Origin of the sequence: Blautia sp. 210820-DFI.6.14 (assembly GCF_020558815.1) — a bacterium.
GTDB lineage: Bacteria > Bacillota > Clostridia > Lachnospirales > Lachnospiraceae > Blautia_A > Blautia_A obeum.
The window spans coordinates 1-57,545 of record NZ_JAJCKS010000006.1; the positions used below are offsets into that span (position 1 = coordinate 1).

A 57,545-nucleotide genomic window follows, 5' to 3' on the forward strand; every position below is an offset into this window, starting at 1 on the left:
AGGTATTTCCGCTTTTTAATTATTCAGTTGTAACACATGTATTGTAATCCTACAAAGGTAATAATTTAATATACACCATAAACTTTAAATAGATAGGGATATATGATATTATAATAAAGCAAGACATAATTAATAGAAGTATGGAGAAACTGAATATAGTGTGGATAAAAAAATGGAAAATAAAAAGAAATTTAATTTCAGTAATGACGAAAATAAAGGCTTTTTTTGAAAAAAGAAATTGGAACTATGTTGCGATTATTGCAATTATATTTGGTGGAGCAGTAGTAGTATACACATCATGTTGGATTAATGATTCGGACAGAAGAAATATTGCTGTTGGAATTGGAACAGGAATTATTACATCAGCATTAGTTACGTTATATCTGGAAATTATAAATGCCCAAATCGAGCGAAAAAAATTACAAAAATATAAAAAGATGATATTTAGTCCATTGTGTGATTCAGTAAGAAAGCTATATATTCATATTATATTAAACATTGATGAATATCGAGTAAGAGAAGAAAAGAAGACATTATTTTTTATTCCTATGAAAGAAACAAAAGAAATTTCAGATTTTTTTAAGAAAATGCAGGAGATTGATATAGAGAGTATTACTGAGGAAAAAGAAAAGAGAAAATTAGAAGAATTTTCAACTATCTCTTTGGTGTATTTTAAAGAGATAATTAGTCAGTATGAAGGTCTACCGTTTGAAAGCCTGTTGTTGGACAATATTATTACCCAAGAAGAATATGATAACTTAAAACATTTTACACTGATAAATGAATGTAAGAAATGTATCCATATGTTGAGTGATAATAATATGTTGGATAAAGACAAGTATTATACTAGCGTCCATTTAAATCATTGTATGTTGTTGTTTATGAATAGATTAGCAAGAATGTTTAAGTTTATTGAAGTACAAATAGAAGCAGAAAACAAGTGGATCAAGACTCATTTAGACGATATATATTATAATGAAGTATATCTTTTTTCAGACGAATATGTAGAACAATGGGCTGAGAGGGCAGAAGCAGAAGCTGAGTATTATGCAGAACATCCAGAAGCATTTGAAGATATGGAAGAAAGCGAAGAAGATAGATTATTTGAAAAAATAAACGAAGCTATATGGGCTGGAGATGTGGAAACTATAAAAAAATGTTTTCCTCAAATTGATAAAAATGATAAACAAATACAAGCAGAATTGACATGGATTGTAGCTAAAGATGTTATGAAAAATAGAGAATTACGTGAACTATATTTTCAGAAATATGGAGTAAAATATAAAGTACGAAAAGAAAAAAGGAGAAATTCATAACGCAAAAACAGATAAAAAGTATTTGTTCAATAAATAAAGGGAACACATAAGAAGAATAATTTGTGTTCCCTCTATTTATTGAACTGCTAATTTTACATGTTTGGTTTGGATAGGTAATCATAATCTTTTGGAAAAGTGATATTGTCCCAGTCTATTTTTTTCGCTTTGTAAACTAATTCGTTATATACGGAGTCAGATCTTTTCCGGCGATATGTAGCAATGACCTGTAATGGAAGTCTGGTAGCAGTCCGAATATCTATATTTAACACCGTATTTGGTACATATTCAGAATAAGGAGTTTTTACAAAGCCAAGACAGGCTTTTACGCCACCAGCTAGTTTTTCAGTGTATAATTTCGGGTTGCAGCCATTGAAATCTCCAACCATTTTTGCAGAGATATTTTTGACCATAAGTTGTGGCAGAATTTCTAGTTTTAATTGTGTAGTTCCATCAGGGGCAAATGAAAAATCATCGGGACTTAACTTATGATTCAAACAACGCTCATAAAAATCAGTAGCAGTAGTTTTATCTGCTAATTTTATGCCTGTCAGGTGAAGAAAATTATACGGATTAAAACTTACTTCCAAAGAAGAAATATGTTTATGTTTATCTTTTAAAATGAATAAAAGCTGATATCCGTCAAGATTCTCTTTATATTTAACGGCACAATCTGTGATGATGGAAATAGCTTGTTGTTTGGTATATTTTGCCATGTTATGACCTCTGAAATCTGTAAAAATATTTAAAGGGAGATTACAATGCCGTAGCATTGTGCATCTCCCTTATAGACTGATTTTTCTGTTGTCCGCCAACACTCCAGCTCATATGTCTGGCTTTGCTTTCAGGTTTTTCTGTTGCCTGCCAACTCTCCGATCCACGTTCGGCTTTCGTTTCGGATTTTAGGTGTCAGCCACACCAACAGGATGTCGCCTGTTTTCCTATTTATAGTATATGCGATAAAATGAATTTAGTCAATGGAGAAAATGAAAAATAATTTGGAAATTTTCTCATTGAGATTTTTAGCGGAAGTAGGAATGTCCTTGTGAGGTTTCGTGCAGAGTTTCTTGGATATGCGGGTGCCTAAGAATAATATTTACATTAGAGCATACTGTACGAAGTTCCCGTTCATATTCACGCCGGGTGTTAAATTCATCCCGCTGTACGGTCTGCAATTTTGTTAAACGATTTTTTTCTTCACGCAACATTTTCAGGGTAGGAAGTTTTTGACCCTGTGATTTTTCTCTGAGTATTCGGAGAGCAGACTCATAAAGAGTGAGTTCTGCCCGGTGATCGTCATAAAATTTTTCTTTATTTCGACTTTTTCGGTAATCGGAATAGATGGATTTGTTGGCAAGGTACTGTCCGGTGTAATGAATCTGTTCATTTATATTTTTTAAAGCGTCTTCTGTGGATTTCAGAGTATTTCTGGCATCAGTGCTTTGGGCAGAGGCATTGGAAAGGGCAGTATCTAAATCTTCCTTGCTCTGGAAACCATGTTCCTGTACATAGGCAACTGTCTGAGCCATCATCTTAAGATTAGACAGCTTTACCTTTTGTGCGTATGCCTGACTTTGCTGTGTCTTGATACAGTGCTGCAAATCTGTTACAAGTCGTAAATCAGATTTTATAAAAAGGAAAGAGTGTGTAGTTTCGTCAGTTTGGACAGAAGCTGACGATTTTGACTGTTCTGAAAAATCTGTAACTGGTCTGTCAGTAGAATGTGACTTTTCAGCGTGTTGCCTGTTGGAGTTCTCCTGGAATACCTGCATAAGATGATTTTCTTCATAAAGCGTTCCGAGATTTCTTCCAGTGATGTATTTTTGACGATTAGGATGCAGGTAGCTGTATCTGCCACGACTGACTTTAAATGTGATATTATATCTATCAGACAGCAATCTGGAAAATTCTTCTTGTGATGTTGCCTGTGAAGCAACTGCATCAATCGCATCACGAAGGTATTGCTTCTCCGTTTGAAATGTTGTCTGTCTTGGAGTAAGTCCTTTCTTTTTCAGTTCTGCATTGTGTTCATCGAGATTTTTTTGACCTCTGCGTTTTGCCCAGTATTCTTTTTCAGATATTTTCTTTTCTGCGGGGTTCAGAAGATCTACCTGGTTTAGTCCATTGGAACGGCACATATCCATAACTTTTTGCTTTAAGTAGATTCTGTATCTGTCAGAAAGATGATGTTTATATCCGGCTTTTGAATCCCGGTCAAATTCCATATAGGGCTGTGGTTCTGTATTATATTTTCGCACACTGTTGATTACAATATGCACATGAATATTTCCGCTGCCATTATGACCATCAGTGTGGGTGCAGACAAGAGCCTGGTGTCCGGGAAAATTCTCTCTGGCATATTCTACGCCAAGTTTCTGTGCCTGTTCTCCGGTCAGACCATGTTCTTCCTGATCTTTAGGATCAAAGCTGATGATGTAGTGATGCGACTTAATCTCATTAAAAGATTGATTTTTATGAAAGAAAGCGTTAGTTTCCCGACATTCTGCATCAAATGTAAACGGATCACAATTTATACCATCCAGATAATATTCTTCACGAAGAAGCATATTCCCATTTTCATCAAGAATTGGTTTTTGTGTATATTCATCATGTTGGAAAATCAGATAGCGTTCAGTTTCTCCATAATCGGCATTTTTGCTTGCAATATGCTTCAGGATTGCCATATTAGTTTTCTCCTGCGCTATTTCTATTATTTGCATTGACAGTGATAAAATCTCCAGCCAGTTTTATTACTTCGTATTTTAATTTATAAATTTCAGTAATGCTCTTTTTGATTTCGTTGCGCATTTCCTGGGAATGAAGTCCACCAGTATTAAAGTAACGAGCTATCTGGTTCAGATTGCTACCAATCTTTCCAAATTCAGCAATTAATTTTTTTAACTCCGGTAAATCTGCCACAATTTCATATTTCACAATTACTTTTTTATTTGTTATTTGTTTACGGACATACTCTGCTAACGGGAGGCTTGCAGCTTTTGCGTTTTCTGCAATTATTTCATATTCAGTATTGGTGAGACGGAGCATGATATGACGAGTATGCCGTAAGTTTTTATCTTTTTTTGGTCGTGCCATTTTATAGTTCCTTTCAAAATAAAGATATTTCTATATATAAAGCCGATTTGAAAATATCAGGCGGTAACACAATAAAAAAATTTATGGATTTTTCGTGATAGATATGATCACGATGCGACTGTTTTTTTACAGGAGCCAAGTATGCATATTAGTGAAAACTGTATTATCTGAGGGTATGGGGAGCAGAATCCCCATCAAGATTGCCGGAAAGTCGAAAGCCACGAAGTGAGTTTTGAGTTACTCAGGCGAAACTTGCTCTGAAAAAGTAGAAAAGCCCTTCATAATAAAAGCCGATTATTTAAAGGGAATGGTAATAGCGAAAAGGAAAAGATTTATATGAGATATGTAATTGTATGACGTACTTTCCCAAAAGATAGTCCCTTTCAAAAAAGTACATTCTTGATGAAGATTTTAGGAAGTGTTACTTTTGATTTAAATATTCAGAAAGGGTGAAGCGAATGAAAAATATAGAAATCGGGCCAATCCGTCCACCTTCAGAAAGTAATAGTTTGTTGGTGCGAGTTACAAGAGGATGTCACTGGAATAAATGTTATTTTTGTGGACTATATAAGTCTATGCGTTTCTCTATGCGACCAATAGAAGAAATTATAGAGGATATTGAAAAACAGGCACAGTTTTATAAAGGGAAAAAGATTATATCCTGCTTTTTGCAGGATGGAGATGCGCTGGTGCTAAAGACAGATTATCTGCTTCGCATTTTGGAAACAATCCATCAATATTTTCCAGATATACAATATATTACTTCTTATGCTCGTGCTGACAGTATTACTCGGAAAAGTCCGTCAGAATTAAGGATACTGCGAGAAGCCGGACTGAATCATATTTATTCTGGAATAGAGACTGGTTCAGACCAAATTTTGAAACTTATTAACAAAGGGTTTAATGCGGATACGGCTGTGAAAAGTGGGTGTATGGCGAAAGAGGCAGATATGATACTGTCGGAATTTATTCTGTTGGGGATTGGGGGAAAGGAACTGTCAGAAGAAAATGCAACCAGAACGGCAGAAGCATTGAATGTTATTCGGCCAGATTTTATTCGTGTTCATGCGACGGGAATTAAGCCAGAATCTAAAATGGGAGAATTTGTAAGAGAAGGCTCTTTCACATTACAATCCGAAGAAGAGATTATGATAGAGCAAAAGAGGTTCCTGCAGCAATTAAAAGAAATGGACAGCTACTATGTAAATGAACATATTATAAATCTGCTTTTGGAAGTAAGAGGAAATTTACGGACGGACAAGGAGAAAATGCTGTCAGATATTAATCGCTTTTTGAATTTACCAGCAAATGAAAAACTCCTGTTTGTGATCGGCAGGCGGTTTAACATTTTTTTCATGTTGGATGATTTGAACAATCAAGAATTACATAAAAAAGCAGAAGGAGCTTTACAGAAAATCTTAAATAAAAATCCAGAAGTAGACTTTACGGTACTTTGCAATTATATACGGCAGTCACAAATTTAGAATTAGAAATAACAAAAACGGGTATAGCAAATATATTTATCTATACTCGTTTTTGCAAGTAGAAAACTTTATACTAATTTGAACAGCATGGACTTTTTACATCCAGTCCGTCAAGATAGTTTTTTCCCCATTGGCATAGAGCATCCAGAATGGGGATAACGCTTTTACCAAAGGGTGTAAGAGAATAAATTGTCTTTGGCGGTTTTTCGGGAATAACCTCTCGATGAATCATTCCGCAATCCTCCAAATCATGGAGCTGGCTGGAAAGCATTTTTGGGGTGGCGTTTGGTATTAAGCGTTGCAGTTCCATGTAATGCAAAGGTTGATCAATCAGATGCCAGAGAATGAGAGGCTTGTATTTACCGCCGATCAGTGACAGGGAGGCTTCTACCGGACAATTAAAATGTATTTGTTTATCTTTCATTATGAGTTCTCCTTTGACAAGGGCGCTATCTTTTTTGATAGTGCCTATCAAAAAAGTGCATTCTTGTGGTTTTTCTTTTTGGTGTTACAATAAGTTTATAGTTGGTTGACACATTTATATTACAACAGAAAGGATTGAAATACTATGGATTTTATCAATATTGCAAAGAGCCGCAGCTCTGTGCGTGATTACAACAACAAAAAAGTAGAGCCTGAAAAACTGGAAAAAATTCTGGAGGCTGCTCATGTGGCTCCGACAGCCGCGAATCTCCAGCCCGTTCATTTGATCGTTGTCCAAAGCGAGGAAGGTCTTGCTAAAATTGGTAAGGCCGCAAATATTTATGGAACATCTTTGGCGATTATTGTCTGCGCTGACCATGACAAAGCATGGGTACGTCCGTTTGATGGAAAGCAGACTGGTGACATTGATGCTTCGATCCTGACAGACCATATGATGTTGCAAGCGACAGAACTGGGACTTGGCACAGTTTGGGTTTGCTACTTCAATCCGGACGTACTTCGGAAGGAATTTACGCTTCCTGATAATCTGGAACCAATCAATATTCTGGTTATCGGCTATTCGGATGAAGAGCCTGCCGACAGGAACCGTTTTGAAGCACATCGTATTGCGATGAGTGAACTGGTTTCATATGAAAACCTGTAAAAAATATTTGGCGCAGCCCCATTATAGTTTACGGGGCTGCGTTTTATCGTTCTGAAATATGAGCATAGGTTTCTTCCAGTATCCATTGGATATGTTCATCCTGCAGGGAATAAAATACCCGTTTTCTTGCTTTGCGGGAACGGACTAATTTTGTAATCCGGAGTGCATGGAGTTGATGAGATATGGCAGAATTAGTAAGGGATAGTGTTTTTGCAAGGTCATTGACACATTGTTCGCCCTGCATTAATTGCCAGAGGATTTTCATACGTGTGAAATCGCCCATAGCCTTATGTAGTTCACTCAGTTTCTCCAATTCAAAGGCGTTTGGAACGTCAAAAGTAATATTTTGTGGTTGGCTCATAATATATCTCCAATCTGTGAAAAGCTGTTTGACAGATAAAATTTAGGTGAGTATCATAGTTTAAGGAAGGAGTTGATTGATATGCCGCATTATAATCTGCCTCATAATCATGGGCAGAATATCGAACGAGTTTTAGATAATATGCCTTCGGCAGAGGGCTTTCAGGATATATCTTTTTTGTTTCAGCAGCTTGGCGATTCAACACGTTTAAGGATTTTGTGGCTCTTGTGCCATTGCGAGGAATGTGTATGCAACATAGCGGCGGCTGTTGACATGAGCGCTCCGGCTGTGTCCCATCATCTGCGTATTTTAAAGAAAAGTGGAATTATTATTAGCCGCAGAGAAGGAAAAGAGGTATATTACACCCTTTCAGATACCCCGCAGGCAAAATTATTACATCGTTCTGTTGATGCGTTATTTGAAATATCCTGTCCGACAAATCAATAATCTAATTCCTTATCCAACGGAAGTTTGAGGAAATGCGCCGCTTTTACTTCAAAATGCGGCGCATTTCTAAACCAGTTAAGACAGCGTGGATGCGTCTAACCGTTTTACTTTCATGGCACGAATTGCGTTTAAAATAGCAATAACAGAAACACCAACATCAGCGAACACAGCAGCCCACATATTTGCATATCCCACAGCCCCTAAAATCAGTACCAGGAATTTTACACCTAAAGCAAATACGATATTTTGGTTTGCGATGCGGATGGTCTTTCTAGCAATTCGTATTACAGAGGCAATTTTGGAGGGCTCGTCTGTCATTAAAACAATATCAGCCGCTTCAATCGCCGCATCAGAACCCAAACCGCCCATTGCAATTCCTACATCTGCCCGTGCCAGCACAGGAGCATCGTTGATTCCGTCTCCGACAAATACCAGTTTTCCTTTTTCGCTTTTTTGTTTCAACAGTTCCTCTACCCGTTCAACTTTATCCGCAGGAAGAAGTTCCGTATATGCCTGATCCAGACCGAGACGGGCAGAAACTTTCTGACCTACGGCATCTGCGTCTCCGGTAAGCATAATAGTTTTGCGTACACCGGAAGATTTCAAATCCTTGATTGCCGCTGGAGCATCTGTTTTGATTTCATCCTCAATGACAATACATCCGGCATATTTGCCGTTACAGGCAATGTAAACAACCGTACCAATGGAAGTGCAAGGGATATAACGAATGTTTTCTCGTTTCATTAGTTTAGCATTGCCAGCCAGAACTGTATTATTGTCAATGACAGTACGCACACCGTGTCCTGCAACTTCTTGAATATCCCCGATGCGATTATGGTTGATCTCTTTTCCGTATGCCTTTTTTATGGAAAGCGAAATCGGATGATTAGAATAATCTTCTGCGTATGCGGCAAGTTCCAAAAGCTGTATGTCTTTTATGCCGTTTGGATGAATCTCACTGACAGCAAAAGAGCCTTTTGTCAAAGTCCCTGTTTTATCAAAAACCACATATTCAGCATGAGCTAATGATTCCAGATAATTGCTGCCTTTTACCAAAACACCGATTTTAGATGCTCCCCCAATACCACCAAAGAAACTAAGCGGTATGGAGATAACAAGCGCACAAGGACAGGAGATAACCAGAAAAGTTAATGCCCGGTAAATCCATATGCTGAATGCCTGTCCGGTAATAAATGGGGGAAGGATTGCCAGAGCTAATGCCGCAAATACTACAGCAGGGGTGTAGTAGCGGGCAAAGCGGGTAATAAAATTCTCTGTCCGTCCTTTTTTATCACTTGCATTTTCTACTAGATCAAGAATTTTTGCTACGGTGGATTCTCCAAATTCCTTAGTTGTGCAAATTGTTAAAATCCCGGTCTGGTTAATGCAGCCACTTATGACTTCCATTCCCGGCTCTACCTCACGAGGCATGGATTCTCCGGTAAGCGCAGAGGTATCTAATGCAGAGGAACCTTTCAGAATAGTTCCGTCCAGTGGAATCCGTTCTCCCGGTTTTACTATGATTGTGTCTCCAATTTGGACTTCATCAGGATCGACCTGTATCAATTCCCCATTACGCTGTACATTCGCATAGTCCGGACGAATATCCATTAAACTTGCAATGGATTTTCGAGATTTGGAAACGGCATAAGACTGGAACCATTCACCAACTTGATAAAACAACATTACAGCTACGCCTTCTGAATGTTCTCCCAGAACCAATGCGCCGATAGTGGCAATCGTCATTAAAAAATTTTCATCGAATACCTGTCCATGAAGAATGTTCGTGATTGCTTTCCATACAATATCCCATCCAACAACAATGTAGCAGATAAGGAAGATGCCTGCCTCCATATATTCAGGAAGGTAAAACAGGCTTCCTGCAAAAAATAGAATTGCCGCTATGACAATTCGTGCAAGCAAATGTTTTTGCTTTCGTGTCATAATCTATAGTCTCCTTTCTGATGTAAAAACACCAGCTACCGGGATACGGCAGCCGGTGTCCAGCTTCGTTTATACCTTTACAGTTACATCCGGCTCGATTTTTTTGATCAGTGCCTTTGCTTCGGTCAGGATAGCATCAAATTTGTCATCCGGCGCTTCGAGTATCATTTTCTGGTTCATAAAGTTTACGGATACATTTGTGACGCCATCAATCTTCTTTACAGCAGTTTCGATCTTTGCGGCACAGTGTCCGCAGTCAAGATCGAGTAACTTGATTGTTTTTTTCATAAGGATTATTCCCCTTTCTTAGTAATTTTAGTTGGTTTGACATGACTGAACAATTAAAAGAATGTTTAATCGTTCATGCCGCAAGTATATGCACGATAAAGGAAAAAGTCAACGGATTGGAAACAGATATTACCTTTTGGATCGCAAAACCTACTGATTGGATTTAGAGAAAAAATATATTTCTTTTTGGATAAAAAATACTTCCCTATGGAGCGTACAAAACGTAAATCCAGTGTTTATAATGACTGCGTTCCCTACGGGGGACGGGTACCCAATTTTAAAGAGAAAGAAGGGATGAAATTGAAAAAAGAGCAATTTGATGTTACAGGAATGACTTGCTCTGCCTGCTCTGCAAGAATTGAAAAGAGCGTGAGTAAACTTCCCGGAATAAAAGAAGTATCTGTTAATTTATTAAAAAACAGTATGGTTGCATCTTATGATGAATCTATTTTAGATACATCGGGAATTATTCAGGCGGTAGAAAAAGCAGGATATGGTGCAATTCCAAAAACACTTGCACAGAGTGGTAGTAAACCTGCTGTTGCGGCTGGAAAACCAGAAATTAGTACGGCGCAGAAAGACCATAAACAAATGAAACAACGCCTGCTTTTATCGGCTGTTTTTACGATACCTTTGTTTTATATATCAATGGGGCATATGATGGGGTGGCCACTGCCTGCATTTCTTCTTGGAATGGAAAATGCAATGAGCTTTGCTTTTACGCAATTCCTGCTTTTAATTCCTGTAGTATTTGTGAATTTTAAGTATTACAAGATGGGATTTAAGACATTGCTTCATGGTTCTCCAAACATGGATTCTCTGATTGCTATTGGCTCCAGTGCGGCAATTATTTATGGGATTTATGCTATTTACAAAATAGGGATTGGATTTGGACATGGAGATATGGAAACTGTCCACAGCTTTATGATGGATTTGTATTTTGAATCAGCAGGCATGATTCTGACACTGATCACATTAGGAAAGACGCTGGAGGCACGTGCAAAGGGAAAAACATCAGACGCAATTACAAAGCTGATGAATTTAGCCCCTAAAACGGCAGTTGTTGAACGCAATGGACAGGAGATTACGATTCCGGTAGAGGAAGTACAAGCTGGCGAAACGCTGATTGTGAAAGCTGGAGAAGCATTGCCAGTGGATGGCGTAGTGGTAGAAGGGGCTTCTTCTGTAGATGAATCTGCCTTAACAGGTGAAAGTATTCCGGTGGAAAAGCATATAGGGGATAAAGTTATCGGTGCAACCTTGAATAAGTCCGGATATTTTAAAATGCAGGCTACAAAGGTTGGGGATGATACAACGCTTTCGCAGATTGTCCATCTGGTGGACGAAGCTACAAGTTCAAAGGCTCCAATCGCAAAATTGGCAGATAGAGTAAGCGGGGTATTTGTACCAGTGGTTATCAGTATCGCCCTGGTTTCGGCTATCATATGGCTGTTGTTGGGATATGGATTTGAATTTGCTCTTTCTATTGGAATCTCAATTTTGGTTATTTCCTGTCCATGTGCGTTAGGGCTTGCCACACCTACGGCAATTATGGTGGGAACTGGAAAAGGGGCAGCAAATGGTATCCTGATAAAATCAGCGGAGGCTTTGGAAACAGCTCATAACATCAATACAGTAGTTTTAGATAAAACCGGAACGATTACAGAGGGAACGCCGAGTGTTACGAATCTCCTATGTAGAGATGGAATCGGACAAAATGAACTATTGCAGATTGCGGCATCCTTAGAAAAATTGTCAGAACATCCGCTGGCAGAGTCGATTGTGAAAGAAGCTGAAAACGAGAGAATTTCTTTCCTTCCTGTTGAAAATTTTAGACAGGTTCCCGGACAGGGAATTATAGGAGAAATAGAAAACGAGATTTGCTTTGCTGGAAATCGCAGATTGCTTGAGGCAAATGGCATTTCTGGAGGAGTCTTGCAATCGCTTGGGGATGCTATGGCGGAAGAGGGAAAAACACCATTATTTTTTGCACGTGGTAAGGAACTGATGGGTGTGATTGCTGTGGCAGATGTTGTAAAACCTACCAGCCGTCAGGCAGTCCAGGAATTGTCGGGTATGGGAATTGAAGTGGTAATGCTGACCGGGGACAATAGGAAAACAGCGGAAGCAATTCAACGTCAGGTTGGTGTAAATCGTGTTGTAGCGGAAGTCTTTCCGCAGGACAAAGAGAAAGAAATCCGCCGTTTGCAAGGCAGTGGAAAAAAAGTGACGATGGTTGGCGATGGAATTAATGACGCCCCAGCGCTTGCAAGGGCAGATGTGGGGATTGCCATTGGAGCAGGAACAGATATTGCAATAGAATCGGCAGATATTGTTTTAATGAAAAGTGATTTGCTCGATGTATCTACGGCGATCCAACTTAGCAAGGCGGTAATACGCAATATCAAGCAAAATCTATTTTGGGCGTTTATTTATAATATCATTGGTATTCCGGTGGCAGCAGGATTGTTTTATCTGCCATTTGGATTGAAATTGAATCCAATGATTGGAGCATTTGCCATGAGTTTCAGTTCCGTATTTGTAGTGTCGAATGCACTGCGGCTTAGGTGGTTTAAGGCAAAGCATACGTCCCATGAAAATACAGATATGGAATTTAGACAGGAAAATGATAAAAAAGAAAACAAAGGAGCGAGTCAAATGGAAAAAGTATTAAATATTGAAGGTATGGTTTGTATGAATTGTGTAAAACACGTGGAGAAAGCATTAAGAGAGCTTGCGGGAATCAGTGAGGTCACAGTCAGCCTTGCAGAGAAATCTGCACGTATTCAACTTAACGGAGACGTATCGGATGCCATGTTGAAAGAGGCTGTAGAGGATGCTGGTTATCAGCTTATCAGTATTCAATAAGAGGAAATTCCAATGAAAGCAAAAAAGGGAGAAGTTATTCATAAATTGAAAATTGCCAGAGGGCAGATTGACGGTATTCTGCAGATGATTGAGGAAGATCGGTACTGTGTGGACATATCCAATCAGCTTCAGGCAACACAAGCCCTGTTAAAAAGCGCTAACCAACAAATATTACAGGCACATATCCGAAACTGTGTCCGGGAGGCTTTGCAGACAGATGTTGAAAATCCGAAATTGGAGGAAGCATTAAAAGTGTTGGAGAAGATGGCACAATGATGCCGGAGGGCAGAGAGAAAAAAGGCTTTTCTGCCCTTAATTCTTCCGATTGGATTGTGATTTCTTCTTTTGGGAGCGTACAAAACAAACCGAATTTTATATACTTTAGGTGGTTAGACATGGCTAATAAACAAGGAGGTAACAGTGATGAAACAGTCACTTGATACAAGAACAAAATTATTAACAAAGAATCCAATTTCACTGATGATTGAACTTAGTATTCCGGCAGTTCTCGGTATGGTGGTGGTTGGGTTATATAACATGATGGATTCCATTTTTGTCGGGCAGATGGTAGGTGCGGCTCAGATGGGAGCTGTATCGGTATCATATCCATTTACTTTGATAAATGCAGGTTCTGCCGCAATGCTGGGCGTTGGTTCCGCTTCGGTACTTTCACGAGCGATTGGTAAAAAAGATGAAAGAACGATCAAAAAGATTATGGGAAATTTGGTGGCAATGGTACTTTTATTGTCAGTAATTTATACCATTGTAGGAATGGTGTTTACCCGTCAGCTTTTATCTCTTGCTGGAGCAAGCGATAATATTTTAAATTATGCAGAAAAATATCTGCGGATCGTATTTGCAGGCTCTTTGTTTGTGAATTTTTTCCAGAGTGCTAATATGGTCATTCGTGGGGAGGGTCAGTTAAAAAAGGCAATGACAATTATTGCCAGCGGTGCCATTTTGAATATTATTCTTGATCCAATATTTATTACAGTTTTGAAGCCTTACGGTTTGGGCATCGAGGCGGCAGCATATGCAACGGTGTTTTCACAGTTTGTTCAGGCGGTTATTACGTTATGGTATTTCAGAAAGAAAAGTCCTAATGTAAAGATTGGACGTATTCGGATTGATGGAGAGCTTCTGCCGCAGGTTCTTTCTGTTGGCGTATCTGCGTTATTGATGCAGATATTGACATTAGTACAGCAAACAGTCATTTATCGTGTAGCCGCTAATTATGGAGGGGAAAATTCACAGATCCTTCTCGGTGCGGCGCTTCGGTTCTGGAATTTCTCTTTTGTTCCATTATGGGGAATCAGTCAGGGATTCCAGCCAGCGGCAGGAACAAATTATGGTGCAAAGGAATATGACAGGGTAAAAACTCTGACACGTGTATTTATTGCTGCCGCCACAATACTATCCCTTGTATTTTATATTCCGGCAGAACTGTTTCCGGGTAAAGTATTGTCTATGTTTATTACAACGCCAGGTGTAGCTGTTTCGGGGGCAACGAATTTCCGTATTATGTTCAGCACCTATATTCTTCAGGGAAGTTTTCTGATTGCTGTGACATTGTTCCAGTCTTTGGGCAAAGCCAATAAGGCGACGTGGTTGGTATTGTTCCGTCAGATTATTTTGTTTATCCCTCTGTGTATTGTCCTTCCGATGGTGGGCGGTATGGGTATTCGTGGTGTATGGCTGGCGATTGCCCTGACAGATGCAATTCTTGTAGTGATTACTGTTTTGATGATGCTTTCAGAATTTCGGAAGATGCCCGGAACCAACGGAATAAAGCAATAGAGGGGGAATTAAAATGTATCTTTCAGATGGCAAAAAAGAAACCCAATATATTGTTAAAGACATTGGGCTTCCTACAGGAATTGAAAAACGTCTGGAAGCTCTTGGAATGACTCGTGGTACTTCTGTCACAGTTTTGAATAGTAAAAGCAAGGGGATTTTGATTGTAAAAGTACGGGGAACACGTTTTGCACTTGGGCGCAATATAACAGAACATATTTCGGTTGCTATGTAGGAGGGATGAATTTCGATGAAAGAGAATTTGACAATCGGCTTCATCGGGAACCCAAACTGTGGAAAGACAACACTTTTTAATGCTTATACAGGCGCAAATTTAAAAGTGGCGAATTGGCCGGGGGTTACTGTCGAAAAAGTGGAAGGAGCAATCAGAGATCATAATCTGAATATTCGTCTGGTTGATCTTCCGGGTACATACAGTCTGACTTCTTATACAATGGAAGAGCAGGTATCCAGACAGTTTATATTGAGTGATGAAGTTGATATGATTATTGACGTGGTAGATGCTTCGGCACTGGAGCGTAATCTATATTTGACATTACAGTTATTGGAACTTGGAAAACCAGTAGTTATGGCACTGAATATGATGGACATTGTAGAAAAGCGTGGGATGGAAATCGACACACACAGACTGCCGGAAATGTTGGGAATCCCGGTGATTCCCGTCTCTGCGAGAAAACGGACGGGATTGGATGTGCTGCTTCATGCAGCAGCACATCATAAGGATTGCAACGATCCGCAATGTTTGGTTCACCATCATAAAGATCAGTCAAGGCATCGGCATAACCATCATGCAGAATATGCAATGGTTTACAGCGATAAGATTGAGGATAAGATTGATCTTATTATGGATGCACTGAAAATAAACTATCCAAAACTAAAAAATTACCGTTGGTATGCTATTAAGTTACTGGAAATGGATCGGGAGATTACGAAGAGTTACCCTGTTCATTTGCCAGATGTAATTGACCGGAGCTATGAATCGGATATTATCAATGAGAAATATGATTTTATTCAAGAAATTATAAGAGAAGTGTTGGTAAATAAAGATCGCCAGGATGCTTTGACTGAAAAAGCGGATAAGGTGCTGACTCATCGTGTATGGGGTGTTCCAATCTTTCTAGGCATTATGGCGGTAGTGTTTCTTCTGACATTTACTGTTGGGGACTGGCTGAAAGGGTATTTAGAGATAGGAATTGAAAATCTGTCTCTATGGATAGAGAAAGGTCTGGTTGCAGCACAGGTAAATGAAGTAATTCGTTCGCTGATTGTAGACGGTATTCTTGCAGGAGTGGGCGGTATATTGACATTTCTTCCGAACATTTTCATTTTATTTCTTGCGTTGGCTTTTTTAGAGGACAGCGGATATATGGCGCGAGTAGCTTATGTTATGGAAGGAATTATGAGTAAACTTGGACTGTCTGGAAGAGCCTTTATTCCTATGATTTTAGGCTTTGGTTGTACAGTCCCGGCAATTATGGCATCAAGGGCACTGGAAAGCAGGCGTGATCGTTTTAAAGTAATGTTGATTACGCCGTTTATGAGCTGTAGCGCCCGCCTGCCTATCTACATACTGTTTGCAGAAATGTTTTTCAAAGAACGTGCTATGCTGGTTGCATATTCCATGTATTTGATCGGGTTAGTGGTTGCGATTTTGGTGGCCGCCATAATACATCTGATTGATAAAAAGAAATCAGAAAATTATTTGTTGATTGAATTACCGGAGTATAAAATCCCCAGTTCCAGAACAGTAGCAATTTATGTATGGGAGAAGGTAAAAGATTATCTTACGAAAGCAGGAACTACTATTTTTATAGCATCTATCCTGATGTGGATAATCTTGAATTTCGGACCACATGGATATACAACGGATATGTCGGATAGTTTCGGCGCTATTTTGGGACATGGGCTAGTACCGTTTTTTGCACCAATAGGATTGGGATTTTGGCAGATTGCGGTAGCTCTGATCGCAGGCATTTCTGCAAAAGAGGTTGTGGTTTCCAGTTGTGCAGTCTTGTTTGGAGTTTCAAACATCAATTCCGGAGCTGGTATGGATACACTGGAAGGCATATTGGGAAGTGCAGGGTTTGGACAACTCAATGCGTTCTGTCTGATGATTTTTTGCCTACTATATATTCCATGTATGGCGGCTCTTGCAACGATACGCAAGGAATCAGGAAGCACACGTTGGATGTTACTGTCCGCAATGTTTCAGTTGGTGGTGGCATGGATAGTGACATTTGCAGTTTATCAAGTTGGGATTTTAGTGTGAGGTAAGTGATATGAAGTATAAAAAATGGGTTTGTTTTGCAGGACTTTTTGTTATAGCGGTAATTGCAGGGAAAAGTTTAATTAGAAAAATGAAAGGAAAAAGCTGATGGCAAATAAATAATCAGCAGACAAATGAAAATGAACATTATAGATTCAGTAAAAAATACAGCTTTTTCAGCAGCGGTACATACTGCATTAGAATATCTGGAAAAGAATCCGGAGGAAAATATTCCGAAAGCAATGCGGCTCATGGATCAAGTATTACCGGATGGTTGGTATGAGGGACAAAGGGCAGCATTTCGTAAGGCAATCGAAGAAAAAGGAAACTGGTATCAGTTGATTATGAAAGCATACCAGTTGGATGCAGGTGTGAGAAAAACATTTTTTCAGAATTTCATTGTTAATTCTGCCTTGAAAGGCTCCGCAATTCAAAATGAAGTTCGTGAGAAAGAAAATTGTAATGTTCCGTGGGCTATATTATTAGATCCAACGTCGGCGTGTAATTTGCACTGTACAGGGTGTTGGGCTGCTGAATATGGACATAAGCTAAACTTGAGTTTAGAAACGATTGATGATATTGTCACCCAGGGGAAAAAACTAGGAACCTATATGTATATATATACAGGTGGGGAACCGATGGTACGAAAAAGAGATTTAATTACTCTGTGTGAAAGGCATCCGGATTGTGAGTTCCTTTCTTTTACAAATGGAACGCTGATTGACGAAGAGTTTTGTATGGAAATGCTTCGTGTAAAAAATTTCGTCCCGGCGATTAGTTTGGAGGGATTTGAAAAAGCAAATGATGGACGCAGGGGCAAAGGGGTTTTTGAGAAAGTAATGCAGGCGATGGATTTATTAAGGAGATACAAATTGCCTTTTGGTATTTCTACCTGCTATACCAGTGCCAATTATGCGGATATTAGTAGTGAAGCATTTTTTGATATGATGATTGAAATGGGAGCAATGTTTGTCTGGTTCTTTCATTATATGCCAGTCGGTAATGATGCTGTTCCAGAGCTTCTCCCTAACCCGGATCAAAGAAGGATAGTCTATGAACGGGTAAGAGCATTTCGGAATACAAAGCCTATTTTCAGTATGGATTTTCAGAACGATGCAGAGTATGTAGGAGGCTGTATTGCCGGAGGCAGAAGCTATTTACATATTAATGCTGCCGGGGATGTGGAGCCATGTGTGTTTATTCATTATTCCAATGTGAACATCCATGAGTGCGGATTACTGGATGCACTGAAAAGTCCGATTTTTATGGCGTACCACGATGGGCAACCATTTAATAAGAATATGCTTCGTCCATGCCCTATGTTGGAAAATCCCAATATTTTACGGGAAATGGTAAAACGTACCGGAGCAAAGTCTACGGATTTGCAATCACCGGAGACGGTAGATCATTTGTGTGATAAATGCGAATTATATGCAAAGCACTGGCATCCTGTTGCAAATGAATTATGGGCATCTAGTAGGAAAGGAGACTAAGATGGTTATTACTGGAATCATCATTTTTGGAATTACTGTTTATGCAGTATGGGCTGTCCGAAAAGTTCGACGGGATCGTAAGAATGGTTCTTGTTGTGGCGGCAGTTGTTCGGGATGTATTGGAGAAAAGTATTGCAATAAGTAACCTTGATGGGAGCCGATGGCTATAGAGTCGTTGGCTCCTTTCCCATATTTGCACATCAGGGGAATTTAGAATATAATTCTAAATGGAGCGAAAAGCCTACTGATTGGAGCAGAATGGAATGAAGAAAAAGTATATAATAAAAAAAGCCAGAAAGTTATTGGTAGAACAGATAAATAGTCACCAGACGATAGTGAGGAACGATATGAACAATATAGAAACTATGTCAAATATGAAAGGTTTATCGGAGGTTATTCCAAAAGATAACGATGGTTACTGTACTATTTATAAGATGGATTGTGCCGATGGATTAGGACTTATGACCGTTTATCAGGTTTTTCCGGGAATCCAGCTTATTTATAATGATTTTGAGGCAACGGAATATGAATGGGAGAGTATCTTAGATAAAGATATTCTCGAAATTAATCATTGCAGGGAAGGTCGTGAGGGAAGTCGTTTATTAAGCGGTTCCTGCCTTTATTTGGGAGAAGGGGATCTGTCGATTCATACAATGGATAACTGCGCTTCGGAAATGTCTTTTCCTTTGAAGCATTACCGGGGAATTTCTGTGGTAATCAATTTAACTACAGTATCTAAAAATTCACCAGAGATTCTGATGGAGGCGGGAATTGATATTCTGGCGTTTAGAAATAAGTTCTGTGCATCCGGAGATTGCTTTATTATGCGGGCAAAGGACGAAATAGAGCATATTTTTTCAGAACTATATTCCATACCGGATTGTCTGCAAAAGCCTTATATGAAATTAAAGGTGCAAGAATTATTGTTGTTCCTTTATACAGTGGATGCAGCAAAAGAAAAGCAGAGAGAACGGTATACTTCACCTCATGTGGAAATTGTGAAAGAGATACATAAAAAATTGGTTTCCGATTTACAGAAAAGACCAACAATAGAAGAACTTTCAAAGGAATTTTTAATCAATACGGCTACTTTAAAAAATACTTTTAAGGGGATTTATGGACAGCCCATTGGAACTTATATGAAAGAGTATAGAATGAAACGAGCGGCAATTTTGCTTCGCCAGACACAGGCTACGATTGCGGAAATCTCAAATCAAGTGGGATATGAGAATCAAAGCAAATTCGCAACGGCGTTTAGAGATGTGATGAAAATAACTCCTGCAGAATACCGGAAACAGGACGAGGCACATCTTGGCGAGGATTTTTCTATTGAGGGCATAAGTATATAGGATAAAGTACAACGGGAAATAGCATATATGATTGATTTAGAATGTAAAAAGAAGGAGGGCTTTTGTGGGAAAAGTTTTAATAGCGGCTTTTGATGATAAGGACGAAATAGCATTTGACGAGTTGCTGTTGTTCTTAAAATCCAATAGCCATATAAAAGTAGTAAATGCTTTTCCCAATGATAGTTGTCTGAAATACGATAATCTGATAATAGATTCAAAATACAGGATGGTTGAGGCTGACGGGAAAAGCATTGAACTGACTAACTATGAATTTGAAATTTTATACTTGCTGGCACGACATCCCGGACAGGTATTTTCTAAAGAGCAAATATACAATCAGGTGTGGAAAGAGCCATATTACAGGGCAGAGGACAATGTAATGAGTCTGATTCGGAGAATACGAAAGAAAATTGAACCTGATCCGTCAAAACCAATTTATGTTTTGACAGTGTGGGGAATCGGCTATAAATTCAATAATGCAATAAAAAGAAAATAAGCGGCTGCTGTCAATTCTAAAAGACAGAGCCGCTTATTTTATGTCAGTAGCACCTAAAAGGTAGTCTGTTGATATATGAAAATAATTTGCAATAGCTACAATTTCATAGTCTGGCACAAAGCGTTTTCCTTGTTCAATTCTTAGGATTGTTAAATCTGTAAATTCAAACCCTTCTGTCTGTAATCGGGCGGCAAGTGTCTTTTGAGAAATGCCTTGTGCAGTACGCAGTTCTTTTAATCTATTTCCGATAATATTTTTTGAGTGTCCGTTCCAGTATATCTTCATTCTATCCCTCACTTCTAAAGTTGAAGTATTATAATTGATTTTACCGAGTTGGGATGCTAATATACTTCTAAAGATGAAGTTTTAGAAAAAATATGCTGAATTATTATAGAATGGCAACAATAAAGATATAGCAGCATGGCAGGAAATGCCGAGAGCGAAAGGAGTACCGATATGGAAAACGAAGTATGGAGTGAAATAAGCGCATTTTTGAATAATCTCCGATGTGGAGATGTGAGCAGAAAGTCTTATCTTCACTTTCCGGAACTGGAAGAAGCAGATAAGATCAGAAAGGTAAAAAAAGCAAATTTTGAGACAGAGATGAGAAAACTAAATGCAGAGCAAAGACAACAAATAGAGAATTATTTAGAAGCTGTGCAGCACTTGGCATTTATGGAAGAAGAACGGGCATACTGTCAAGGATATGTGGACTGTATTCAGTTGTTAGGTGGCTTGGGGGTATTGAATAGCAATCCGGAGATAGAAATGATGGTTTCAAAAATGAAAAAATAGTTAGATAAAAAGGCTCTTTCCAGTAACAAGGATTGAGCCTTTTCTGTGTCAGCAATTAATAAATATCAGCGGATATCGGAGTTTTATCAGATTTAGTCCAAAATTATTCCTTAACATCGTTACTGGCATTTAGATCAGGCTGCAGCATGGCAGTAGCAGTTGCCAGAAGAATCTGAAGCTGGTGTTCGTTGCAGTGTGTTAGTAGACGGAGTAGCTGCTTATATGTAGAACTATCGCTGTTCCCGTTTGGATAAACGTAATCATCTGCGGAAAGATTCAATAACCGCATGGCTTTACAGAACAATGACAGGCTTGGAGTACCTTTGTGGCGCTCTAAATCTCCGAGATAAGTAGGAGATACACTGAGCTTTTCAGCAAGTTCTTCCTGTGTCCAGTGCCGATCCATCCGGGCATTTTTTACCATTGTTGCAAAGAGTGTCTTGGAAATATCCATGTTTATTCACCTCCATAAATATAGTGTATTACCCTGTATTTAAAAAGTGAAAAGGGTGTGAGCTTGGTATTTTATGGGGGTTAAAACCTAGAAAGAGTATTCAAGTCCTTTTTCGGATTAAAAAAAACAAAATTCCGGAAAGGGTTATTTGAATACTCTTTTTTGTTTCTTTCCGGGATTTTGTTGGAGAGCAGAGTGGTTTTAAGGGAGAAATATGGGCGGCAGTTATGCCGTTTATTAGATATACAGCTAAAAAAATCTTAATGATTACTGCTCTGTCAAACACCCTTGCACCTATGGTAAAAACCTATATCAGAGCAGGGGTAATAATTGAATCAGTTATAGATTGCGTCCGATGGGCTTCGTTAGCCTGTCCGGGCGCATTTTATATATATGAAAATTTTTTGAAAAAATTTCTTCCCGAACCGAACATCGGGCATTACCCATTCGGGACTATGGATGAAAGGGAGATAGAAATTTCATCCATGTGCTGGTGGAAGGGGAAGGAGGTGAACTCTTATGGGGAAATCTTCTTCCAATGATGAACTGACGATTCGGAATCAGTTTGACCGGATATGCAAACTGGCGTTGAAAGGCGAAGCTGCTGATTATTATCGGCATATTGCTTATCGGCAGAAACATGAAGTGCTGTTTTCGGAGCTTTCGCAGAAGGAGCTGGACAGCATTTTTGGCGTAGACAAGTATACAGTGGAAAACAAGTGCTTCCGGGTACTTGGATATGACATTGAAGTAAAAGACACATTACTTGCGGAAGCAATACAGTCGCTTTCTGAAAACAAACGGAAGGTAGTGCTGCTGTCTTATTTCATGGATATGAGCGATGCAGACATTGCCAGAATGATGAATCTTGTGCGAAGCACAGTCTATGAGCATCGGAAACGTTCGCTGGAACTTATGAAAGAAATGATGGAGGAATATCAAAATGAGCAGGAAAAGTAGAAAAAATGAAGCGTTTGATCTGCCTTCTTTCCAGATGATTCGGGCGGCTTCAAACGGAGATATTGAAGCGATCAATGCAGTGCTGAAACACTATGAAGGTTACATAGCGGCATTGTCTACCAGAAAGATGTATGACGAGAACAGACAGGTTCATTACTGTGTAGACGAGACATTGCGGAGACGGCTTGAGACAAAGTTAATCACTAAGATTTTAGCATTTGAAATTTAGCTCGGAGTAAGCGGCAGAAAATATCCCTTTCTGTTTTTTGCTGTTTCGGAGCAGGTGTACCTTGACAATTTCATATTTTTCCTGCAGGACGCAGAAAACAGTGGAGCTGTGTGATGGATACGCCATGACTGCCTGTGTCTGGTACTTTGCGACATCGTGGCGCAAAGTTGCCGGACATTGAAAGCGAAGGAATGCCAGTTTGGGTATTGAAGTAAAGGCACGAGCGATAAATATCCGATCACAGGCAAAGTAACGGGGACTTTGTGCGAAGATACTGCTTTCTGATAATGAAACTTCCGGAGATAAGCTGCTCCGGTCCGAGAGGATGGTGTGATACCAATGAGGCTGTGCCCGGCAGCCGCCTGCAGGAGAGTATTATTTAGAAAGGGGTATCTGATATATATGGATAATAAAAAAATATTGAGATATAGTATGCAGCTATCTATGTTAAAGCAGTTGCTTTCTAAGAAGTTGATTAATGAAACTGAATATCAGGTAATACAAAAAAGATTAATGAAAGATTATGGTATCGTATCCAACATTACTGCTTGACGGTATATCTGTATTGTATTATAATATAATCAACGCTATGGTAGGAACACAAAAAGGAGGGCGAAATGGAAGTTGAATTGATTAAAGCACATGATTCATTTGACGGTTCTGCCAGACGGAAGATTGAGCGGTTGAGAGTGGCGGCTTATTGCCGAGTAAGTACGGACGATGAAGATCAGATAAAGAGTTATAACTCAATGGTTACGCATTATACAGAGTTAATTAAGAATAATAAAGAATGGATATTTTCAGGTATATATGCTGATAAGGCAATCACTGGGACAAAGGTTGATAAGAGAGAAGAGTTTCAGCGGTTGATTCAGGATTGCATGGATGGCAAGATAGATATGATTATTGCCAAAAGCCTTCCACGATTTGCCAGAAATACTCTGGACACATTGAAATATGTTCGTATGTTGAAAGAGAGAAATATTGCTGTTTATTTTGAGGTTGAGAAGATTAACACATTAAAGGACGGCGAATTTCTAATGACTATTTTAAGTTCTGTAGCACAGCAGGAAGTTGAAAATACTTCTGCTTATGTGAAAAAGGGCTTGAAGATGAAAATGAAGCGGGGGGAACTGGTAGGATTTCAGGGTTGTTTGGGATATGATTATGATGTGGAAACAAAATCTATCTCAATCAATGAGGAAGGCGCTGTGGTTGTACGGTACATTTTTGATAGATATGTGGCAGGAGCAGGCAGCACAATGATAGCCAGGGAATTGAATGAGCAGGGTCATCTGACAATTAGAGGAAATCCCTGGACTTCATCCAGTGTTATGGGAATCATTAATAATGAAAAATATAAGGGAGATATTTTACTTGGAAAAACCTTTACGGTTGATCCGATTTCAAAAAGACGCTTAGAAAATCTTGGAGAGGAAGATCGGTATTATATACATGATCATCACGAACCAATCATTACAGAGGAACAATTTGAACGGGCGCAGGAGATGAGAAGACGTAGAAACGGAAATCGGAAATGTGGAGTCACTCCTGGAAAACGTGAAAAATTTAGTCGGCAGTTTGCGTTTAGCTGTATGGTAGAATGCGGATTCTGTGGCTCTAATCTTTCTCGTAGGCGATGGCACAGTAGCTCTAAGTATAAAAAGACGATATGGCAGTGCGTTAAATCAACAAAAGAAGGAAAGAGATTTTGTCCGGATAGCAAAGGCATTCCAGAGCAGGTCATAGAAGAAGCATTTATTGAGTCTTATAGGATGTTGTGTAATGATAATAAAGATGTTCTGGAAGAATTTTTGAAGCGAACCGAGAAAGCACTTGGAGAAAATTCGGTTGAAGATCAGTTACATAAGCTGAAGAAAAGCATTGACAAGGTTTCTTTAAAGAGAAAAAAACTACTTGATAATTATCTGAAAGGCATTATTGAACAGGATATTTATGAGGAAACGGATGTAGAACTAAAAACTGAACTGACAAATGCAAGAGCAAAGCTGGAATATCTGCAGCAACAGTCGGATGAAAAGAGTTCATTGCAAAGGAGGCTTTCAGATTTCAAAAAAGCACTATCGCATAATGAGGTGCTAGAAGAATTTGACAGAGGAATATTTGAGAGTATAGTTGAAAAAGTAATAGTCGGCGGACTAGACGAAGATGGAAACAAAGATCCTTATAAAATTACTTTCATATATAAAACAGGATTTAAGAATGAAATTGGAAACGCAAAAGAAAGATTCGGGAAGTCATCAGGTATTGGAGACAAAGTGAAAAAAATGTGTTCCGATATAAGTGACGAGGTAAAGGGTGTGTGTTCCGATGTTAGTCTCAACACACGTGGAGACGGTTGTCTTGCTTTCCAAGGGTGAGGTCGACTCGAAAAAGATTCGGGTTGAGTTCTCTTTGGAAGATATGGATATGTCCGAATTTCAAGATGGGGCAACCTACACCCAGATTAAGGACTATGTGCTGGAGCATAGCGGGTTAAAGGTATCCAACCTGTATATCTCACAAATTAAGCGAAAATGTGGGATTGGGGTTGGTAAGAACTATAATTTGCCGAAGTCCGAGGATTCCAGACAGCCGCAGTGCCCACCGGAAAAAGAGAAAGCAATCCGAGAAGCATTCAAATATTTTGGGATAATCTAACATCCCGCAAAATGGAGGTTTCTTATGGATAGATTGATTTCTTGTGAGTTTAACATGGATACCGCTTGTGTGGAACTGAAATTTTTAGATGGCAGCATGATTGCCATTGATACCATCGCCGTGGAGAATGAGGTTGCTGACAATATGTATCAACGGTCAGAACTGGATTATCTAATCTACAATGATCCGGTTGGATATGCAGACTTGATCTTGAACGGTGATCCCGAAATTTATCTAAAAACTGTAACTGAATGTAAACCCTTAGATTAAAACTCAGCCCTCTGCCTTTTCCTTGGCAGAGGGCCGTTTTTTGCTTAACAGTTATTGAGCATCCCTTAATTGCTCTACAACACTGCATTTCGCTGCATTGTCATACATCATGCAAGGAATCAGCCACCCCAGCAGAAGAAATACCGGAATTGTCAGCAGGACAGGCAGAATGGTGAATCGATACTCAAAGAACCAGAACATACTGCCCAGCATTTTTCCTGCAAGAGGTCCCACCGCCAGCGACAGAATAAAGGCCGCCGCTACGGAGGACATTGCGTAAAACAATCCCTCGTAGATCAGCATGGTTTTGAGCTGCCGGTTCGTCATTCCTACAGCCTGAAGCACAGCAAATTCACGGCGGCGGGAAAGAATACCGGTCATCATGGCGTTGAAGAAATTTAAGAGTCCCACCAGCCCGATGATAGCACAGAGAATACCACCTATCAGAAGGAACATCTGCCGGAACTGAGCAAATTCAGAGCGAGCCGTGGCCTTGCTTTCATACATCAAGGGCGAAAACTCACCGGCAGTGAGCTTCGATAGATATTGCTCTGCTTCGGCCTCGTCAACTTCGTCCGCTGTGTCGAACAGGTAGAGCATCGGAATGGCTGCACCACCGCTGTCCCTCTGTGCGGTGTCCACAGACAAAACTACGTCATATCCAATACCACTATAACGATAACTCATGGAATTCGGAAGTTCTACCAAGGCGCAGACCGTGTACTCTACATCTCTGGCTCCATACAATTTTGCCTGAAAGTACTCCTCCGGTGTATCTTCGGTGAGTTCCCCGGTGCGGCTGTCGATATATTTCACATCGTCCGCATAGGTAACGGTGATCGTGTCTCCCACCTTGGGGTAGTATTCAAGATTGGGCAGATTACCGTAGTCATCTAAGGAAACCGCAATGGCAATGGCGTTATTGTCCGGCTCCAACATGGGAGAAATATCTCCGTCGAATACTTGCAGCTTGTCAAACAGACTGTTATCCAGAGCCTCGATTCTGGTATCTCCCATCACCATATTGCCCCGGTGCTCCAGACGGCTCATATGGCTGTCCAACTGCTCGGCGCTTTCGTACTTTGCATAGTCCTGCCGCAGAGCATTCTCCGTCATCCACAGGTAGGCGGGTTTTCGCACAGCATATCCCGTGCCGGAAAGACTGGCCTTTGTGTTTGCTGCGATCTCTTCGATTTGTTCCGGCGTGATGAATTCATCCGCCGGGTTGTAACGGAAATAGTCGGGCGTGCTGACGATAAAATCGGCGCAGGTCATGGCGGATACATACTTCTCCATGCTGAAGCCGCCCACAAAGGCACACAGCGCATTGAACAGTGTCACCGACAGTGCCAGAGACACCACCACCAGCACCGTCTTTTTCTTGTTTCGTCCCAGATTGGCAAAGGCCATCTGATGGAGCTTTGCTCCCCGGATGCTGCGCCGTTTTTTCTTGGTCTGCATCACATCCGTATATTTGGTAGCCTCCACCGGAGAGACCTTGGCTGCCATTTTTCCGGGCTTAGAACAGGACAAAAGCACCGTCAACAAGGCAAACAGCATGGACCCAAGGAAGATCACAGGCGAAGTGCTGATGGTGGTGATGCCTGTATCCAACTGGATGGAGTGCAAGACAACAGGTACCAGAACAGCGCCGATGCCGTAGCCCAGCAGCAGCCCTGCCGGAATGCCGATCAGACAAAGCAGAAGTGCCTGCTGGCGAATGATGCGTTTGAGCTGCCGGGGCGTTGTGCCAATGGTTTTCAGAAGTCCGTAAAACCGGATATCCCCTGCAACGGAGATCTGAAAAATGTTATAGATGATAAGATACCCCGTGAAAATCACCAGCAGCAAAAAAGCTGCTATGGCGATCACAAGTTCCGGATCAAGCTTCGACTCCAGCTGGGATGAGGTATATCCCCAATTGACGCCGATCCGGACGCTGTTGGGATCGGTATAGCTGTCCCATGTGTAACCAAGATCGGTATCCACCTGCTCCATCTGCCCTTGAATGTTTGTGCCGGAGGCCAGCATGACATTCAAATCGGTGCGGAAAGGCTGTAAACGTGTTTTTACTGCCTGCGCTTCGATGTCATCTGCGTAATCACGGCTGATGTTGATGTAATGAACAGGCATTAGTTCATCATAGTCCCAATAGCCTACCAGCGTAAAGGTATCTGTTACAGTAAAGGCGGTTTGATCCTTGTCCGTAATGGAATAGGAAACCGTGACCTCGGCGCCCAGCTCCGGCGTCACGCCAAGCAGCTGCAACGCTGCCGTATCCATGGCTACCTCTTTGCCGCTTTCGGGCATCCGTCCGGTAGTAGGGGTTGCATAGCTCCATTTAGTGCAGTTGGCATCCATGTAGCTGATCTCTGCCGGTACTTTGGCAAAGACCCCCTCCGCAGTGATACCGATTACCTTCCGTATCCCCGCAGCCTTCACCTTTGGGTGGGCAGCGATGCGTTCCGCCTGCTCGGGGGAAACATCCTTAAAGGTGCCGTGTGCATAGCCGCCTACCTGCCGAAACTGGTAGGTTTCATAGCTGGCGTTCAGTGACAAGACAATGGTGAACATGGACGTAAATAGCAGCGTTGTCAGCGCAATGGCAAAAATAGCGATCAGATTGCGGCGACGGTTCGCATAAAGAGATTTTAAGCTGAGCTTTCGAATACATTTTCTGTTTTTGACATTCATCGTAGCCACCTCCCGTTAGTTCTGGGAGACGATCCGACCATCTTCGATACGGATAATGCGGTCTGCCATCTGCGCAATTTCTTCGTTGTGAGTGATCATTACGATTGTCTGGGCGAACTTTTGACTGGTGACTTTCAAAAGGCTCAATACATCCTGGCTGGTTTTGGAATCCAGATTGCCGGTGGGTTCATCTGCCAGAATGATAGCGGGTGCTGCCGCCAGCGCACGGGCAATGGCTACCCGCTGCTGTTGACCGCCTGAGAGCTGATTGGGCAGCGCATCCAGACGATCATCCAGCCCAAGTGTCTGTACAATCTGCTGTACGAAATCCTTATTGACCTTGCCACCGTCCAGCTCAATGGGTAGAACAATATTTTCATACACATTCAGCACCGGAACAAGATTATATGCTTGGAACACAAAGCCGATTTTCCTGCGACGGAAGATGGTCAGCGCTTCCTCCTTCAGGGAGAAAATATCCTGTCCGTCCACCATGACCGTGCCACTTGTAGGGCGATCCAGCCCGCCCAGCATGTGCAGCAGCGTGGATTTGCCGGAGCCGGATGTGCCGACAATTGCAACAAATTCGCCCTTCTTTACACTTAAATCAACTCCATCCAACGCATGAACTGCGTTATTGCCGGAGCCATAAATCTTTTTCAGGTTTTTTGCCTGTAAAACTTCCATAAATGAGTACCTCCATGAAAAAATCTGTATGTATGAAAGGAAATGATCCTTTGATACATACAGATTATCGCATAGGAATCTTTCCACATTCTTTCCGGCGGAAAATGAAATCTAACAGTTTTGATAGAATTGTTGTTATTTCGGCAGAAATATGGAAAACGTACTTCCTTTTCCCGGAACGGAAGCAACCTTGATATAACCGCCCTCGCCGGATATGATCTGTCGGGCAAGGTATAAGCCGATGCCCACACCTTCTTGTTTCTGCACACTATTTGAGCGGTAAAAGCGAGCAAATATCTTCGCTTGCTCACTTTCCGGGATGCCTGAACCGGTATCCGATATATCGATCCTTGCAAACATTTCATAGCTTACGGCAGAAATAGTAATGGTGCCATGCTCTGTATATTTGATGGCGTTGTCTACGATATTAGCCAGCGCTTCCGCTGTCCATTTGAAGTCGAATACAGCAAAAGCATCGGTATCCTGCATTTGCAAAGACAATCCTTTTTCAGAAGCCTTGGCAGTATATTGTTCTACTACGCTTTCAAGCAGCGGCTGCAGCGCTGCTTGCTGAGGGGAGAGTGAAATGATCCCGTTTTCCAGTCTGGAAAGCTTTACGAGAGAATCGATCAGAAATCGCAGCTTTTCCGATTGTTTGTACAGCGCCTCCACATTTGCCTTCGCCGATGCAGGCAGAGTTTCCTCCATCAAAAGCTCGCTGTATAACAGCAGGTTTGCAATCGGCGTTTTTGTCTGGTGGGAGATGTCCGCAATCAAGGTTTTGATTTTGTCTTTTTCCTGCGCTATGTTTTGAGAAGATGCTTCTGCGGCGGAAAGATAGTGCGCAAACTTCGTTTCCAATGCAGATAGCTGGCTTTCATCAAAATTGGTTTCAGAAAAGGAGCCGGTCATGGCAGCGTCCAGCATTCTTTCGATTTCTTCCATCGTTTTTCTGGCCTTTCTCCGCTCCCATAACACAACAGCTGCCGCCGCCAGAAAACACAGCAGTATGATCACAATGCCGGTTTTATTCATCTTTTGTCACCCAGCTATAACCGATTCCATAGACGGTTTTAATGTATTTCTGTGCGCCAAGCTTATCCCTCAGACGCTTGATCGTAACAGACAAAGCATTTTCATCCACATATTCTGCGCCATCTGTCCAGACCCGGTCGACAAGGTCTCCACGGGTCATGGTTCGGCCTCGGTTTTCAACAAGCAGGCGCAGTAATTTTTGTTCTGTTTTACTCAATTCCACTTTTGAATCTCCCACATAAAAGGTCATAGCCTCAAAGTCAAAGTGAAATAGATCCATATGGATCGGCGCATTTTTATGGCTTGACGCTTGCTTTCGCAGTTGGGTATTCACCCTTGCCCGCAAAACCGAAAGAGAAAAGGGCTTGGTAATGTAATCATCAGCACCTCTCTCCAGTCCGTCTACGATGTCCAGATCGGTGTCGTTGGCAGTCAGCAGAATAACAGGAACTCCGGGTATGTTTTCCTTGACCTCCCGGAGCAGCTCAAGCCCACTGCCATCCGGCAGATTGATATCCAACAGGATCAGGGATACACCGCCGCAAAGCAATTGCTCTCTTGCCGCTTTTAGATCATGGCAGGATATAATCTGGCGGTCATCTGCTTTCAGCGCTTTGCATAAGCCTTGATTCAAGCCGATATCATCTTCAACAATCAGTAATTGCTCCATATATCTCACTCCCTCGTTATTCAAATACCACCATTATTTCCTTGGGCAATTTTTCGTTCTCACAGTTCAGAAGATAGGCGATTGCTCTGCTTGCAAATTTGTTTGTTTTCACTGTATCCCAATCGGCAAGCAAAATGACCTCTGCCTTGCCGTTCTCAAAATCTAATGATATTTCGCCCCATTCGCCGTCGCAGTCTGCCTGATATTCGTAGATTGCGGCGGCGATTTTCTTTTTTCGCTTGATCTTGGATTTCTGTTTTAGCCGGACTGCATGGATTGCGCCCTCGGCAACCAACAATTCCGTCAACTTGTCCACTGCTTTTCGGTAGGCTCGTTCTGCACCGCTGGCTGTACTGCCCTCAAACATAACCGCCAGTTCTTCAAAGGTGGGGCGGTCTTTCCATGAGCTGACACGCCCACAGGTCATGCAAATTGCTAACCGTTTTTCAAGCAAGGTCTGTTCCCGGTAATTCAGTTTCTCAAATGCCCGCTGCACCTTTTCTGCCTGTATGCCGTTCCAGAGGATATCGGTATAGTTCCAGCTATCGTCAAGGGCTACATCCTCGCCTGTTTCCTCGCCGTTCTCGTCTGTCACATAGAATGGCTGCTGATTGCGGATTCCACGGACAACTTTCAGATATTCTTCCGCAAGGGCAAGATCGCAGTTGTATTTCTTGGAAAATTCGTTGACCGCATCCTTGGTATTGTGGTACAGCCAAGCCATTGACCGCACCATTTTGTAATTGGTCAGAGAGGACACCGACCATTTTTCTTCGCCCATGCGAAAACGGAGCATAGCATCCCGGATGAACGGGAAAATGTATGTAGCATACTCTGCACCCTTGGCAAGGTCATAGTCCATCAGCTTTTGGAGCATTTGCTCCCGGCAGGAGAGCTTTATATCTATAAATCGGTCTGTGTCATACAGATCGCCGCCATCCACACCGAGAAAGTCTTTGATGCGCTTGTTAAGCTGCGGCTCGTAGTGGTGTAGGAAGAATGAGAAATATATCAAATTCTTTTCCTGCAAGGCAGACAGGATATATTCGTTCAGATTGCCCACCGCTGGAGGCTCCGGTTCCAGTTGGAAGATGCGCTCTGCCGCATAAGGAATGATGCCGTCACCGTGCGGATTGACAGCGTGTTTTGGTATGTATCCGGTCATGTCCCATGAAAAATCACTCAGTATAGCGCACCTCCTTTCGGTTCTTTCTCTATCAATATCGACAGTAATTATGCATCGAACTTTTTGTTAGTAGTATTATTTTCGTCGTCCATCATATCACTTAGCACGGCAAAAGCTTGGCTCAGCGGCACAGCCTTAGAAGTCCAGTTTTTCAAACTAAACAAGTTGGAAGATTCATCAAACACATCAAATTCGTCTGTCCCATCAGTGATTTTCTTCAAGTACAACATTTCTATCAAATACAAAGCTCCCAAGATATTTAGTACATTCTCCTGCTTTGCTTGCTTCAACTGCTCATAGCGGTTGTGCTTGACATCTGTAAATGCTCCCCACCATTGCAACGACTGTGCGGGCTGGGTAATATCCCAATTCATAAACGGTTGTATTTCGATATCGTATTCCTGTACACTGATTTTTTGATTTTTTATATCCGGTGTGTTGGTCAAAATATACTGTGCATAGTCTGCAACCGTTTTTCGATCCGTTGTATTGAAACCGCAAAACTCTTTGAATACAGTATCCAACTCTGCCCCTATGGCTTGAATTAAGAGGGCATATCCGTTAGAAAATGCATCAAAATTGTCCTCATGTAGTTCTACAAACTCTATTGATTCAACAAAACGCTTTTCGAGCATTAAGTAGTATTTCCAATGATTCTGACTAAGTTCTTTTCTATTCATGTTTGTCCCTTTCTTTGTATATTTTTGCACTTGCTTCCTTTTTCAAAGCCGCCTGGTCCATTTCTTTTTCATAAGCTCCCTTGGCATAGGCTACATTGCTCAATGCCCGGAGCATCTTATCTTTTGCCAGCTTTTTCATAACCTCTGCAAGATCAGCGTCCAGAGTACCACGCTTCACATAGCGGTTTATGGTGTTCAGCCGTTTCTCATAAATCTGTTTCACCGGATGATCGTCCGCAAGCTCCCGTTGTTCTCTGCCTTTCAGGTTGCCGATCTGCCGACAGGTGCGGTGCAGCTTGTCCCCCGGTGCATAGCCGCCACAGTATTTGGTGTGCCGTGCGTTGGTGGTCAGAAACCACTTGCCGCAGATTTTGCATTTCTTTGGTGCATGACCAACACACAGGCCCTCAAAGAGATCAGACCGGAACATCCCTACAAAGGATACATAGTGCATCCGCTTGACCAGCTTCGCAACTTTTTCGCCGGGACGGATGACGGATACATACTGAACGGAATTGTTCAGGGTAGACATCCAGGCATTGCCTTCCGTGATGGAAAACTCCGGCGGGAAATAGCTGCCGAACATTTTTGCAAAACCCTCTGCGGTGCGGTCTGCTTCGTTGCCGTCTGTTTTTTCTGCAAAATCAAGCATGGCCGTTTGGTATTCCCCAAGGGAGTATGCCAGATGCCCGAAAACTGCGGTATAGCGTTGGAGCATCATCGCATCGGTAAAGTTCTGGATTTCTTCAAATTGCAAAGAATTGGTTGCGGCTTTTATGGCAAACTCCACATATTTCAGCGCATTGTCCACAGTAAAGACTTTTTCAATCCGTTCTCTGTGCTTTGAGATATTCATATAGGAGAACGGCGGTGTTTGACTGAGAATATCGAGCATCGTCAGAGCAGCTTCCTTTGCAATAGGACAGAGTGCAGAAGCATCCTGTCCGGCGTTTAATATTCCAAGCAGCAGATTGATTTTCTCGCATTGCTCGTTTATTTTTGCAATGGTATTCACAGGAACATTCAGTGCATCACAGGCAAGCGTACCGACAGGAAATGTTTTGCTCTCATATATGACCGTATCCTGCCAGAAATCCAATGTCATCAATTCTTGATTCATGCTTGCCCTCCTGTCCTGTTTTTTCATTTTTCTAATTATATCATGTAAATGTGAAGAAATCTACGTCCTCAGATAAGTTGTCCTGTTTTTTGAAACAGGATTGTCCTGTCATTAGCCTGTTTTTTGAAAAATCCGTCATAACCATAATAGAAGGAGCGAAGCACCTGCCAATCACGGCGGGTGCTTCGTGCTTTCCAGAATATTATGAACGGAGGGTTTTCTATGACAATCTATGAAACCATCAAGGCGGCAATCAGCGTCAAGCAAGCCGCCGAACACTACGGGCTGAAAGTGAGCCACAACGGCATGGCTTGCTGCCCGTTCCACAACGACAGGCATCCGAGCTTGAAGCTGAATGAGGACTATTTTTTCTGCTTCGGCTGCGGAGCCAAAGGGGATGTGATCGACCTTGTGGCAAGGCTGTTCAATCTGAGCAGTTATGAAGCAGCGCAAAAGCTGGCTTTGGACTTCGGGCTTGACCCGAAACCGCCCACTGCCGCAGCTATGGTCAAGCCGAAGCGTCCCTATATCCGTCAGTTCCGGGAGGATGAAATGCTGTGCTTCCGGGTGCTGACGGATTATTTGCATCTGTTGGAAGATTGGAAAGTGCGCTATGCTCCCAAGACACCGGAAGATGCTCTGGATGACCGTTTTGTGGAAGCCTGCCAGATGCACTGTCCTATCGAATATATGGCAGATGTGCTGACGGTGGGTGATCTGGAAGAACGGGTGGCATTGGTGGACAAGCTGATGCAGGACGGCAAAATTGCTTTTCTGCAAGAGTATACCGCACAAAAGAAAAAGAAGGTGGCGCACCATGGCGAAGAACCGGAAAACGCCTGATATGAACTTGCCCATGTGGTTTGACGGGCAGAACATCAACGAAGCTCTGTTTTGTGAAGAATTTCTGCAAGAGCGCAGGATCATCTTCGCAAACGGAGCTTTTTTCACGCCCGATGGTCGAGTGACGGACGATCTTCCTCTGCGTGGGGAGATTTACGACAAGCTGAAATTCTGTGCCGTAAACAATATCCCCCGGAAGATCACCAACATTCTGGAAGTGCTGAAACTGGAAGCGCAAGTGCCGGACTTTCCACCGGAGCAGGATCGGATTCATTTGTCCAACGGTACGCTGCTATTGAACGGCACATTTACCGAGGGCAGACCGGCTATCGTGCGGAGCCGTTTGCCGGTTGCTTACAATCCCGATGCTACTGCGCCGGTGATCTGGCTGAACTTTCTGGATGGGTTGCTTTACGCCGAGGACATTCCAACTTTGCAGGAGTTTATCGGCTATTGCCTGATTCCCTCCAACAAGGGGCAGCGCATGATGGTGATTAAAGGCAACGGCGGCGAGGGTAAATCTCAAATCGGTGCGGTACTGTCTACCATCTTCGGCACGAATATGAAAGACGGCAGCATCGGCAAGATTTCTGAAAACCGCTTCGCCCGTGCCGATTTGGAACACATTCTCCTGTGCGTGGATGATGATATGCGGATGGAAGCTCTGCGCCAGACCAACTATGTAAAATCCATCGTGACAGCACAAGGCAAGATGGATTTGGAACGTAAAGGCAAGCAGAGTTATCAGGGCTGGATGTTCGCCCGATTGCTGGCATTCAGCAACGGTGATCTGCAAGCCTTGTATGACCGCAGCGACGGATTTTATCGCAGACAGCTTGTGCTGACCACCAAGGAAAAGCAGGTGGACAGAGCTGACGATCCTGATCTTGCAGAGAAGATGAAAGCTGAAGCCGAGGGTATCTTCCTGTGGGCATTTGAAGGCTTGCAGCGGCTTGTTGCCAACAACTTTAAGTTTACGGAGAGTGACCGCATCCGTGAAAATCGGGAAGCGGTCAAGCGTGACAACAACAATATCTTTGATTTCATGGAATCAGAGGGATATATCCGGCGCAAAGCGGATGCGTCCATCAGCTCCAAGGATTTCTATGAAATCTACCGGATGTGGTGCGAGGAAAACTCCCTTGCACCGCTGAAAGCCCGCAGCTTCAGCGACGCCATGATTGCCAATGCCAGAAAATTCAATCTGGAGCATTGCAACAACATCACCAACTCTGCTGGACGGCGGGTTTGGGGATTCATGGGAGTGGAAGCCATTGCACGACCTCATATAAATGGGTTTTACGGAGATTCGCCGTGTACGTACGTACCGGAGGACATTCCGGAGGAATGGCGGCAGGTCGAGTAAATCCCATTGCTGGTACGTATGTACGCAGCAAAAGAGCGTGAAACGCTTGTTATAGAAACAGCACACATCCTCTCGTTCGGGCTGTTTCTATGTCCACAGGCTTTTGAAAAAGTGTCTGTGGACACCGGCTGCAAGAGGAAGTTGACACAGAACAGCTTCATGCAGACGGGCTGACCATGGGAAAAGGCGCAGACATTTTCGCCTTGGTCAGCAGAGGTCACCGCAGTGACCGCATTCCCCCTCGGGAGAGCCCTCGGAGAGCCCACGGCACTTTGCAGCCAGTATGGATGAAAGTGTCATAGTGGGTTATTACACTTTGAAAAAGTGCCGTTCTCCAGCCTTCCGCTGTTGCAAATCTCAAAGAAAGGAAAAATCCAATGGCAAGAAATGATGGAATAGACCGTACCGTAGCCAGAAATCAGGACTTGGAAACACCGGCTGATGTGGCGAAGGTACAGGAACACAATGAGCGTGAAAAGGACAGCTACAGCAATCAGGACATCGTGCCGGAACGCACTTCTCTGAACGTCCATTTCAAAGCACCCACGGACGATTATGTAAAAATGTTTGAGCAGATGGAACAAGACGGCGTGATCTCCACCAGAGGTCTGAAACCGGATGCCGTCAAATACGGTGAGTTGGTATTTGATGTGAATTCCGCTTATTTCTACAATCATGGCGGCTATGAATTTGCGAAACAGTTTTATGCCGATGCCTACAAAGCTGCTGCGGAGATCGTAGGTGGTGAGCAGTATATCCTCTCCGCTGTGATGCACGCCGATGAGCGCAACCGAGCAATGTCCGAAGCTTTGGGCGAAGATGTGTACCACTACCACCTTCATGTGGTTTATATCCCGGTGGTGGAAAAGCAGATACTTTGGTCGAAGCGATGCAAGGATGAAGCCCTCCGGGGAACCGTTAAGGAGGTCATCACACAGGTCAGCCGCAGTAAGAAATGGGAGTCCAAGCCGGTGCTTGACGAGGACGGTAATCCAATGTTGAACGCAAGAGGAAAAAAGATTTTGAGGTCATCCTACAGTGTGTTGCAGGATGACTTTTTCCATTTCATGCGAGTTGCCGGATATACCGATCTGGAGCGTGGAGAACGTGGAAGCACCGAGGAACATCTGACTGTGACCCAGTTCAAGGTGCAGGCAGAACAGCAGCGGCTGGAAACTGTGGCCGGGCAGGTAGCACAGGCAGAGCAGAGTTTGGAGGATGCCAAAGCTGCCACAGCAAAACAGAAAAAGAAACTGGAATCTTTGCAAAAGGAAACCAAGGCGGCAAAGACCATTGCGCTGACAGTGCAGGACATTGAAGTAATGGGCAAAAAAGCCACATTCGGAAACAATATCACGCTGACACCGGATGAATGCGACACACTCAAACGCTATGCGGTCAATGGCATTATCGCCAATGCTGACAACAAGCGTCTGAAAGAAAAACTGGCTTCCGCAGAAAAGACGGTTTCCATCTGGAAGCAGCGGTATGAAGCGGTAAACGAAAAATATATGGAACTCAAACAGAAAGCCCAACCCTTTCTGGATGCACTGGAAATCGCATCCGAAAAGGTTCGGGCTTTTATCAATTCTATCCTCATCAGAGGAAAGGAAACGCAGGAACACAAACACCCTGCCCAGAAGCGTGGACAGGATATGGAACTTTGATGGAGGAATTGCCTATTGAAGAAATATTATGAGGAAGCGAAATATAATGCGGCATTTGACCGCTGTGTGGATGTTATGAGCCAGATGCTCCAGAAGTACGGGCATCAGGTTTTGGATAAATTAGAGCAGGATACTCCACAAACGGTGGAGTGTTCCAAGGATGATAAGCAAGCGCAGCCTTTGACGGATAAGGCTGCGTAAAAATTTACAATTTACACGTTGCGTACTTGTTGCGGCTATGCTATAATATGTACGCAACGTGTATTTTTGCTTTTTTGGAGAAAAGACGAATGGATTGTAAAAACAGAATTATTAAGTTGCGTGAAAGCACAGGACTGAACCGGAAAGATTTTTGCAAGCTCGTCCATATTCCTTACCGGACTATGACTGAATGGGAATTGGACAACCGCCATGCACCGGATTATGTGCTGTGGCTTTTGGAGTATTATATCCGCAACGAGGGACTTATGGTAAAAGGAAGGAATGAGGGAGGTGGAGATTCTGAAAAAGAAACAACTTAAATGCTATCTTTATACAAGAGTGTCCACCTCGATGCAGGTTGACGGATACAGCTTGGATGCCCAGCGTGACAAGCTGCGGAAGTATGCGGCATACGAGGATATGGTCGTTGCCGGGGAGTATTCTGACGAAGGATTTTCCGGCAAGAACATCCAAGGGAGGCAGGAGTTTCAACGGATGCTGAACGACATCCAGGACTGCAAAGACGGCGTTTCCTATGTGCTTGTCTTTAAGCTCTCCAGATTTGGCAGAAATGCAGCCGATGTTCTGAACTCTTTGCAGCTCATGCAGGATTTTGGTGTCAACCTGATTTGCGTGGAGGATGGCATTGACAGCTCCAAGGATGCCGGAAAGCTGATGATCTCTGTGCTGTCTGCGGTGGCAGAGATTGAGCGAGAAAATATCCGCACACAGACAATGGCAGGACGGGAGCAAAAGGCTCGTGAAGGCAAATGGAACGGCGGTTTCGCTCCCTATGGATACAAACTGGAAAACGGAAACCTTGTCATTGCAGAGGATGAAGTGGAAGTTATCCGAGTAATCTATGATCGTTATATTCATACAAACGAGGGTGTTGCAGGAGTTGCAAAATATCTGAACCGCAATGGTTATGTAAAGAAACTAAGACAGAATAATACCATTCCGGGATTTTCAAGAGATTTTGTGAAAAATGTATTGTACAATCCTGTTTATATGGGAAAGATTGCTTACGGCAGACGAAGAACTGAAAAGAAACAGGGTACAAGAAACGAGATTCACGTGGTTGAGCAGTCGGAGTTTCCGGTTTATGAAGGACAGCACGAAGCTATCATTTCCGAAGAGGATTGGTATCTGGCACAGGAAAAGCGCAAGATCAATTCTTTTAAGCGGGAAAAGGTCAACAATCCAGACCACGCACACATCCTGTCCGGTATCTTGAAATGCCCATGCTGCGGAAAGAGTATGTACGGCAATATTGCCAAGGCTCATAGCAAGGACAAGAAAACACGGTATTATTACTACTGCAAAAATACAGTTACGCCGACAGGGCATGAGTGCAGTTTCCGGCTGAATATCGAACAGACAGAGATCAACAAATTTGTGGCGAAGATTATTTCCGCTATGGTCAACAATCCCCGATTTGTAGAAGCAATTCAAGCGAAAATCGGAACAGCGGTTGATACAGAGGATATGGAAAAGCAGATCGCCGTCCTGCAAGGGCAGCTAAAGCAAGCCTTTGGAACGAAAAGCCGCTTGGAGCGTCAGATGGATACCTTGGACATCAATGATGCCCACTATGACAGAAAGATTTTGGACTTGCAGCGCCGCTATGATGAGCAGTATGACACCATAGAGGAAATCGAAGTTCAGATTGGCGAATTGCAAAGTCAGATCCGCAGCATCCAGCAGGAGAAGATTTCCGGAGACAATATCTATCGCTTGTTGCTGGCATTTGATGAAGTCTACCATTCCGCAACGGAAGCGGAGCAGAAGGAGTTTATGAAGGCCTTTATCGAGCGAATTGAGATGTTCCCGGAAAAGAGAAAAGACGGAAGCTGGATAAAGAAGATTGTATTCAATTTCCCTGTGCCTGTTGATGGCGAGGAAGTGAAAGAACTTCCCTTGGAAACTGAAACAACCGTCGAGACTGTGTGCCTGCTGTCAAGGAAAGATAAATAAGTGCTGAAAAGTGACGTATTTTCGGGCTTTTTGCGAGGTTGGTATCATCAGAGAAGTCTTGCGGAAAGCCCGGTTTTCTTATATGGAAACATATCTACTTTAGGGGCTGACTGGAGAAAAATTGAGTAGCCAGAGAATAGCGGTAGGGTTTAGGCTGTGGATTAGATGTCATAGGTTGTGGCACTGGGATTGTTGTCAGAACCGACCGCAGTTTAAGCCACTCGATACTAAGGGGTAGACTTGGCAGTTGAATAGATGACAGGGGGAATAAAGATGGAAGATACTAGAATTTATACGGGAGTTACTAAATATAAAAATATAGAGTTTACTTTTGTGTTTAATGGAGAAGATTTGCGCTTAATTCCAACAACTGAAAATGTAAAAAAGATTGAAACTGAATGGCTTATGACGCCGATCGCTAAGGGTACATTTATTTCTAATACGGATTTAAAAATGGAAGAATCGTTTCTGATAGGACGTTGTCATGAAAATGGAAAACGGGTTGTATTCTTTACACAGAAGAATGCTAATATCAGCAGTAATAATTTAGTGTTAATTGTTCAGGTAATCGGTTATTTAGAATGCAGTACTGGCAAAGAAAAATTCGGAAGAATATCATTTCTAGGCCCAGAAATTAATATTATTCATCCGGTTAATCAGTCATTCGATTTTTCGTTTAATCCATCCACTGTGAGTAATGATGGTGTATTTCCAATCACGACGAAAAAATTTGATATAACAAGTACAACGCCACAAGAATTCGAAGTAGATGAAAAGAAAGTAAGTGTACAGTTTAATGTTTCAAGAAAATTTAGCACAAAGATTCTAGAACCACCTATTTTATTAGAATCATCAATGTTGTTTGAGTTTGATGAAACGGATGATTATGAATTTCTTGTCAGACTTTGGTTTATCGCTAAAGACTTTATTTCATTTTTATGCTAAGAAAAAATATTTGCATGAGACCAGCAGTAGTTTCTTCAAAAAACCAGGATGGAAAATATCAATCTTTGGGAACATTAACAATGATGAATCAGGATACAGATGAAGAATTATCTGCGTTAAAACAAAATAGATGTATTAAGCAGAGTATGATATCTGGACATGAGGGCCAGATATTAACGGATATTGCCAGCGATAGTTTGTATATAAGACATTTGCCTAAGACATGCGAAGATGGAAGACATATTGATGCATCAAGATTTATTATGATAACAGCTGCATTTGAATGGGAATTTCATAGAACCTATCCGAATGGTGTTCCAAAGAAGGAAACTACAATTCTAATTGAAAACGAGGCGATAGAGGCACTACAAAAATTAATTGATTCTAGCACAGGTAAATTGAAAAATAAATATAAATTTCTAAGTAAACTTATTAGGTCGGATTCTCTGCAAACAGAGTTAGTGAAAATAGGAGAGGATTTTGATTCGATTATAGGAAATTTTGGTAAGCATTTGTATAGTCTTAATGGAGAAGAGTTAATATATTCTTCAATGGGAGAGAGATTATCAAGTCAGAGAAATCATTTTGCTCACGGGGATTTGGATAAGGATTTTATTGGACTTGCTCTTTTGGATTTAATGTACTTAGAATATGTTGTTTATGCTATGCAGATGAAACATTACAGGATAGAGGATACAAATATTAGAAATGCTATAAATGAATTGTTTCATTTAAACTTTGCGTTGTAACAAAAGACTCCCCATCACCGGAAACTATCCAGTGGTGAGGAGCCTTCGTGCGTCTATGGGATTTATGCGTCAACATCAATACTAACACCGGATTTTAGTTCGACAGTGATGTGGTCGTCCCAGATGGTTATCTGTTTGATCCAGCGTCGCACCAGCGATTCGTCAAATTCGATGGGGTGAGTAGTCTGCTGTGCGATATAATCCTGCAGGTCGTTGATTCGCTTTATTTGCTCGTCTCTTGCGGCAGTGTCGACGGTGGTTTGCTGGCGCAGTTTTCGAAGCCTGAATATTTCATCAGCAATTTCGTCATAGGCTTCTTTGCTCTGGGCTTTCTGGATGAGTTCCTGCTGCAAGGCCATTAGCTTCTCGTCGATGTTTTCAACGGAGGTCGCCTGTGAAGCTCGGATGACTGAGGCAATGTTGAGCTGTAGCTGTGCCTGATAGCTACTTTTGTCTCCAAGCATCTGGTTGATTGCCTTGACGACAGCATCCTGAAGGATCAGTTCGTTAATGGTTCTGGCGTGGCATTCCAATCCGGTAGATTCCAGCCTGCTGATGCAGCGCCAGACGATAGATTTAACTTCACGATTGTTTCAGCGGGGCCTTCGGAACATTTCGCCGCATTCTCCGCAGATGATGATTTGGGAGAAGCAGTGATTGCAGCTGTAGCTACGTTTCTTGCCGTTGGCACTGGTTTTAACTACTCGCCTGCGGATCAACTCTTTTTGAACCTGTAAGTAGATTTCCTTCGGAATAATAGTTTCGTGGTTACCTTCTACATAGTACTGAGGGACGAGACCGTTGTTTTTGACTCTGATTTTGTTCAGAAAGTCAGTTGTGTAGGTTTTCTGGAGCATGGCATCGCCGATCCACAGATTTGGCTCATCGTGAATTAGTCGATACAGAGGATGCTTGATTGCCTTTTCTTTACTACCGGAGTCAGTATACTTATAAACATGGACCGGAAGCCCAGCGATGGACTTCGAAAGAATCCTGACGCAGGCATAGACTGCAGTCATCTGCATGGCGCTTCTTTCATTGACGGCTTTGCCGGAGTTGCTTCCATCAAAGAGAAAGCGATAGGCATTGCCATTGGTGCTGTTGGTGGGCTTGTCTCTTGAGTGAAACAGTCCTGATAAAAATCTCATAAATATTCCTTTCTGCCGCAAAGGGCGTATAAAATTCAAAGTTTCGTCATAAAATGATCTATGCAAATGCTTGCAATTGCAAGCAAAAGCGAATATAATAAAGAAAAAGGAGGCGATACTATGGCAAATACATCCGCTGTTTATGCAAGAATAGATACTAATCTCAAGGATAATGCTGAGAGTATTCTTTCTCAGCTTGGCATTTCTCCATCCAGTGCAATTCAGATGCTTTATAGTCAAATTGTACTGAAGAAGGGTATGCCGTTTGAACTGAAACTTCCTTCTTCTAAGCCATTAGCTGTTGGTGCAATGACCAGAGAACAGCTTGATGCAGAACTCCAGAAGGGTGTTGATTCCATCAAAGCAGGAAAGGTATATTCTGCAGATGAAGTCGATGCGGCACTTGCAAAGGAGTTTGGCATATGACAGATAGCTATAAAGTCGGCTATTCTGTAGATGCACTTGATGACTTACGTGAAATCTATTCGTACATTGCGAATGAACTCCTTGTTCCGGAGACTGCTTCTGCTCAGCTGAGCCGTATCCGAAAAGAGGTTCGTTCATTGGATTTCATGCCAGCTCGCTATGCGTTAGTTGACTGGGAGCCTTGGCATTCGATGAAAATGCATCAGCTTCCGGTAGACAACTTTATTGTGTATTATCTGGTTGATGACGAGAAAAGGACAGTTACAGTAGCACGAATATTCTACGGTGGTCGAGATATCAAGGAAATCATAAATTCAAATAAATAAACAGTAATGGAGCTTTTTGTGTAAAAACAAGAGCTCCATTTTTATATGAATAAGATTCCTCTGTCATCGTAGACAGAAGCACCAGTATTGTTTCCACAGCGGATCGAACGGTCAAGGCCCATGATGGTGGCAACAGCTCCGTCGATTTTTTCTGTGGATTTTTCTCTTTGCCTGCCTTTATATTGCCAGCTGGATCAGTGCGGATATAGATGTTGTCCATCATCCAGCGAAGTGTTTTCATGAGATTGTCCTTTCTACAAAACAGGCAGCAGAGAAATCCCTGCCGCCTGCCGTGTTACTGTTTATCTTTATTGGATTTGTATTTATTGATGTCACGGCGGATGTGGTATACCGCATAGCGGATAAGATAGAGAATAATTTTCCCTACGTTATAAATGATGAAGCCATATACCGCTACAAAAAAGGTGTATGCGATGACGTTAGCAATAAATAGATTTAAGATTTCCGCAAATTCATTCATAGATTGTCTCCTTTTGTCGAAAGATGTGCTGGCGGCAGCAAAACCACCGCCAGCAGGTTGATAGATTACTTAAAGTCCTTCATACGTTTTTCATGGTATTCGAGATCACGCTTGTCCTTTTCCTGTTCACGCTTTTCGCGTTTGTGATCATTGATGATACTCTGAATCATAGAGATTGCAGTAGTAAGACCAACACACGCGAAGCAGGCGATACAGATGTTTACAAGGATTGTACTAATCATGATTGTCTCCATAGTTTGTCACCTCCATTAATCAAGAAAATCATCATCGTCATCAGTTGCAAAGTCGGATTCAGCAGATGCTTTACCACCAAGAGGCTCGCCATCACGAATCTTCTGTAGATTGTTAAGACCACAGGCGATGCCCTTATTACCAGAGCTGTTGAAAGCGTAGAAGCTGATGCTGGCACGACCGTAGACTCCAGAGTAAACCTCAGAACGAGTGAGGATAGGATTGCGGTCTGCATCTACGATGCCCGGAGCAGAGGTCGCATTGGCATTTACAAAGTAGTTGCCAGCGTAAGCAGGGTCGTCCGGTCTTTCAAGATCTCCGTCACGAAGAGGAGTCTTAAGTACGGAAAGAGCTGGTACAGACTTGCCGTTGCCTTTGAGCTTGGATTCACCTTCACGATATGCAGCCTCGATAGCAGCTTCAATCTTTGCGACAGTCTTTGTGTCGGACTTCGGGATAATCAGGCTGACACTATACTTCGGAGTGCCACCGTTGATGGACTTCGGTTCCCAGACGTTGGCGTAGCTCCAGCGTGTGTTAGGACCGGTGATAACCTTCATGGGATTTGTCATTTTTACATTCTTACTCATTGTCGTATTCCTCCATAAAATCATTTTTTGCTGTGTTCATTGCCGGGCGCTTATCGCTCTCCGGCACAAGAGTAGGTTTGCATTGTGGCTTTTCAATATAGGCTGCAAGGAGCTCTTCGAAGCGAGACTTACCGAGCAGCTTTTGCATGGCTGTGATGCCAAGCAGCTTCTTTTCATAAGGGTCAAAACCAGCAGCTTCTACAGCTTTCGACACGGCATCTTCGCTGGTGTATCTGCGGTTGGAGCGACCCTCGATCAGCTTCCAGCCGGTCCATTCTTTACCGCTGATTGCCTGCTGGAGGCATACTCCTTGATGTCACCTGCCCAAGAGATCAGTTCGTCGACACGGGAGAGGATGACTTCGATTTCCGAACCCGTGAGCAGTGGCGGCAGCTTGAAATCATGCTGTGCGAGTAGAAGATTGGCTTCAGCTCTGGCTCGGCATTCATGCTTTGTCTTGCAGAATCCACACCATTCACCACACAGGAAATTTTCATCACCGGCAAAGGCAAGGTCTGCGGTAGGCTTCAGAACTTCATCGGCCCATTGATACAGGTCATCCTTGCTGACTTCGCAGGTAGAAATGTTCTGACGTCTGGGCTGGTAGATGGTCATGCTGACCGTATCGATATCATAGATGTCATCGAAGAGCTCCAGAGCGCCAAGGGCGTAACACTTCATCTGCGAATTGTCTTCAGCGGATACGAGAATTCCAAGACCGTGCTTGTAGTCAATTACGTGCATGGTACCGTCGCTGATGAGAATGGCATCAGATGTTCCGAAGCCTTGTTCTACCCAACGGGAGAAGTCCACTCGCTGCTCAATCAGAACAACAGGGCAGGAGCAGGTCTGTTTGGCCTCTTCCAAAGGCTCCATGATGAAACTGGCATAGCCGGTAGCACAATCCTCCATCTCAGCGTTGTACCAGTCGAGATTTTTGGTAGGGTCTGTGGCTTCCATACCGAGTGCCTTTCGGAGCTTATACTCACAAAGGGAGTGGGCATCTGTGCCTTCTGTAGCATAGTTGCTGCCTTTATCCTCATAGGTTTCGCAGAGCCTTGCTGACGGTGGGCAGTGGAGCCAGCGGTCAGAAGAGGATGCCGAGAGGATTGCATGTCCTTTAGGTGGTATATTAGAGCACCTCCGCTTCCCTAAGCAGGGCTTCATAATGTTTTGGGTCTACGAGTGACAACTTGCTTGCACCGTACTTTTTAAGAAGTTCTCGAATTTCAGCTGTATGTCCGGCACGAGATTTATCAGCCAGAACAGCTCGAACCTCCTCAAGGGACAGTGCAGGTTTCGCAGGAGCAGCAGGGACTTCTGCTTTTTCAGCGGTTTCAGGTGTTCCTCCAAACTGCTGTGCGAGCCAGTTTGCTGTATCGTTAATAGCAGTGGCAGCATTTCTCAGTTCTTCGATGGTCATAGCCATATCGTTCATTTTTGACATTTACTGTTCCTCCTTCCTCGGATTGTCTGTGTGCGGCGATGATTCTGAGATTCTTCGCCATTCTTGCGGATACCTGACTGATTGCAGTGAGAGTTGCAATCATTTCTGCGTCAGTGCCGCTTCTGTTGTGAAAAGTCCGATTCACGATGTTCACCTCACTTTCTGTAGGTCGCTTTGTTTCGCCTTACACTACTCAATGGAGGTGAGATGGCCGTTTGGCCGAAAAATATAAGAAATTTTTTTGAAAAGAAAAATCGTCTCCTGAAAAATCAGAGGACTACCATTCATATTAGATGTAGTCCTTAAGCTCGGAGCGAAGCTTCTGGAACAGCTTGTCCCTACGATATACAAAGGTATTGCGAGAGAGCCCCATTTCCTTGCCACAGTCACGCTCCGATTTTCCTTCCATAACAAGCTGGCAGATAAGACGACCTTCCGGGTTCAGCTCGTTCAACTTTGCATAGAGAGCGTGAAGAAGTTCTGCATCCTCTAATACTTCAGCGATAGCTGCAGATTCATCTGGAACATCGTCGAGCCAGCTCTTTTCGTTTCCGTCGCCGTCATTCACGGTGTTGTCGAGGGAAAGCTGGTCGCCAGCTTTGGCATAAGGACAGGTGAAGCAATCCATGTCGCATAAGTAGCGCTTGCTTGCAGGGCAGATACAACGACCATGTTCCTGTTGACGCTTACGGTAGGTGTTGATTTCACGGTAGTAGTTCGTGTAGAACTCCTTGTTTACGTCCACCCAGTTTTTTGATTCTTTGACGTAGATACGATACTGTTTACTCTGATTGTCTTTGTTTGCCATAATTTTTACCTCCGTTGGCTTCATATTTGAAGCGGAGATAACTGTTATGGCTGCCAGTGTTTTTCATAAGATGGTCACCTCATGCGGATAACTCCGCTTCTTTCCGGTGACCAGCCGTTCGTAAGCTGGCACTCTATTGATATGTTCTCTTGTTCATCAACTACGAACACACCACGTGGCCACGGAGATGGTGAGTTGATGAAGAAGTCAGACTGGTTAACGTCTTGTCCGAGACGAGTTTTTAATAACTATCTTAAATATGCCAGATTTCAAAATAAAAACCTCAGACATGCCTATGTCCGTTTTTAGGAATAATGAGATGATTGATGGAACGGATAATGATTGAAAATCCTGGATTTACAAAAGAAAAGACCGGACATATACATGTCCGGCTACCAAAAAAACAAATATGAACGAATAGTAAATTTTCTAAGAAAAATAATAACAAATATAAGCAAATAACAAGAAACTACTTGTTTTTGCTGGCGAAAATGACTATAATATTATTGGATAATTATATCTATACGTAACTTCGAGAGGTGAAATATGGAAGATAAGTTGAATGATAAATGGATAAACATTGAAGAAGCTGCTGAATACCTAGGTGTCAAGCCAGTGACGCTCCGAGGATGGATACGTAATGATAAAGGAATACCAGCACACAAAATCGGGAAGCAATGGAAGTTTAAATGTTCTGAACTTGATGTGTGGGTTAAAAGTGGAAAAAGCGCTATCGAGTAATTGAGACAGTAAATAAAATACAAGGAGATTCTGGCAATGGCAGTAAAGAAAACAGAGCTATATAGCTCCCTTTGGGCGAGCTGCGATGCATTGCGCGGAGGCATGGATGCATCACAATATAAGGATTACATACTTACACTTTTATTTATGAAGTATGTAACTGATAAATACAAAGGACAGAAATACGGAGATTTGACTGTTTTTGATAAGGCAAATGATCCGAATCCTGACCCCGAGAAAAGAACAGGCTGTTCTTTTGATGACTTTATAGCACTTAAAAATAAGAAGAACATTGGTGAAGGTATAGATAAGATTATAGCTCGCCTAGCTGAAGTAAACGAAGGGTTGAAGGGCGTTATAGATATTGCTCATTTTAATGATGAAGCAAAAATAGGTAAAGACAAAGAGATGGTTGATAAGCTTACTAAGCTTATTGCAATTTTTCAGCGTCCTGAACTTGATTTTTCAAAGAACAAAGTAGAAGGCGACGATATTATTGGTGACGCTTACGAATATTTGATGCGTAACTTTGCGTCTGAAAGTGGAAAGAGTAAGGGACAATTCTACACTCCGGCAGAGGTATCTCGAATTCTTGCAAAAATTATCGGTATCGATAAGTGTACAGACCATGATGCAACCGTATGTGATCCGGCTTGTGGAAGTGGATCTTTGTTAATCAGAGCATTAGTAGAAGCTCCTTTTGAAATTTCAGGCTATGGTCAGGAAAAAGATGGTTCTACAGCTGGTTTGGCAAAGATGAATGCGGTTCTTCATAACAAAGCTACAATTAGAATTATGGCAGGAAACACATTCTCAGATCCTCAGTTTATAAAAACTGATAACCCATCAGAACTTGAGCGATTTGATTATATTGTGGCAAACCCTCCATTCTCTCTTAAAAACTGGTCCGATGGATTAAAAGAGTTTGGGCGATTTTCTGGATATGGGGATAGACCACCTGAAAAGAATGGTGATTACGCTTGGTTAATGCATATTTTGAAAACCCTGAAGTCTACTGGTAAAGCAGCAGTAATTCTTCCTCATGGAGTATTGTTTAGAGGAAATGCTGAAGCAACTATCAGACAGACAATTGTTGATAAAGGCTGGATTAAAGGAATTATCAGCTTGCCTCCGAACTTATTTTACGGAACGGGTATTCCTGCTTGCATTCTCGTAATTGATAAAGAAGGTGCGGAAAACCGCGCTGGTATATTTATGATTGATGCAGGCAAGGGCTATGTAAAAGATGGAAGCAAGAACAGACTCCGTGAACAGGATATTTATCGTATTGTAACTACTTTTAATGAGCAGATTACAACAGATCCTAAATATGCTCGTTTTGTACCAAACAAAGAAATTAAGGAAAAGAATGGGTACAACTTAAATATTTCTCGCTACATTGATTCTTCTGACCCGGAAGATATTCAGGATATCTATGCGCATATTCATGGTGGTATACCAGCAGCGGATATTGATGCACTAGAACGTTTCTGGACTGCATTCCCGACTCTGAAGAATGAACTTTTTGGTGTGTTTAGTGAAGGATACTATAAGCTGAATGTAGAAGAAGATGTGATTCGTCAGACAACATACTCTAACGCAGAATTTGCTGTTTATGGAGAAATGATTGATGAAGCATTCGCAAGTTGGAAGTCTTACGCAGATTCTAAACTTAAGAATTTGAAGGCTGGCGTGTCTGCAAAAGAACTGATTATTGAATTGGCTCAAGCTATATTGAAAGAGTTTGAGAGCCTTTCACTTATTAATAAATATGATGTATATCAGGTACTTCTTGCTTACTGGAATGAAGTGCTTAGTGATGATGTTTCTATGATTATCTCCGACGAAGCTGGTTATGGCGTTGCAAGAGAAACAGAAAACATTATGAAAGAAACAAAGAAAAAAGATGATGATGGGAATCCGGAATTGAAAGTTGCAGGATGGGAAGGAAAACTTATTCCCAAAGCGCTTATTATTTCCGAACTTTTCCCGGAAGAGAAAAAAGCGATGGATGACCTTGTTGATTTTGTTGTAGAAACAGATTCTCGCCTTATGTCTTTAGTTGAAGAATCTGCAGAGGATTCCGTTTTGTCCGATGTGGCTGAAGGTGGAAAAGTTAAGAGCAAGGATATCCAAGAAAAGATGGATGAAATCATGAGCCATGTTCATACTCCACTGATTGATGGACTAGTCAAATTACAGGGCATGCTTCCTATGAAGAAAAAGGAGTATGTGGATTATATTAGTAACAATATTATTCTCGAAGTGGCTTATACAGAAAAAGGTACTGTGACAAAGACATCCGTTGCATATGCATTGGCAATGGCACGCGCAGAAGCACCAGCTCCGGAAGCATATGCAGATGATTATGCAGAGTTGAAAGCTGCGTTTGAATTAGCTAAGAAGTCCGAAGGATCAACAAAGCTTATCAAGGAGATGGATAAAGAACTTGACGAGAAGGCTCGTGAGAGATATGCAACTTTAACAGACGATGAAATCATAGATTTACTGGTAAATAAAAAATGGTATTACACCATCGGTACAGGTATTAATGATTTGTATGCAGCAATCTCCCATCAGCTTGCAGACCGCATTATTGAACTTTCTAAACGTTATGAAAATACTCTTCCTGATCTTATGAAGCAGACTGCTGACTATGAGGCAAAGGTCAAGAGTCATCTGGAGAGGATGGGCTTCAAATGGTAAGAGAATTAAAACATACGGAGATTGGTGATATTCCAGTAGACTGGGAACTCCAAACATTTGACGAAACGTTTAGGGTGATATCCAATAATACTTTGTCACGTGAAAATTTAAACAATCGTGGTGGTGCTGTAAGAAATATTCATTATGGTGATATTTTAACAAAGTTTCCGGAAGTATTGGATTGTAACGAAGAAGAAATTCCATACGTAAATGAGTTATCTCTGTTATCCTCATCGACTCAATTACTTCAGGACGGTGACATTGTTGTTGCAGATACGGCAGAGGACGAAACTGTTGGAAAAGTTATTGAAGTACAGAATCTCGGTGATAGTAAACTTGTTGCAGGACTTCATACCATTCCATGTAGAGTGAAAAAAGGTGAGTTTGCTCCGGGGTGGTTAGGATATTACATGAATTCCGATTTATTTCACAATCAAATATTGCCATATATAACAGGTATAAAAGTGTCATCAATATCAAAAGGAGCTATTTCAGAGACGCTGATATTGGTACCTCCATTTGATGAACAGAAGAAAATAGTACAATCATTAAATAAAATACAGTTATTAATGACAGCAGAAACAAAAGTTGTAAATAAGATAAAGCTTGTTAAAAATGGATGTTTATCGAAAATGTTTCCACAAAAGGATGACACAGTTCCAGAAATGCGTTTGCCAGGATTTACTGAAGCTTGGGAACAGCGTAAGTTACTTGACTGTATTCAAAAGATAACCGATTTCAGAGGCAGAACACCAAAAAAACTGGGGATGGATTGGAGTGAAGAAGGTTATTTGGCATTATCTGCTTTTAACGTTAAAAATGGATATATTGACTTTAATCAGGATGTTCATTATGGAAATCAGGAGCTGTACGATAAGTGGATGACTGGCAATGAATTACATAAAGGGCAGGTCCTTTTTACCACAGAGGCACCTATGGGAAATGTTGCTCAAGTGCCTGATAATAGGCATTATATACTTAGTCAAAGAACTATAGCCTTTGATGTTAAAGACAAGCTTATAACAGAAAACTTCCTAGCTACTGTTCTAAGAACACCAACTGTATTCGCAGATTTGACAGCACTTTCCAGCGGTGGAACAGCAAAGGGAGTAAGTCAAAAATCGTTAGCATCAGTTGAAATCAGATTGCCAAAAGATTTGAATGAACAAGAAAAAATAGCGGATACATTTTTCAATCTCGACCACCTCATCACTCTTCATCAGTGTAAGTGTGATAAATATTCGAATATTAAAAAAGGTATGATGAGCGACTTGCTTACAGGAAAAATACGATTAGTTTAGGAGGAATGTACGCATGAGTATTGGCGACACAGAAAGAGCTACCCAAGATCGTGTGGTTAGCTTCTTTAAGGATAGAGATATCCTTGATTATGAATACGTAGGCAATTTAAAAGATGCCGCAAACAAGAACATCCGTGAAGACCGTCTTCGTGCGTACTTGCGCCTTAGCGGTTACAGCCAGAAATTGATTGACGGAGCTGTTTCTGAACTGGTAAAAGCAGCAGATGATATGACACATGGTTTGTACGATGCAAATCATAGAGTCTATTCTCTTTTGAAGTATGGTGCCAAGGTAAAGGAAACAGCCGATGGAGCACCAAAGACGGTTTATTTCATGGATGTGGAAACACCTACAAATAACGACTTTGCGATTGCCGAGGAAGTTACAGTAGTTGGTCGTCAGGAAAAAAGACCAGACCTTGTAATTTATGTGAATGGTATTGCGATGGCGGTCATTGAATTGAAGAAAAGTAGTGTATCTGTTTCTAATGGTATTCGTCAGAATTTGACAAATCAGAAAGATGGATTTATCGCTCCATTCTTTACGACGATGCAGTTTTGTATGGCCGGTAATGAAATAGAAGGTTTGCGATATGGAACGATTCAGACCAAAGAGAAATATTATATGGAATGGAAACCGGATGGATTCCATGAAAATGAGGATGAGCGTGACCCAGAGGATGCACGCATCATGGCTTATTGCGAAAAACTGGACAACCTTCTTTTACAGCAGATTTACCAGATGTTTGATAAAAAGCGTTTTATTGACCTTATTGAAAACTTTGTTGTGTATGACAAGGGAATCAAGAAGGTGTGCCGATACAACCAGTTCTATGGTATCAAGCGTACACAAAGGCGATTGGCAAAACAGCGCGGCGGTATTATTTGGCATACTCAAGGTAGTGGAAAAACACTTACTATGGTCTGGCTTTCAAAATGGATTCTTGCAAATTGTGAAGAAGAGAATCCTCGTGTGCTTATCGTTACAGACCGAGACGAGCTGGATGAACAGATTGAAAAAACTTATATCGGTGTTGATGAAAAGATTACCAGAACCAAGAGTTGCGATGACTTGCTTCAGAAATTAAATTCTTATGATGATTCATTGTTGTGTTCATTGGTGCATAAGTTTGGCCGTCGTGGTGGTGAAGCCACAGAATCTGATTATGATAAGTATATTGATGCGTTGAAAAAAGCACTCCCTGCAGATTTTAAGGCTAAGGGTAAAATTTTTGTATTTGTAGATGAGTGTCACAGAACTCAGTCTGGTAAATTACATGCAGCAATGCAGGCAATTATGCCGGAAGCTATCTTTATTGGTTTCACTGGTACACCATTATTAAAGAAAGATAAGAAGACAAGTATCGAAGTTTTTGGAACATACATCCATAGCTATAAGTACAATGAAGCGGTTAAAGATGGTGTTGTACTGGATTTGAGATATGAATATAGAGATATTCCGCAGGATATTACAGCCCATGATAGAATTGACCAGTGGTTTGATGTTAAGACTCGTACTCTTTCAAGCAGAGCAAAGGCAAAACTGAAAGAGAAATGGGCAAGCATGCAGAAGATTTATAGCTCACGTTCAAGACTTGAGCGTGTTGCTTGGGACATCATTCAGGATTTCGACTTGAAGCCTCGTCTGATGGATGGTAATGGAAATGCTATTCTTGTAGCTGATTCTATTTATACTGCATGTAAGTATTATGAAATCTTCCAGCAGCGTGGGTTTAAGAAATGTGCAATCATTTCATCCTACACACCACAAGCAGGAGACCTCAGAACAGACACTGTAAGTGCTGATGACGAAACAGAGACTTTTGAAAAATACGAGATTTATCTTCGCATGTTAGGCTTTGACCCTGACAACCTTCCGGAGAAAGTTTCAATTCAAAAGAAAGTGGAAGATTTTGAGAAAGAGGTAAAGGAAAAGTTTGTCAATGAACCTGCAAATATGAAGTTGCTTATTGTAGTTGATAAGCTTCTCACAGGATTTGATGCACCTCCTTGTACATATCTTTATATTGATAAGAGCATGCAAGACCACGGTTTATTCCAAGCGATCTGTCGTGTAAATAGACTGGATGGTGATACCAAGGAATTTGGTTATATTGTGGATTACAAGCAGCTTTTTGGAAATTTAAAAAATGCTATGGATAAGTACACATCTGGAGCATTTGAGAACTATGCACCTGAAGATGTAGATGGACTTCTTAAAGACAGAGGTGATGAGGCTGTTAAACATTTCAAAGATATTTACGAAGAGCTAGAAGAATTATGTGAGGGTGTCGAAGCTCCGAGAGAAGATTTGCAGTATCTTCACTATTTCTGCGGCGTTTCCGGCATGAGCGAAGACATGGATGAAATCTATGCTCGCCTTCGTGAAAAATTATATAAACTCGTAAGCAGTCTAGTTCGTGCTTATGCTGAAGCAAAGCAGTATATGGTTAATATTTGTTCTGCAACAGAACTTAATGCTTATGAGAATAAAGTACATTTCTATATTGAGTTAAAGCAAACTATTGGAAATAAGAGCGGCGACTTCTTAGATTTTAAGGCATATGAACCGGATATGCGAAAACTTATTGATAATTACATCATGGCTTCTGATAGTATCAAAATTGGTGAATTTGATGACCTAACGCTTCTCGATTTCGTAATGGATCAAGGTGAAACGATGACCGGAGAAGATACGCCTTCTGGTCAGAAAGAAGGTGCGGCGGAAGCAATTGAAAACAATATCCGTCGTAAAATGGTAGAAAAGGTAACTGTAAATCCAAAATACTATGAAAAGATGTCAGCGATTTTGGATAAACTGATTCAAGATAGACAGAAGGGCGTTTTGTCCTATAAGGAACTGCTTGATGAATATATTAAACTCGCAAAGAATGTTGACCATCCGGAAGAAAATGAAGACTATCCTGAAAGCGTGAGACATAGTAAGGCCATGCAAGCATTATATGATAATGTAGGCGGGGATGAAGTGTTGGCTATTGAACTTCATAAAGCTGTTATGGATAGTAAAATGAGTGGTTTTCGTGGGGATTCAATCAAGGAAAGAAGAATCAAGAGAGCGTTGTTTGCAATTCTCAATGATGATGCAGAGGTTGAACGTCTGTATAAGATTATTGAGAAGCAGGAGGAATATTAATAGATGAGAATTGTGATTTCGGGCATACCGATTGATATTCAAAAAAAGAATATTAAGAATATGCACCTTCAGATAAAACCGCCTGATGGACATGTTGTTATTTCGGCACCATTATCAATGGATGATAAGGCAATCGAGGTGTATGCTCGAACCAATCTCAGTTGGATAAAAAAACAAATTGAGAAGTTCCAGCAACAACCAAGAAGTGCTAAGCGACAGTATGTTAGCGGTGAAACTATGTACATCTGGGGCAAACAGTATTACTTATCCTTTGTACCAGATGCTCAAAAGAACAGCTTTGAAATTCAAGGAGATAAAGTAATTCTCTCAATGAGAGAAGATAGTACGGTTAAGCAACGAGAAAACTATGTGCGTGAACAGTATCGTAGCTTACTAAAAGTTGAGATAGAAAGACTTCTTCCTAAATGGGAACAAATTACTGAGCTTCACTGTGAGTCGTGGCAAACAAAATATATGGTTACGCGTTGGGGAACCTGCAACACTGAAAAAAAGAAGCTGTGGTTTAATCTACAGTTGGCCCAGAAACCTATTGAATGTTTAGAATATGTTATTTTACATGAATTGATTCATCTGAGGGAACGTACACATAATTCGACATTTATTGCATATATGGACATGTATATGAAAAACTGGAGAGCAGTACGAAAAGAATTGAATGATTCAAGACTAGACTATTATGATGCTCAGGATGAGAGTCCTTTGCAAAAATTGATCGACCAAAGAAGATATGATGAGATAAAAGACGCTGTTCTTGATTATATGACGGAAAAAGTGAAAGAGAATAAAGCTACACTATCAGACATTGAAATCCAAAATGTAGTCCATATTGAACAGGTAGATGATGGTGCGATTAGCTTTTCTGTAATCGTTAGTTGTGATATCGAACATTCTATATCTTCAACGGGCAGGGTTTCGTTTACTGAAAAATGGATTGATGTAAGGTGTAAAGTTCTTTTAGGCGTGGAACTAACAGATTTTGAAATTATAAATATTAATGAATGTGAGCAACAGGAAGATTCAGATAATGACAAGTATTCCGGTGAATTGGTACCGATTATTGCAAGAGATGCTTTTGAAAATGAAGCTACAAAATTCCTGGAGAAATATTATCCTTTGGCTTTACAGGAACCGGTAGCTGTTCCTATTAGAAAAATTGCAGATGATATGGGTCTTTCGATTATAGAAGATTCGTTGCTTTCATCAGAACTTGATATTTTTGGTTTGGTTGTTTTTGAAGACGGCAATATTAAGGATAAAAACAAGAACATTGTTATCAGAAATGCCAAACGTGGAACAGTTTTGATAGATCCTCGTGTATATTATGAACGAACATTAGGTACTGTGAACTTTACCATTGCGCATGAGTGCTTCCATTGGTATAGGCATCAACCGTATCATGCTTTGATGAAGATGCTTGGAGCAAATGATGAATTAGGGAAAATAATACAGTGTTCTATAGGTAGCAATGCAAAAGATTCAGAAAAGTGGAAGGCTGTGGATTGGATGGAGTGGCAAGCTAATGGAGTTGCTCCACATATCTTGATGCCAACAAATACAGCAAAAATAAAAATTTCAGAACTCGTAGAAAAATACCACATTCATTTTGATGGTACGGATGGTTATCAAATCGAGGAAATGATTTCAGAATTAGCTGATTTCTATGGATTATCAAAACAGGCAGTTAAGATGCGAATAAGAGAAATGGGCTTTGCAAAAGTTGATGGTGCATTTACATATGTTAATGGACAATATGTTACTCCATTTTCATTTGATGCATCAGCCATGACGGATAATCAATCGTTCACAATATCTTCAGCTGATTTATTTAAGGCGTATTGTTTAAATAAAGACTTTAGAAAAGCCATTGATACAGGAAAGTTTGTTTATGTTGAGGGCCATGTTTGCCTTGATGATGAGAAGTATATCATACATTCAGAGGGGCGAGTAAAACTTACACAGTATGCTTTATCTCACATGGATGAATGCTGTCTTGCTTTTGATAAGGGATATAGTTATCAGTCGAAGTATCAGGGACAAAAATACTATGTCCAAATGATGTACAAGATGCCGAGTCAGGTGGCAGCACAAGAATACTCATTTGAGATGAATGCTCACAACAGAACATTGTTATCTCAAATCCAGAGAGCAAGTCGAAGCGCTGATGCAATGAAATTATATCCGGGAGCCTTCTCTGAAACATTGGTACAGCTTATGAAAGAGAAAAAGCTTTCTAATAAGAAACTAGCAGATGCCTCATTGGTGGGTGAACGTACAATACAGAGATTAAGAAATGAGGAAGAATATCCCACAACAGTTCAAACGGTTTTGGGATTGTGTTACGGATTACAGCTTTCAGTGCCTGAAGCAGAAATGTTAGTCGGGAAAACCGATTTCAATATAAGGCCAACTAATCCACAAAATAATGCTTATAGATGCGTATTAAGCTCATGTGCCGAGAATAGCATATATGAGGTTAATGAGATGTTAGAATCTTGTGGATTTGAGCCACTTGGTAGTTCAAAAATGGGATAATGCATAAGGAGGCACTTTATTAAATGCAATACGATTGGATAGATTTTTACACAGAGTTTGCTACTAAACTTCTTCCTTTTAAAACTGATAGAAAGACCCTTATTCAGAAAATATATGCG

The 57,545-nt window shown here is 41.6% G+C and carries 61 protein-coding genes and 2 pseudogenes (1 of these 63 running past the window's edge); 37 read left to right on the plus strand and 26 right to left on the minus strand.

Features of this window, described 5'->3' with window-relative positions; genetic code table 11:
- Window positions 1-140 precede the first annotated feature (140 nt).
- Window positions 141-1,316 (plus strand): hypothetical protein, encoded by a 1,176-nt coding sequence (locus LI112_RS06605; RefSeq protein WP_118699024.1) that lies wholly within the window; start codon window positions 141-143, stop codon window positions 1,314-1,316.
- Between the two features lie 92 nt (window positions 1,317-1,408).
- Here LI112_RS06605 and LI112_RS06610 read toward each other — a convergent pair whose 3' ends face one another.
- The 3 genes from LI112_RS06610 to mobC form a co-directional block, all read right to left on the minus strand.
- Window positions 1,409-2,029, minus strand: a complete 621-nt coding sequence (locus LI112_RS06610) for a PBECR4 domain-containing protein (RefSeq protein ID WP_062807209.1) — start codon at window positions 2,027-2,029, stop codon at window positions 1,409-1,411.
- Window positions 2,030-2,335: 306 nt separating this feature from the next.
- Window positions 2,336-3,997, minus strand: a complete 1,662-nt coding sequence (locus LI112_RS06615) for a relaxase/mobilization nuclease domain-containing protein (protein ID WP_173906709.1) — start codon at window positions 3,995-3,997, stop codon at window positions 2,336-2,338.
- Window position 3,998: 1 nt separating this feature from the next.
- Window positions 3,999-4,406, minus strand: a complete 408-nt coding sequence (gene mobC / locus LI112_RS06620; protein ID WP_121054939.1) for a plasmid mobilization relaxosome protein MobC — start codon at window positions 4,404-4,406, stop codon at window positions 3,999-4,001.
- A gap of 458 nt (window positions 4,407-4,864) precedes the next feature.
- On the opposite strand from mobC, the gene LI112_RS06625 reads away from it, so the two are divergent.
- Window positions 4,865-5,890, plus strand: a complete 1,026-nt coding sequence (locus tag LI112_RS06625) for a radical SAM protein (protein ID WP_005338421.1) — start codon at window positions 4,865-4,867, stop codon at window positions 5,888-5,890.
- Between the two features lie 73 nt (window positions 5,891-5,963).
- On the opposite strand, the gene LI112_RS06630 is transcribed toward LI112_RS06625, so the two are convergent.
- Complete coding sequence (locus tag LI112_RS06630; protein WP_005338419.1) at window positions 5,964-6,314, minus strand: helix-turn-helix domain-containing protein; 351 nt, start codon at window positions 6,312-6,314, stop codon at window positions 5,964-5,966.
- 144 nt (window positions 6,315-6,458) lie between these two features.
- Between LI112_RS06630 and LI112_RS06635 the strand changes: the two genes are divergently transcribed.
- On the plus strand, window positions 6,459-6,977 hold the full coding sequence (locus LI112_RS06635) for a nitroreductase family protein (protein ID WP_227190384.1): 519 nt from the start codon (window positions 6,459-6,461) through the stop codon (window positions 6,975-6,977).
- Between the two features lie 43 nt (window positions 6,978-7,020).
- On the opposite strand, the gene LI112_RS06640 is transcribed toward LI112_RS06635, so the two are convergent.
- Window positions 7,021-7,338 carry a helix-turn-helix transcriptional regulator gene (locus LI112_RS06640; protein WP_005338410.1) on the minus strand — a complete coding sequence of 106 codons (318 nt, stop codon included), beginning with the start codon at window positions 7,336-7,338 and terminating at the stop codon, window positions 7,021-7,023.
- 81 nt (window positions 7,339-7,419) lie between these two features.
- Between LI112_RS06640 and LI112_RS06645 the strand changes: the two genes are divergently transcribed.
- Window positions 7,420-7,785 (plus strand): helix-turn-helix transcriptional regulator, encoded by a 366-nt coding sequence (locus tag LI112_RS06645; RefSeq protein WP_005338402.1) that lies wholly within the window; start codon window positions 7,420-7,422, stop codon window positions 7,783-7,785.
- A 75-nt stretch (window positions 7,786-7,860) separates the two neighbouring features.
- Here the strand turns inward: LI112_RS06645 and LI112_RS06650 are convergent, their stop codons facing one another.
- Entirely contained in the window at window positions 7,861-9,729 is a 1,869-nt protein-coding gene (locus LI112_RS06650; protein WP_117547093.1) for a heavy metal translocating P-type ATPase, read from the minus strand.
- A gap of 69 nt (window positions 9,730-9,798) precedes the next feature.
- Window positions 9,799-10,017, minus strand: coding sequence for a heavy-metal-associated domain-containing protein (locus LI112_RS06655; RefSeq protein ID WP_005338397.1), 219 nt, complete (start codon window positions 10,015-10,017; stop codon window positions 9,799-9,801).
- 294 nt (window positions 10,018-10,311) lie between these two features.
- Here LI112_RS06655 and LI112_RS06660 point away from each other — a divergent pair, with 294 nt between their 5' ends.
- From LI112_RS06660 to LI112_RS06700, 9 genes are all read left to right on the plus strand, one after another.
- The gene (locus tag LI112_RS06660; RefSeq protein ID WP_227190385.1) at window positions 10,312-12,885 is read left to right on the plus strand and encodes a heavy metal translocating P-type ATPase; all 2,574 of its coding nucleotides are present in this window, start codon (window positions 10,312-10,314) and stop codon (window positions 12,883-12,885) included.
- A gap of 12 nt (window positions 12,886-12,897) precedes the next feature.
- Window positions 12,898-13,161, plus strand: coding sequence for a metal-sensing transcriptional repressor (locus tag LI112_RS06665; RefSeq protein ID WP_005338394.1), 264 nt, complete (start codon window positions 12,898-12,900; stop codon window positions 13,159-13,161).
- A 147-nt stretch (window positions 13,162-13,308) separates the two neighbouring features.
- A complete protein-coding gene (locus LI112_RS06670; RefSeq protein ID WP_117440240.1) occupies window positions 13,309-14,682 on the plus strand; it encodes an MATE family efflux transporter in 1,374 nt (457 codons plus the stop codon).
- A 13-nt stretch (window positions 14,683-14,695) separates the two neighbouring features.
- The gene (locus LI112_RS06675; protein ID WP_055056395.1) at window positions 14,696-14,914 is read left to right on the plus strand and encodes a FeoA family protein; all 219 of its coding nucleotides are present in this window, start codon (window positions 14,696-14,698) and stop codon (window positions 14,912-14,914) included.
- A gap of 15 nt (window positions 14,915-14,929) precedes the next feature.
- Window positions 14,930-16,969 carry a ferrous iron transport protein B gene (feoB, locus tag LI112_RS06680; protein WP_117440241.1) on the plus strand — a complete coding sequence of 680 codons (2,040 nt, stop codon included), beginning with the start codon at window positions 14,930-14,932 and terminating at the stop codon, window positions 16,967-16,969.
- 137 nt (window positions 16,970-17,106) lie between these two features.
- The gene (locus LI112_RS06685) at window positions 17,107-18,459 is read left to right on the plus strand and encodes a radical SAM protein (RefSeq protein ID WP_227190386.1); all 1,353 of its coding nucleotides are present in this window, start codon (window positions 17,107-17,109) and stop codon (window positions 18,457-18,459) included.
- Between the two features lies 1 nt (window position 18,460).
- Window positions 18,461-18,604 (plus strand): FeoB-associated Cys-rich membrane protein, encoded by a 144-nt coding sequence (locus LI112_RS06690; protein ID WP_005338378.1) that lies wholly within the window; start codon window positions 18,461-18,463, stop codon window positions 18,602-18,604.
- 118 nt (window positions 18,605-18,722) lie between these two features.
- Entirely contained in the window at window positions 18,723-19,808 is a 1,086-nt protein-coding gene (locus tag LI112_RS06695; protein WP_005338376.1) for an AraC family transcriptional regulator, read from the plus strand.
- Window positions 19,809-19,872: 64 nt separating this feature from the next.
- Window positions 19,873-20,304, plus strand: a complete 432-nt coding sequence (locus tag LI112_RS06700) for a winged helix-turn-helix domain-containing protein (protein WP_005338374.1) — start codon at window positions 19,873-19,875, stop codon at window positions 20,302-20,304.
- Between the two features lie 33 nt (window positions 20,305-20,337).
- On the opposite strand, the gene LI112_RS06705 is transcribed toward LI112_RS06700, so the two are convergent.
- The gene (locus tag LI112_RS06705) at window positions 20,338-20,589 is read right to left on the minus strand and encodes a helix-turn-helix domain-containing protein (RefSeq protein WP_005338373.1); all 252 of its coding nucleotides are present in this window, start codon (window positions 20,587-20,589) and stop codon (window positions 20,338-20,340) included.
- A 171-nt stretch (window positions 20,590-20,760) separates the two neighbouring features.
- On the opposite strand from LI112_RS06705, the gene LI112_RS06710 reads away from it, so the two are divergent.
- Window positions 20,761-21,099, plus strand: coding sequence for a hypothetical protein (locus LI112_RS06710; protein ID WP_226843641.1), 339 nt, complete (start codon window positions 20,761-20,763; stop codon window positions 21,097-21,099).
- 103 nt (window positions 21,100-21,202) lie between these two features.
- On the opposite strand, the gene LI112_RS06715 is transcribed toward LI112_RS06710, so the two are convergent.
- Window positions 21,203-21,553: a helix-turn-helix domain-containing protein gene (locus tag LI112_RS06715; protein ID WP_117440244.1), complete on the minus strand. Its 351-nt coding sequence runs from the start codon at window positions 21,551-21,553 to the stop codon at window positions 21,203-21,205.
- Between the two features lie 227 nt (window positions 21,554-21,780).
- On the opposite strand from LI112_RS06715, the gene LI112_RS06720 reads away from it, so the two are divergent.
- From LI112_RS06720 to LI112_RS06750, 7 genes are all read left to right on the plus strand, one after another.
- A complete protein-coding gene (locus tag LI112_RS06720; RefSeq protein WP_070090348.1) occupies window positions 21,781-22,095 on the plus strand; it encodes a hypothetical protein in 315 nt (104 codons plus the stop codon).
- Window positions 22,073-22,513 (plus strand): sigma factor-like helix-turn-helix DNA-binding protein, encoded by a 441-nt coding sequence (locus LI112_RS06725; protein WP_070090347.1) that lies wholly within the window; start codon window positions 22,073-22,075, stop codon window positions 22,511-22,513. The genes LI112_RS06720 and LI112_RS06725 overlap by 23 nt, the downstream gene beginning before the upstream one ends.
- Window positions 22,497-22,742 carry a helix-turn-helix domain-containing protein gene (locus LI112_RS06730; protein WP_005338364.1) on the plus strand — a complete coding sequence of 82 codons (246 nt, stop codon included), beginning with the start codon at window positions 22,497-22,499 and terminating at the stop codon, window positions 22,740-22,742. The genes LI112_RS06725 and LI112_RS06730 overlap by 17 nt, the downstream gene beginning before the upstream one ends.
- 402 nt (window positions 22,743-23,144) lie before the next feature.
- Window positions 23,145-23,294 (plus strand): SHOCT domain-containing protein, encoded by a 150-nt coding sequence (locus LI112_RS06735; RefSeq protein ID WP_070090346.1) that lies wholly within the window; start codon window positions 23,145-23,147, stop codon window positions 23,292-23,294.
- Between the two features lie 65 nt (window positions 23,295-23,359).
- Complete coding sequence (locus LI112_RS06740) at window positions 23,360-25,123, plus strand: recombinase family protein (RefSeq protein WP_227190387.1); 1,764 nt, start codon at window positions 23,360-23,362, stop codon at window positions 25,121-25,123.
- A 49-nt stretch (window positions 25,124-25,172) separates the two neighbouring features.
- Window positions 25,173-25,403 (plus strand): 23S rRNA methyltransferase, encoded by a 231-nt coding sequence (locus LI112_RS06745; protein ID WP_227190388.1) that lies wholly within the window; start codon window positions 25,173-25,175, stop codon window positions 25,401-25,403.
- Window positions 25,404-25,427: 24 nt separating this feature from the next.
- Window positions 25,428-25,673: a DUF6061 family protein gene (locus LI112_RS06750; protein ID WP_021683568.1), complete on the plus strand. Its 246-nt coding sequence runs from the start codon at window positions 25,428-25,430 to the stop codon at window positions 25,671-25,673.
- Between the two features lie 51 nt (window positions 25,674-25,724).
- On the opposite strand, the gene LI112_RS06755 is transcribed toward LI112_RS06750, so the two are convergent.
- From LI112_RS06755 to LI112_RS06785, 7 genes are all read right to left on the minus strand, one after another.
- Window positions 25,725-28,367 (minus strand): ABC transporter permease, encoded by a 2,643-nt coding sequence (locus tag LI112_RS06755; RefSeq protein ID WP_227190389.1) that lies wholly within the window; start codon window positions 28,365-28,367, stop codon window positions 25,725-25,727.
- A 15-nt stretch (window positions 28,368-28,382) separates the two neighbouring features.
- A complete protein-coding gene (locus tag LI112_RS06760; RefSeq protein ID WP_006858253.1) occupies window positions 28,383-29,054 on the minus strand; it encodes an ABC transporter ATP-binding protein in 672 nt (223 codons plus the stop codon).
- Window positions 29,055-29,189: 135 nt separating this feature from the next.
- Entirely contained in the window at window positions 29,190-30,089 is a 900-nt protein-coding gene (locus LI112_RS06765) for a sensor histidine kinase KdpD (protein WP_156058197.1), read from the minus strand.
- Window positions 30,082-30,759: a response regulator transcription factor gene (locus LI112_RS06770; protein WP_055269994.1), complete on the minus strand. Its 678-nt coding sequence runs from the start codon at window positions 30,757-30,759 to the stop codon at window positions 30,082-30,084. The genes LI112_RS06765 and LI112_RS06770 overlap by 8 nt, the downstream gene beginning before the upstream one ends.
- A gap of 16 nt (window positions 30,760-30,775) precedes the next feature.
- Window positions 30,776-31,948, minus strand: coding sequence for a hypothetical protein (locus LI112_RS06775; protein WP_055269996.1), 1,173 nt, complete (start codon window positions 31,946-31,948; stop codon window positions 30,776-30,778).
- Between the two features lie 44 nt (window positions 31,949-31,992).
- Window positions 31,993-32,625 carry a hypothetical protein gene (locus LI112_RS06780; protein WP_021683574.1) on the minus strand — a complete coding sequence of 211 codons (633 nt, stop codon included), beginning with the start codon at window positions 32,623-32,625 and terminating at the stop codon, window positions 31,993-31,995.
- Window positions 32,618-33,745, minus strand: coding sequence for a DUF6076 domain-containing protein (locus LI112_RS06785; protein WP_040648331.1), 1,128 nt, complete (start codon window positions 33,743-33,745; stop codon window positions 32,618-32,620). The genes LI112_RS06780 and LI112_RS06785 overlap by 8 nt, the downstream gene beginning before the upstream one ends.
- A 222-nt stretch (window positions 33,746-33,967) precedes the next feature.
- Between LI112_RS06785 and LI112_RS06790 the strand changes: the two genes are divergently transcribed.
- The 8 genes from LI112_RS06790 to LI112_RS06825 all read left to right on the plus strand — a co-directional run bounded on the left by LI112_RS06790 (window position 33,968) and on the right by LI112_RS06825 (window position 41,493).
- The gene (locus tag LI112_RS06790) at window positions 33,968-34,588 is read left to right on the plus strand and encodes a CHC2 zinc finger domain-containing protein (protein WP_227190390.1); all 621 of its coding nucleotides are present in this window, start codon (window positions 33,968-33,970) and stop codon (window positions 34,586-34,588) included.
- Entirely contained in the window at window positions 34,563-35,954 is a 1,392-nt protein-coding gene (locus LI112_RS06795; protein WP_021683578.1) for a phage/plasmid primase, P4 family, read from the plus strand. The genes LI112_RS06790 and LI112_RS06795 overlap by 26 nt, the downstream gene beginning before the upstream one ends.
- Window positions 35,955-36,331: 377 nt before the next feature.
- The gene (locus LI112_RS06800) at window positions 36,332-37,621 is read left to right on the plus strand and encodes a plasmid recombination protein (protein ID WP_227190391.1); all 1,290 of its coding nucleotides are present in this window, start codon (window positions 36,332-36,334) and stop codon (window positions 37,619-37,621) included.
- A gap of 15 nt (window positions 37,622-37,636) precedes the next feature.
- Complete coding sequence (locus LI112_RS06805) at window positions 37,637-37,822, plus strand: hypothetical protein (protein ID WP_007488117.1); 186 nt, start codon at window positions 37,637-37,639, stop codon at window positions 37,820-37,822.
- Between the two features lie 89 nt (window positions 37,823-37,911).
- Window positions 37,912-38,142: a DNA-binding transcriptional regulator gene (locus LI112_RS06810; protein ID WP_015540908.1), complete on the plus strand. Its 231-nt coding sequence runs from the start codon at window positions 37,912-37,914 to the stop codon at window positions 38,140-38,142.
- Window positions 38,123-39,799 (plus strand): recombinase family protein, encoded by a 1,677-nt coding sequence (locus LI112_RS06815; protein ID WP_264470352.1) that lies wholly within the window; start codon window positions 38,123-38,125, stop codon window positions 39,797-39,799. The genes LI112_RS06810 and LI112_RS06815 overlap by 20 nt, the downstream gene beginning before the upstream one ends.
- A 273-nt stretch (window positions 39,800-40,072) precedes the next feature.
- Window positions 40,073-40,744 (plus strand): hypothetical protein, encoded by a 672-nt coding sequence (locus LI112_RS06820; RefSeq protein ID WP_227190393.1) that lies wholly within the window; start codon window positions 40,073-40,075, stop codon window positions 40,742-40,744.
- Between the two features lie 14 nt (window positions 40,745-40,758).
- Complete coding sequence (locus LI112_RS06825; RefSeq protein ID WP_227190394.1) at window positions 40,759-41,493, plus strand: hypothetical protein; 735 nt, start codon at window positions 40,759-40,761, stop codon at window positions 41,491-41,493.
- A 62-nt stretch (window positions 41,494-41,555) separates the two neighbouring features.
- On the opposite strand, the gene LI112_RS06830 is transcribed toward LI112_RS06825, so the two are convergent.
- Both LI112_RS06830 and LI112_RS18270 read right to left on the minus strand, forming a co-directional pair.
- Window positions 41,556-42,026 (minus strand): hypothetical protein, encoded by a 471-nt coding sequence (locus LI112_RS06830; protein ID WP_227190395.1) that lies wholly within the window; start codon window positions 42,024-42,026, stop codon window positions 41,556-41,558.
- Window positions 42,027-42,086: 60 nt separating this feature from the next.
- Window positions 42,087-42,641, minus strand: a complete 555-nt coding sequence (locus tag LI112_RS18270; RefSeq protein WP_304505509.1) for a phage portal protein — start codon at window positions 42,639-42,641, stop codon at window positions 42,087-42,089.
- A 120-nt stretch (window positions 42,642-42,761) separates the two neighbouring features.
- Between LI112_RS18270 and LI112_RS06840 the strand changes: the two genes are divergently transcribed.
- Both LI112_RS06840 and LI112_RS06845 read left to right on the plus strand, forming a co-directional pair.
- Complete coding sequence (locus tag LI112_RS06840; protein ID WP_009587702.1) at window positions 42,762-43,067, plus strand: type II toxin-antitoxin system RelB/DinJ family antitoxin; 306 nt, start codon at window positions 42,762-42,764, stop codon at window positions 43,065-43,067.
- Window positions 43,064-43,393, plus strand: a complete 330-nt coding sequence (locus tag LI112_RS06845) for a type II toxin-antitoxin system RelE/ParE family toxin (RefSeq protein WP_227190396.1) — start codon at window positions 43,064-43,066, stop codon at window positions 43,391-43,393. Before LI112_RS06840 ends, LI112_RS06845 begins: the two co-directional genes overlap by 4 nt.
- A gap of 41 nt (window positions 43,394-43,434) precedes the next feature.
- On the opposite strand, the pseudogene LI112_RS06850 reads toward LI112_RS06845, so the two are convergent.
- The 8 genes and pseudogenes from LI112_RS06850 to LI112_RS06885 all read right to left on the minus strand — a co-directional run.
- Window positions 43,435-43,625: pseudogene (locus LI112_RS06850) on the minus strand (terminase large subunit); the annotation flags it as partial.
- A 63-nt stretch (window positions 43,626-43,688) separates the two neighbouring features.
- Complete coding sequence (locus LI112_RS06855) at window positions 43,689-43,874, minus strand: hypothetical protein (protein ID WP_074748502.1); 186 nt, start codon at window positions 43,872-43,874, stop codon at window positions 43,689-43,691.
- A 65-nt stretch (window positions 43,875-43,939) separates the two neighbouring features.
- Complete coding sequence (locus LI112_RS06860) at window positions 43,940-44,128, minus strand: hypothetical protein (RefSeq protein ID WP_227190397.1); 189 nt, start codon at window positions 44,126-44,128, stop codon at window positions 43,940-43,942.
- A 15-nt stretch (window positions 44,129-44,143) separates the two neighbouring features.
- Window positions 44,144-44,716: a DUF2815 family protein gene (locus LI112_RS06865; protein ID WP_227190398.1), complete on the minus strand. Its 573-nt coding sequence runs from the start codon at window positions 44,714-44,716 to the stop codon at window positions 44,144-44,146.
- Window positions 44,709-45,847: pseudogene (locus tag LI112_RS06870) on the minus strand (DUF2800 domain-containing protein). Before LI112_RS06870 ends, LI112_RS06865 begins: the two are co-directional and overlap by 8 nt.
- 1 nt (window position 45,848) lies before the next feature.
- Entirely contained in the window at window positions 45,849-46,163 is a 315-nt protein-coding gene (locus LI112_RS06875) for a DNA ligase (protein WP_227190399.1), read from the minus strand.
- Window positions 46,099-46,308: a hypothetical protein gene (locus LI112_RS06880; RefSeq protein WP_227190400.1), complete on the minus strand. Its 210-nt coding sequence runs from the start codon at window positions 46,306-46,308 to the stop codon at window positions 46,099-46,101. The genes LI112_RS06875 and LI112_RS06880 overlap by 65 nt, the downstream gene beginning before the upstream one ends.
- 144 nt (window positions 46,309-46,452) lie before the next feature.
- Window positions 46,453-46,971: an RNA polymerase sigma factor gene (locus LI112_RS06885; RefSeq protein WP_227190401.1), complete on the minus strand. Its 519-nt coding sequence runs from the start codon at window positions 46,969-46,971 to the stop codon at window positions 46,453-46,455.
- A 546-nt stretch (window positions 46,972-47,517) separates the two neighbouring features.
- Between LI112_RS06885 and LI112_RS06890 the strand changes: the two genes are divergently transcribed.
- The 6 genes in view from LI112_RS06890 to LI112_RS06915 are tightly spaced (at most 36 nt apart) and all read left to right on the plus strand, a layout consistent with a single transcriptional unit that may run on beyond the window.
- On the plus strand, window positions 47,518-47,712 hold the full coding sequence (locus LI112_RS06890) for a helix-turn-helix domain-containing protein (RefSeq protein ID WP_004851913.1): 195 nt from the start codon (window positions 47,518-47,520) through the stop codon (window positions 47,710-47,712).
- 36 nt (window positions 47,713-47,748) lie between these two features.
- Window positions 47,749-50,418: a type I restriction-modification system subunit M gene (locus tag LI112_RS06895; protein ID WP_227190402.1), complete on the plus strand. Its 2,670-nt coding sequence runs from the start codon at window positions 47,749-47,751 to the stop codon at window positions 50,416-50,418.
- A complete protein-coding gene (locus LI112_RS06900; RefSeq protein WP_227190403.1) occupies window positions 50,412-51,719 on the plus strand; it encodes a restriction endonuclease subunit S in 1,308 nt (435 codons plus the stop codon). The genes LI112_RS06895 and LI112_RS06900 overlap by 7 nt, the downstream gene beginning before the upstream one ends.
- A gap of 13 nt (window positions 51,720-51,732) precedes the next feature.
- Entirely contained in the window at window positions 51,733-54,873 is a 3,141-nt protein-coding gene (locus LI112_RS06905; protein WP_227190404.1) for a type I restriction endonuclease subunit R, read from the plus strand.
- Window positions 54,874-54,876: 3 nt separating this feature from the next.
- Window positions 54,877-57,426: a YgjP-like metallopeptidase domain-containing protein gene (locus tag LI112_RS06910; protein WP_227190405.1), complete on the plus strand. Its 2,550-nt coding sequence runs from the start codon at window positions 54,877-54,879 to the stop codon at window positions 57,424-57,426.
- Between the two features lie 23 nt (window positions 57,427-57,449).
- Window positions 57,450-57,545: the 5' portion of an AAA family ATPase gene (locus LI112_RS06915; protein ID WP_227190406.1), read on the plus strand. The gene runs 2,391 nt beyond the window's last position; only the first 96 of its 2,487 coding nucleotides appear in the window; the start codon lies at window positions 57,450-57,452; its stop codon lies off the right edge, out of view.

Coding starts and splice junctions, on each gene's coding strand:
- LI112_RS06605 (WP_118699024.1), top strand. CDS start 141: ATGGAGAAACTGAATATAGTGTGGATAAAAAAATGGAAAATAAAAAGA.
- LI112_RS06610 (WP_062807209.1), bottom strand. CDS start 2,029: ATGGCAAAATATACCAAACAACAAGCTATTTCCATCATCACAGATTGT.
- LI112_RS06615 (WP_173906709.1), bottom strand. CDS start 3,997: ATGGCAATCCTGAAGCATATTGCAAGCAAAAATGCCGATTATGGAGAA.
- mobC (WP_121054939.1), bottom strand. CDS start 4,406: ATGGCACGACCAAAAAAAGATAAAAACTTACGGCATACTCGTCATATC.
- LI112_RS06625 (WP_005338421.1), top strand. CDS start 4,865: ATGAAAAATATAGAAATCGGGCCAATCCGTCCACCTTCAGAAAGTAAT.
- LI112_RS06630 (WP_005338419.1), bottom strand. CDS start 6,314: ATGAAAGATAAACAAATACATTTTAATTGTCCGGTAGAAGCCTCCCTG.
- LI112_RS06635 (WP_227190384.1), top strand. CDS start 6,459: ATGGATTTTATCAATATTGCAAAGAGCCGCAGCTCTGTGCGTGATTAC.
- LI112_RS06640 (WP_005338410.1), bottom strand. CDS start 7,338: ATGAGCCAACCACAAAATATTACTTTTGACGTTCCAAACGCCTTTGAA.
- LI112_RS06645 (WP_005338402.1), top strand. CDS start 7,420: ATGCCGCATTATAATCTGCCTCATAATCATGGGCAGAATATCGAACGA.
- LI112_RS06650 (WP_117547093.1), bottom strand. CDS start 9,729: ATGACACGAAAGCAAAAACATTTGCTTGCACGAATTGTCATAGCGGCA.
- LI112_RS06655 (WP_005338397.1), bottom strand. CDS start 10,017: ATGAAAAAAACAATCAAGTTACTCGATCTTGACTGCGGACACTGTGCC.
- LI112_RS06660 (WP_227190385.1), top strand. CDS start 10,312: ATGAAATTGAAAAAAGAGCAATTTGATGTTACAGGAATGACTTGCTCT.
- LI112_RS06665 (WP_005338394.1), top strand. CDS start 12,898: ATGAAAGCAAAAAAGGGAGAAGTTATTCATAAATTGAAAATTGCCAGA.
- LI112_RS06670 (WP_117440240.1), top strand. CDS start 13,309: ATGAAACAGTCACTTGATACAAGAACAAAATTATTAACAAAGAATCCA.
- LI112_RS06675 (WP_055056395.1), top strand. CDS start 14,696: ATGTATCTTTCAGATGGCAAAAAAGAAACCCAATATATTGTTAAAGAC.
- feoB (WP_117440241.1), top strand. CDS start 14,930: ATGAAAGAGAATTTGACAATCGGCTTCATCGGGAACCCAAACTGTGGA.
- LI112_RS06685 (WP_227190386.1), top strand. CDS start 17,107: ATGAACATTATAGATTCAGTAAAAAATACAGCTTTTTCAGCAGCGGTA.
- LI112_RS06690 (WP_005338378.1), top strand. CDS start 18,461: ATGGTTATTACTGGAATCATCATTTTTGGAATTACTGTTTATGCAGTA.
- LI112_RS06695 (WP_005338376.1), top strand. CDS start 18,723: ATGAAGAAAAAGTATATAATAAAAAAAGCCAGAAAGTTATTGGTAGAA.
- LI112_RS06705 (WP_005338373.1), bottom strand. CDS start 20,589: ATGAAGATATACTGGAACGGACACTCAAAAAATATTATCGGAAATAGA.
- LI112_RS06710 (WP_226843641.1), top strand. CDS start 20,761: ATGGAAAACGAAGTATGGAGTGAAATAAGCGCATTTTTGAATAATCTC.
- LI112_RS06715 (WP_117440244.1), bottom strand. CDS start 21,553: ATGGATATTTCCAAGACACTCTTTGCAACAATGGTAAAAAATGCCCGG.
- LI112_RS06720 (WP_070090348.1), top strand. CDS start 21,781: ATGCCGTTTATTAGATATACAGCTAAAAAAATCTTAATGATTACTGCT.
- LI112_RS06725 (WP_070090347.1), top strand. CDS start 22,073: ATGGGGAAATCTTCTTCCAATGATGAACTGACGATTCGGAATCAGTTT.
- LI112_RS06730 (WP_005338364.1), top strand. CDS start 22,497: ATGAGCAGGAAAAGTAGAAAAAATGAAGCGTTTGATCTGCCTTCTTTC.
- LI112_RS06735 (WP_070090346.1), top strand. CDS start 23,145: ATGGATAATAAAAAAATATTGAGATATAGTATGCAGCTATCTATGTTA.
- LI112_RS06740 (WP_227190387.1), top strand. CDS start 23,360: ATGGAAGTTGAATTGATTAAAGCACATGATTCATTTGACGGTTCTGCC.
- LI112_RS06745 (WP_227190388.1), top strand. CDS start 25,173: ATGTCCGAATTTCAAGATGGGGCAACCTACACCCAGATTAAGGACTAT.
- LI112_RS06750 (WP_021683568.1), top strand. CDS start 25,428: ATGGATAGATTGATTTCTTGTGAGTTTAACATGGATACCGCTTGTGTG.
- LI112_RS06755 (WP_227190389.1), bottom strand. CDS start 28,367: ATGAATGTCAAAAACAGAAAATGTATTCGAAAGCTCAGCTTAAAATCT.
- LI112_RS06760 (WP_006858253.1), bottom strand. CDS start 29,054: ATGGAAGTTTTACAGGCAAAAAACCTGAAAAAGATTTATGGCTCCGGC.
- LI112_RS06765 (WP_156058197.1), bottom strand. CDS start 30,089: ATGAATAAAACCGGCATTGTGATCATACTGCTGTGTTTTCTGGCGGCG.
- LI112_RS06770 (WP_055269994.1), bottom strand. CDS start 30,759: ATGGAGCAATTACTGATTGTTGAAGATGATATCGGCTTGAATCAAGGC.
- LI112_RS06780 (WP_021683574.1), bottom strand. CDS start 32,625: ATGAATAGAAAAGAACTTAGTCAGAATCATTGGAAATACTACTTAATG.
- LI112_RS06785 (WP_040648331.1), bottom strand. CDS start 33,745: ATGAATCAAGAATTGATGACATTGGATTTCTGGCAGGATACGGTCATA.
- LI112_RS06790 (WP_227190390.1), top strand. CDS start 33,968: ATGACAATCTATGAAACCATCAAGGCGGCAATCAGCGTCAAGCAAGCC.
- LI112_RS06795 (WP_021683578.1), top strand. CDS start 34,563: ATGGCGAAGAACCGGAAAACGCCTGATATGAACTTGCCCATGTGGTTT.
- LI112_RS06800 (WP_227190391.1), top strand. CDS start 36,332: ATGGCAAGAAATGATGGAATAGACCGTACCGTAGCCAGAAATCAGGAC.
- LI112_RS06810 (WP_015540908.1), top strand. CDS start 37,912: ATGGATTGTAAAAACAGAATTATTAAGTTGCGTGAAAGCACAGGACTG.
- LI112_RS06820 (WP_227190393.1), top strand. CDS start 40,073: ATGGAAGATACTAGAATTTATACGGGAGTTACTAAATATAAAAATATA.
- LI112_RS06825 (WP_227190394.1), top strand. CDS start 40,759: ATGAGACCAGCAGTAGTTTCTTCAAAAAACCAGGATGGAAAATATCAA.
- LI112_RS18270 (WP_304505509.1), bottom strand. CDS start 42,641: ATGAGATTTTTATCAGGACTGTTTCACTCAAGAGACAAGCCCACCAAC.
- LI112_RS06840 (WP_009587702.1), top strand. CDS start 42,762: ATGGCAAATACATCCGCTGTTTATGCAAGAATAGATACTAATCTCAAG.
- LI112_RS06845 (WP_227190396.1), top strand. CDS start 43,064: ATGACAGATAGCTATAAAGTCGGCTATTCTGTAGATGCACTTGATGAC.
- LI112_RS06855 (WP_074748502.1), bottom strand. CDS start 43,874: ATGAATGAATTTGCGGAAATCTTAAATCTATTTATTGCTAACGTCATC.
- LI112_RS06860 (WP_227190397.1), bottom strand. CDS start 44,128: ATGGAGACAATCATGATTAGTACAATCCTTGTAAACATCTGTATCGCC.
- LI112_RS06865 (WP_227190398.1), bottom strand. CDS start 44,716: ATGAGTAAGAATGTAAAAATGACAAATCCCATGAAGGTTATCACCGGT.
- LI112_RS06875 (WP_227190399.1), bottom strand. CDS start 46,163: ATGTCAAAAATGAACGATATGGCTATGACCATCGAAGAACTGAGAAAT.
- LI112_RS06885 (WP_227190401.1), bottom strand. CDS start 46,971: ATGGCAAACAAAGACAATCAGAGTAAACAGTATCGTATCTACGTCAAA.
- LI112_RS06890 (WP_004851913.1), top strand. CDS start 47,518: ATGGAAGATAAGTTGAATGATAAATGGATAAACATTGAAGAAGCTGCT.
- LI112_RS06895 (WP_227190402.1), top strand. CDS start 47,749: ATGGCAGTAAAGAAAACAGAGCTATATAGCTCCCTTTGGGCGAGCTGC.
- LI112_RS06900 (WP_227190403.1), top strand. CDS start 50,412: ATGGTAAGAGAATTAAAACATACGGAGATTGGTGATATTCCAGTAGAC.
- LI112_RS06905 (WP_227190404.1), top strand. CDS start 51,733: ATGAGTATTGGCGACACAGAAAGAGCTACCCAAGATCGTGTGGTTAGC.
- LI112_RS06910 (WP_227190405.1), top strand. CDS start 54,877: ATGAGAATTGTGATTTCGGGCATACCGATTGATATTCAAAAAAAGAAT.